The sequence below is a fragment of the Streptomyces lacrimifluminis genome (assembly GCF_014646095.1).
GTDB classification, from domain to species: domain Bacteria; phylum Actinomycetota; class Actinomycetes; order Streptomycetales; family Streptomycetaceae; genus Streptomyces; species Streptomyces lacrimifluminis.
This window is the reverse complement of the sequence record NZ_BMMU01000020.1, coordinates 134510-175542: the sequence shown is the minus strand read 5'-3', so window position 1 is coordinate 175542 and position 41033 is coordinate 134510. Positions and strand designations below refer to the sequence as shown.

General features: G+C 69.7%; 42 protein-coding genes and 1 pseudogene (1 of these 43 cut by a window edge). 21 read left to right on the top strand and 22 right to left on the bottom strand.

The window, feature by feature from the left end:
- Positions 1–363: 363 nt before the first annotated feature.
- Positions 364–1005, bottom strand: coding sequence for a DNA-3-methyladenine glycosylase (locus tag IEY89_RS27080; RefSeq protein WP_189150115.1), 642 nt, complete (start codon positions 1003–1005; stop codon positions 364–366).
- Positions 1006–1150: 145 nt separating this feature from the next.
- Between IEY89_RS27080 and IEY89_RS27075 the strand changes: the two genes are divergently transcribed.
- The 3 genes from IEY89_RS27075 (at position 1151) to IEY89_RS27065 (ending at position 3180) form a co-directional block, all read left to right on the top strand.
- On the top strand, positions 1151–1933 hold the full coding sequence (locus IEY89_RS27075; RefSeq protein WP_189150114.1) for a sporulation protein: 783 nt from the start codon (positions 1151–1153) through the stop codon (positions 1931–1933).
- Between the two features lie 52 nt (positions 1934–1985).
- A complete protein-coding gene (locus tag IEY89_RS27070) occupies positions 1986–2525 on the top strand; it encodes a YbhB/YbcL family Raf kinase inhibitor-like protein (protein WP_189150113.1) in 540 nt (179 codons plus the stop codon).
- A gap of 148 nt (positions 2526–2673) precedes the next feature.
- Positions 2674–3180, top strand: coding sequence for an HNH endonuclease (locus IEY89_RS27065; RefSeq protein ID WP_189150112.1), 507 nt, complete (start codon positions 2674–2676; stop codon positions 3178–3180).
- Positions 3181–3310: 130 nt separating this feature from the next.
- On the opposite strand, the gene IEY89_RS27060 is transcribed toward IEY89_RS27065, so the two are convergent.
- From IEY89_RS27060 to IEY89_RS27050, 3 genes are all read right to left on the bottom strand, one after another.
- Positions 3311–4261, bottom strand: a complete 951-nt coding sequence (locus tag IEY89_RS27060; RefSeq protein ID WP_189150111.1) for an SPFH domain-containing protein — start codon at positions 4259–4261, stop codon at positions 3311–3313.
- A gap of 148 nt (positions 4262–4409) precedes the next feature.
- Positions 4410–4841 carry an NfeD family protein gene (locus IEY89_RS27055; protein ID WP_189150110.1) on the bottom strand — a complete coding sequence of 144 codons (432 nt, stop codon included), beginning with the start codon at positions 4839–4841 and terminating at the stop codon, positions 4410–4412.
- 97 nt (positions 4842–4938) lie between these two features.
- Entirely contained in the window at positions 4939–5730 is a 792-nt protein-coding gene (locus IEY89_RS27050; RefSeq protein ID WP_189150109.1) for an ABC transporter ATP-binding protein, read from the bottom strand.
- A gap of 123 nt (positions 5731–5853) precedes the next feature.
- Between IEY89_RS27050 and IEY89_RS27045 the strand changes: the two genes are divergently transcribed.
- Complete coding sequence (locus tag IEY89_RS27045; protein WP_189150108.1) at positions 5854–6636, top strand: Rv1486c family protein; 783 nt, start codon at positions 5854–5856, stop codon at positions 6634–6636.
- 181 nt (positions 6637–6817) lie between these two features.
- Here the strand turns inward: IEY89_RS27045 and IEY89_RS27040 are convergent, their stop codons facing one another.
- The 4 genes from IEY89_RS27040 to IEY89_RS27025 form a co-directional block, all read right to left on the bottom strand.
- Positions 6818–6994: a chaplin family protein gene (locus IEY89_RS27040; RefSeq protein WP_189150121.1), complete on the bottom strand. Its 177-nt coding sequence runs from the start codon at positions 6992–6994 to the stop codon at positions 6818–6820.
- A 217-nt stretch (positions 6995–7211) separates the two neighbouring features.
- Positions 7212–7457, bottom strand: coding sequence for a chaplin ChpE (gene chpE, locus IEY89_RS27035; protein WP_189150107.1), 246 nt, complete (start codon positions 7455–7457; stop codon positions 7212–7214).
- A gap of 147 nt (positions 7458–7604) precedes the next feature.
- Positions 7605–8246 carry a response regulator gene (locus tag IEY89_RS27030; protein WP_189150106.1) on the bottom strand — a complete coding sequence of 214 codons (642 nt, stop codon included), beginning with the start codon at positions 8244–8246 and terminating at the stop codon, positions 7605–7607.
- Positions 8239–9384, bottom strand: a complete 1146-nt coding sequence (locus IEY89_RS27025; RefSeq protein ID WP_189150105.1) for a GAF domain-containing sensor histidine kinase — start codon at positions 9382–9384, stop codon at positions 8239–8241. Before IEY89_RS27025 ends, IEY89_RS27030 begins: the two co-directional genes overlap by 8 nt.
- Positions 9385–9808: 424 nt before the next feature.
- On the opposite strand from IEY89_RS27025, the pseudogene IEY89_RS40930 reads away from it, so the two are divergent.
- A pseudogene (locus tag IEY89_RS40930) lies at positions 9809–9976 on the top strand (S-adenosylmethionine:tRNA ribosyltransferase-isomerase); the annotation flags it as partial.
- 341 nt (positions 9977–10317) lie between these two features.
- A complete protein-coding gene (locus IEY89_RS27020; protein WP_189150104.1) occupies positions 10318–11055 on the top strand; it encodes a transglycosylase SLT domain-containing protein in 738 nt (245 codons plus the stop codon).
- Positions 11056–11138: 83 nt separating this feature from the next.
- Here the strand turns inward: IEY89_RS27020 and IEY89_RS27015 are convergent, their stop codons facing one another.
- Entirely contained in the window at positions 11139–13643 is a 2505-nt protein-coding gene (locus IEY89_RS27015) for an FHA domain-containing protein (protein ID WP_189150103.1), read from the bottom strand.
- A gap of 239 nt (positions 13644–13882) precedes the next feature.
- On the opposite strand from IEY89_RS27015, the gene IEY89_RS27010 reads away from it, so the two are divergent.
- Positions 13883–16015, top strand: coding sequence for a streptophobe family protein (locus IEY89_RS27010; RefSeq protein ID WP_189150102.1), 2133 nt, complete (start codon positions 13883–13885; stop codon positions 16013–16015).
- Positions 16016–16120: 105 nt separating this feature from the next.
- On the top strand, positions 16121–17323 hold the full coding sequence (gene serB, locus IEY89_RS27005) for a phosphoserine phosphatase SerB (RefSeq protein WP_189150101.1): 1203 nt from the start codon (positions 16121–16123) through the stop codon (positions 17321–17323).
- Between the two features lie 180 nt (positions 17324–17503).
- Here serB and IEY89_RS27000 read toward each other — a convergent pair whose 3' ends face one another.
- The 4 genes from IEY89_RS27000 to IEY89_RS26990 form a co-directional block, all read right to left on the bottom strand.
- Complete coding sequence (locus IEY89_RS27000; protein WP_189150100.1) at positions 17504–18022, bottom strand: SixA phosphatase family protein; 519 nt, start codon at positions 18020–18022, stop codon at positions 17504–17506.
- Between the two features lie 85 nt (positions 18023–18107).
- Entirely contained in the window at positions 18108–18314 is a 207-nt protein-coding gene (locus IEY89_RS26995; protein ID WP_189150120.1) for a hypothetical protein, read from the bottom strand.
- A 156-nt stretch (positions 18315–18470) separates the two neighbouring features.
- On the bottom strand, positions 18471–18587 hold the full coding sequence (locus IEY89_RS41545; RefSeq protein ID WP_105974872.1) for an SGM_5486 family transporter-associated protein: 117 nt from the start codon (positions 18585–18587) through the stop codon (positions 18471–18473).
- 66 nt (positions 18588–18653) lie between these two features.
- The gene (locus tag IEY89_RS26990; protein ID WP_189150099.1) at positions 18654–19970 is read right to left on the bottom strand and encodes a CynX/NimT family MFS transporter; all 1317 of its coding nucleotides are present in this window, start codon (positions 19968–19970) and stop codon (positions 18654–18656) included.
- Between the two features lie 46 nt (positions 19971–20016).
- On the opposite strand from IEY89_RS26990, the gene IEY89_RS26985 reads away from it, so the two are divergent.
- Positions 20017–20706 (top strand): FadR/GntR family transcriptional regulator, encoded by a 690-nt coding sequence (locus IEY89_RS26985; RefSeq protein ID WP_189150098.1) that lies wholly within the window; start codon positions 20017–20019, stop codon positions 20704–20706.
- On the opposite strand, the gene IEY89_RS26980 is transcribed toward IEY89_RS26985, so the two are convergent.
- The 3 genes from IEY89_RS26980 to fabG form a co-directional block, all read right to left on the bottom strand.
- Positions 20681–21034 carry a hypothetical protein gene (locus IEY89_RS26980; RefSeq protein ID WP_189150097.1) on the bottom strand — a complete coding sequence of 118 codons (354 nt, stop codon included), beginning with the start codon at positions 21032–21034 and terminating at the stop codon, positions 20681–20683. The two genes, IEY89_RS26985 and IEY89_RS26980, sit on opposite strands and share 26 nt — an antisense overlap.
- 189 nt (positions 21035–21223) lie before the next feature.
- The gene (gene fabI, locus IEY89_RS26975) at positions 21224–21991 is read right to left on the bottom strand and encodes an enoyl-ACP reductase FabI (protein WP_189150096.1); all 768 of its coding nucleotides are present in this window, start codon (positions 21989–21991) and stop codon (positions 21224–21226) included.
- A 5-nt stretch (positions 21992–21996) separates the two neighbouring features.
- Positions 21997–22701 carry a 3-oxoacyl-[acyl-carrier-protein] reductase gene (fabG, locus tag IEY89_RS26970; RefSeq protein ID WP_189150095.1) on the bottom strand — a complete coding sequence of 235 codons (705 nt, stop codon included), beginning with the start codon at positions 22699–22701 and terminating at the stop codon, positions 21997–21999.
- 357 nt (positions 22702–23058) lie between these two features.
- On the opposite strand from fabG, the gene IEY89_RS26965 reads away from it, so the two are divergent.
- The 3 genes from IEY89_RS26965 to tyrS all read left to right on the top strand — a co-directional run bounded on the left by IEY89_RS26965 (position 23059) and on the right by tyrS (position 27308).
- Positions 23059–24582, top strand: coding sequence for a TldD/PmbA family protein (locus IEY89_RS26965; protein WP_189150094.1), 1524 nt, complete (start codon positions 23059–23061; stop codon positions 24580–24582).
- On the top strand, positions 24579–25973 hold the full coding sequence (locus tag IEY89_RS26960; protein ID WP_189150093.1) for a metallopeptidase TldD-related protein: 1395 nt from the start codon (positions 24579–24581) through the stop codon (positions 25971–25973). The genes IEY89_RS26965 and IEY89_RS26960 overlap by 4 nt, the downstream gene beginning before the upstream one ends.
- A 69-nt stretch (positions 25974–26042) precedes the next feature.
- Positions 26043–27308: a tyrosine--tRNA ligase gene (tyrS, locus tag IEY89_RS26955; RefSeq protein ID WP_189150092.1), complete on the top strand. Its 1266-nt coding sequence runs from the start codon at positions 26043–26045 to the stop codon at positions 27306–27308.
- A 79-nt stretch (positions 27309–27387) separates the two neighbouring features.
- Here the strand turns inward: tyrS and IEY89_RS26950 are convergent, their stop codons facing one another.
- Complete coding sequence (locus tag IEY89_RS26950) at positions 27388–27663, bottom strand: GlsB/YeaQ/YmgE family stress response membrane protein (RefSeq protein WP_189150091.1); 276 nt, start codon at positions 27661–27663, stop codon at positions 27388–27390.
- 247 nt (positions 27664–27910) lie between these two features.
- Here IEY89_RS26950 and IEY89_RS26945 point away from each other — a divergent pair, with 247 nt between their 5' ends.
- Positions 27911–28303 carry a DUF3099 domain-containing protein gene (locus IEY89_RS26945; RefSeq protein WP_189150090.1) on the top strand — a complete coding sequence of 131 codons (393 nt, stop codon included), beginning with the start codon at positions 27911–27913 and terminating at the stop codon, positions 28301–28303.
- 215 nt (positions 28304–28518) lie between these two features.
- Entirely contained in the window at positions 28519–28746 is a 228-nt protein-coding gene (locus IEY89_RS26940) for a hypothetical protein (RefSeq protein ID WP_189150089.1), read from the top strand.
- An 87-nt stretch (positions 28747–28833) separates the two neighbouring features.
- Here the strand turns inward: IEY89_RS26940 and moaA are convergent, their stop codons facing one another.
- The 3 genes from moaA to IEY89_RS26925 all read right to left on the bottom strand — a co-directional run bounded on the left by moaA (position 28834) and on the right by IEY89_RS26925 (position 31977).
- Entirely contained in the window at positions 28834–29823 is a 990-nt protein-coding gene (gene moaA, locus IEY89_RS26935; RefSeq protein ID WP_189150088.1) for a GTP 3',8-cyclase MoaA, read from the bottom strand.
- A gap of 175 nt (positions 29824–29998) precedes the next feature.
- Positions 29999–31624, bottom strand: a complete 1626-nt coding sequence (locus tag IEY89_RS26930; RefSeq protein ID WP_189150087.1) for a monocarboxylic acid transporter — start codon at positions 31622–31624, stop codon at positions 29999–30001.
- Positions 31621–31977: a DUF485 domain-containing protein gene (locus IEY89_RS26925; RefSeq protein ID WP_189150086.1), complete on the bottom strand. Its 357-nt coding sequence runs from the start codon at positions 31975–31977 to the stop codon at positions 31621–31623. Before IEY89_RS26925 ends, IEY89_RS26930 begins: the two co-directional genes overlap by 4 nt.
- A 458-nt stretch (positions 31978–32435) precedes the next feature.
- Here IEY89_RS26925 and IEY89_RS26920 point away from each other — a divergent pair, with 458 nt between their 5' ends.
- The 3 genes from IEY89_RS26920 to IEY89_RS26910 all read left to right on the top strand — a co-directional run bounded on the left by IEY89_RS26920 (position 32436) and on the right by IEY89_RS26910 (position 36717).
- Complete coding sequence (locus IEY89_RS26920; RefSeq protein WP_189150085.1) at positions 32436–33968, top strand: S8 family peptidase; 1533 nt, start codon at positions 32436–32438, stop codon at positions 33966–33968.
- 67 nt (positions 33969–34035) lie between these two features.
- Positions 34036–35571 carry a S8 family peptidase gene (locus tag IEY89_RS26915; RefSeq protein WP_189150084.1) on the top strand — a complete coding sequence of 512 codons (1536 nt, stop codon included), beginning with the start codon at positions 34036–34038 and terminating at the stop codon, positions 35569–35571.
- A gap of 111 nt (positions 35572–35682) precedes the next feature.
- Positions 35683–36717, top strand: a complete 1035-nt coding sequence (locus IEY89_RS26910; RefSeq protein ID WP_189150083.1) for a CopD family protein — start codon at positions 35683–35685, stop codon at positions 36715–36717.
- Here IEY89_RS26910 and IEY89_RS26905 read toward each other — a convergent pair.
- Both IEY89_RS26905 and IEY89_RS26900 read right to left on the bottom strand, forming a co-directional pair.
- A complete protein-coding gene (locus IEY89_RS26905) occupies positions 36683–37384 on the bottom strand; it encodes a lysoplasmalogenase (RefSeq protein ID WP_189150082.1) in 702 nt (233 codons plus the stop codon). The genes IEY89_RS26910 and IEY89_RS26905 overlap by 35 nt on opposite strands.
- Positions 37381–38253, bottom strand: coding sequence for a sterol desaturase family protein (locus IEY89_RS26900; RefSeq protein WP_189150081.1), 873 nt, complete (start codon positions 38251–38253; stop codon positions 37381–37383). Before IEY89_RS26900 ends, IEY89_RS26905 begins: the two co-directional genes overlap by 4 nt.
- A 142-nt stretch (positions 38254–38395) precedes the next feature.
- On the opposite strand from IEY89_RS26900, the gene IEY89_RS26895 reads away from it, so the two are divergent.
- The 4 genes from IEY89_RS26895 to IEY89_RS26880 form a co-directional block, all read left to right on the top strand.
- The gene (locus IEY89_RS26895) at positions 38396–39400 is read left to right on the top strand and encodes a DEDDh family exonuclease (protein WP_189150080.1); all 1005 of its coding nucleotides are present in this window, start codon (positions 38396–38398) and stop codon (positions 39398–39400) included.
- 79 nt (positions 39401–39479) lie between these two features.
- Positions 39480–39713 (top strand): metallothionein, encoded by a 234-nt coding sequence (locus IEY89_RS26890; RefSeq protein ID WP_164413017.1) that lies wholly within the window; start codon positions 39480–39482, stop codon positions 39711–39713.
- Between the two features lie 87 nt (positions 39714–39800).
- Positions 39801–40607 (top strand): SURF1 family cytochrome oxidase biogenesis protein, encoded by an 807-nt coding sequence (locus tag IEY89_RS26885; protein WP_189150079.1) that lies wholly within the window; start codon positions 39801–39803, stop codon positions 40605–40607.
- A gap of 94 nt (positions 40608–40701) precedes the next feature.
- A protein-coding gene (locus IEY89_RS26880; RefSeq protein ID WP_189150078.1) for a glycoside hydrolase family 15 protein crosses the window boundary here: on the top strand, positions 40702–41033 show its 5' end (the start). 1486 nt of this gene lie beyond the right edge of the window; only the first 332 of its 1818 coding nucleotides appear in the window; the start codon lies at positions 40702–40704; the stop codon falls past the right edge of the window.

Here is a 41033-nt window from a genome sequence, read left to right as displayed (position 1 = left end):
TGAGTTCTCAAGGAACGGACGCTTCCTTCGTACTCACCCTCTCGGGCTTTCCTCCGGGCAGTTTCCCTTCGGTCTTGCGTTTCCGACTCTATCAGACCGTTTCCGTATCCGATTCCCAGTCGGTGGGATTGCCTCAGGCCTTCCGGCTTTCGCCCGTTGGCCTTTCGACATTCACTACGTTAGCCGATTCCCTCGGTAGCTCATAATTGAGTTCCGCGCGTTCGCAATTCGGTATGCAGGCACGCCAGAATTGCCCCCGCTGAGAGGGAGTCGTAGGTAGTGGGTTGGCCACTTCCGGCTGCAGGCGATCGCCGTACCCGGTTCAAGCGGCTCGGGCTACATTACGTACCCCTCTTGGGCGCGTCAAGTTGAACGACGGCGGGGCGCATGGGCTCGATAGGGGCTCACCGTAGGGTCGTTGGTGATCCAGAAGCGCCAGGGATGGACACCCCCGTCGCCGGCTACGCCGGTGCGCGGACCCGTGCCCACCTGCTCGGAGCTGACGGGGGTGCCGGTCAGGACAGTGATCGGCAGGACCCCGGCAGCGCAGGCGTCCGTACCGTCGAGGGCCCTGTCCACGCCCAGGGCTGTGGCCAGGCGGGCCGGGCCTTTGGCCAGTTCCTTGTCGTTTCGGGCTGAAATTCGACGTTTGCGAGCTAGCTCTGTGCCCTCGATGATCTCGCCGGCCCGGAGCAGGACCCCGCTGGCCACACCCTCGGGACCGCACACCAGGTTCATGCAGTGCCACATGCCGTAGGTGAAGTAGACGTACACGTGTCCGGGCGGACCGAACATCACGCTGTTGCGGGGCGTGGGGCCGCGATAGGCGTGGGAGCCGGGGTCGTTCGGGCCGTCGTAGGCCTCTACCTCTGTGAGGCGCAGTGCGATGGGACCGTCCGGGGTGGTGCGTACGAGGACGCGGCCCAGGAGGTCGGGGGCGACCTCCAGTACCGGCCGGTCGAAGAACTCCCTGGGAAGGGGCGTACGGTCAACGGGGGCGATCATGCCGTCCGAGCGTAGTGCAGGCGTGTTCTCTGCGAACGGGTGGCCAGGAGGCGTCCGCCTTGCCAGGGTGAGGACGGAACCGGCCACGGCCGGATCGCGTTTGTAAGGATCAAGGGATCGCAAGGATCGCTGGAGAAGGAGAGACATGGCGTTCAAGAAGCTGCTCGCGAGCCTGGGTGCCGGCGGGGCTTCGGTCGAGACGGTGTTGACAGAGGTCAACGTCGTTCCGGGCGGTGTCGTCCAGGGTGAGGTGCGGATCCAGGGTGGTTCCGTCAACCAGCAGATCGAGGGGCTCTCCGTCGGGCTCCAGGCCAAGGTCGAGGTCGAGGGCAACGACCAGGAGTACAAGCAGGACGTCGAGTTCACGAAGGTGCGGTTGGGCGGTGCCTTCGAGGTTCAGGCCGGTGCCGTGCACGTCGTGCCGTTCGGGCTGGAGATCCCGTGGGAGACGCCGGTCACGATGATCGACGGTCAGTCGCTGCGCGGGATGCACATCGGAGTGACCACCGAGCTGGCGATCGCGCGTGCCGTCGACTCCGGTGACCTGGACCCCATCAACGTGCACCCGTTGCCCGCCCAGAAGGCGATCCTGGACGCGTTCCTCCAGTTGGGCTTCCGATTCAAGAACGCGGACCTGGAACGCGGTCACATTCGCGGTACGCGGCAGAAGCTTCCCTTCTACCAGGAGGTCGAGTTCTTCCCGCCGGCGCAGTACCGGGGCCTCAACCAGGTCGAGTTGAGCTTCGTCGCCGACGAGCACTCCATGGACGTCGTCCTGGAGATGGACAAGAAGCCGGGACTGTTCAGCGAGGGCAGCGACACCTTCCGGTCGTTCCAGGTGGGCCTGCACGACTACCAGGGAACGGACTGGGCGGCGTACCTGAACCAGTGGCTGGCCGAGGTCGGCAGCAAGCGCAACTGGTTCTAGTAGCGTCCGTTCCGGATACCGATCCGACCCCATCCCGCCAGGAGGTACCGAGGTGACCGAGCTCAAGAGGCCGCCGCTGCCGCACGACTTCCATCCCCCAGTGCCGTCGTTCACGGTCACGAGTGCGGATGTCGAGGCGGGTGCGACGCTCAAGGACGCTCAGGTCCATGCGTCCGGCAACAGCTCGCCGCACCTGAGGTGGGAGGGGTTCCCGGCGGAGACCAGGAGTTTCGCCGTGACCTGCTACGACCCCGACGCGCCTACGGGCAGCGGGTTCTGGCACTGGGTGGCGTTCGACATCCCGGCCTCGGTCACGGAGTTGGCGGCGGGTGCGGGCAGCGGCGAGTTCGAGGGGCTGCCCGAGGGCGTGGTCCAGGTGCGCAACGACTACGGCACGAGGGACTTCGGCGGTGCCGCGCCACCGGCCGGGGACGGCCCGCACCGCTATGTGTTCACGGTGTATGCCGTGGATCAGGAGAAGCTGGGTCCGGACGCGGACGCGTCGCCCGCGGCCGTCGGTTTCCATCTGCGGTTCCACACGATCGCGCGTGCCCAACTCGTCGCTGAGTACGAGGTTCCCGCCGAAGACTGACGTTCATTGAACGTTTGCCCGCCTCTGGTCTTGGAAGTGATCAGAGGCGGGCATTTTTTATTGCGTTGTCCATCTCGGCGTGCCCGGCCAGAGTTGATCCAAGCCCGCCCGCCACGCGGTGGGCCGGTGAGCAGAGGAGGTGGGCTGGATGCGGGACACGCTGGTGCTGAACGCGAGCTTCGAGCCACTGTCGACGGTGACGTTGAACCGGGCCGTCGTTCTGGTGCTGCAGGACAAGGCTGTTGTCGAGCAGGCCCACCCCGAGATCCGTATGCGCGGAGCGGCGGTCGACATACCCGCGCCACGTGTGATCAGGCTCTGCCGCTATGTCCGGGTGCCGTTCCGAAGACAAGCTCCGTGGTCGAGGCGTGGTGTGCTGGTCCGGGACCGGCACAGGTGCGCGTACTGCGGTCGGCGGGCGACGACCGTGGACCACGTGGTGCCGCGGGCGCAGGGTGGTCAGGACTCCTGGCTGAACACCGTCGCATCGTGCGCGGAGGACAACCACCGTAAGGCGGCGCGGACTCCGGAGGAGGCGGGGATGCCGCTGTTGCGGCAACCGTTCGAGCCCTCGCCCGCGGATGCGATGCTTTTGTCCTTGGGGCAGGGTGAGTTCGAGGCACTGCCGGAGTGGTTGGTGCAGCCTGCGGCGTAGTTCGTGCGGGTGGGACGTGTTAGAGGTCCACCGGTTGTTCGGTCGCTGCGGGTGGGATGTGGTTGATCGCGTAGTTCCCCGCGCCCCTTTCGGGGCGCGGGGATACACCTGCCGGCGTTCTGAGGAGCCGTCAGTCGGTGATCGACGGCTTTTCTCTGCGTTCGGTGCCGCCACCCTGGTTGTCTCCGCCACCCGAACCGCCGCCCAGGTTGCCGAAGTTGCCCATGGCGCCGGACAGGCCCTTGAGGGCGTCGCCGATTTCACTGGGGACGATCCAGAGCTTGTTGGCGTCGCCCTGCGCGATCTTCGGGAGCATCTGGAGGTACTGGTAGGAGAGGAGCTTCTGGTCCGGGTCACCGGCGTGGATGGCCTCGAAGACCGTACGAACGGCCTGGGCCTCGCCCTCGGCGCGCAGGGCGGCGGCCTTGGCCTCACCTTCGGCGCGCAGGATCGAGGACTGCTTCTCACCTTCCGCCGTGAGGATCTGGGACTGGCGGATACCTTCGGCGGTGAGGATCGCGGCGCGCTTGTCACGGTCGGCGCGCATCTGCTTCTCCATCGAGTCCTGGATGGAGGTCGGCGGTTCGATCGCCTTCAGCTCGACGCGGTTGACGCGGATGCCCCACTTGCCGGTGGCCTCGTCGAGGACTCCGCGCAGTGCCGCGTTGATCTCCTCGCGGGAGGTCAGGGTCCGCTCCAGGTCCATACCGCCGATGATGTTGCGGAGCGTGGTGACGGTGAGCTGTTCGATGGCCTGGATGTAACTGGCGACCTCGTACGTCGCCGCCCGTGCGTCCGTCACCTGGTAGTAGATGACGGTGTCGATGTTGACGACCAGGTTGTCCTGGGTGATCACCGGCTGCGGCGGGAACGGCACGACCTGCTCGCGGAGGTCGATGCGGTTGCGGATGGTGTCGATGAACGGGACGACGATGTTCAGGCCCGCGTTGAGTGTCCGCGTGTAGCGGCCGAACCGTTCCACGATGGCGGCGCTGGCCTGTGGGATGACCTGGATGGTCTTGATCAGGGCGATGAAGACCAACACCACCAGAATGATCAGGACGATGATGATGGGTTCCATCGTGGATCCCCGTATCCCTTCTCCGCCTTGGTACTCACGGAAAGATCGTATGCCTGTTGAAGATCCTGCTTGTTGAAGATCTTGCTGGTCGAGTGTGACAGACCGTCGGCTGCCCCGTGGACGTTCCGTTCACTTACGTCGTGCGAGGTCACATGACGATCGCCGTGGCCCCCTCGATCTCGACGACGTCCACCTCCTGGCCTACTTCGTAGGCGAGTTGGGTGTCGAGAGAGCGGGCCGACCAGATCTCTCCGGCAAGCTTGATCCGGCCACCGGAGCCGTCGACGCGTTCCAGGACGATGGCCTGTTTGCCCTTCAACGCGTCGATTCCGGAGAGGAGTTGGGGCCGGTCGGCGCGGTGCCGGGTCGCGATGGGCCGTACGACGGCGATGAGCGCCGTCGACACGACGGCGAACACGAGCACCTGGACGACGGCTCCGCCGCCCAGTCCGGCCGCGCCGGCAGCCGCCAGCGCGCCCACGGCGAGCATGCCCAGTTCCGGCATCGCGGTCACCACGAGCGGGATGCCCAACGCCACCGCGCCGACAAGCCACCACACCCATGCGTCGATGTCGTTCACATCGTCATGGTAGGTCCGCGGGCCTGGTCACCGACAGGGCGCCGATCAACTTGGCACCGGCTTCTTCCAGTTGTTCCACAAGGAGGTTCGTGTGCCGTCAGGACATCGACAGGCCCTGCGCGGTCCAGCGTTCGCCGACCTGCTCCACGAGGAGGGGAAGGCCGAAGCACATCGACAGGTTGCGGGAGGTGAGTTCGAGCTCCAGGGGACCGGCGGCGAGCACCTTGCCCTGACGGATCATCAGGACGTGGGTGAAGCCCGGCGCGATCTCCTCGACATGGTGCGTGACCATGATCATGGAGGGTGCGATCGGGTCACGGGCGAGACGGCCGAGACGACGTACGAGGTCCTCTCGACCACCGAGGTCGAGACCGGCGGCGGGCTCGTCGAGGAGCAGAAGCTCGGGGTCGGTCATCAGGGCGCGGGCGATGAGGGTGCGCTTGCGCTCGCCCTCGGAGAGGGTGCCGAAGCGACGGTCGAGGTAGTCGCTCATGCCGAGGCGGTCGAGGAAGGCGCGGGCGCGCTGTTCGTCGATGTCCTCGTACTCCTCCTGCCAGCCGGCCGTCATGCCGTACGCGGCGGTCAGCACCGTCTGGAGCACGGTCTGGCGCTTGGGCAGCTTGTCGGCCATCGCGATGCCGGCCATGCCGATGCGCGGGCGCAGGTCGAAGACGTCGACCTTGCCGAGGGTCTCGCCGAGGATGGTGGCGGTGCCCTGGCTGGGGAAGAGGTAGCTGGAAGCGAGGTTCAGGAGGGTTGTCTTCCCCGCGCCGTTCGGGCCGAGGATGACCCAGCGCTCGCCCTCCTTGACCGACCAGGAGACCTGGTCCACCAGAGCCCGGCCCTCGCGGACCACGGATACGTCCTCCAGCTCCAGAACATCGCTCATGAGCGGGTTGTCTCCCATTGCAGTGTCGGCCAGTCTCGCGTGCGCCTGTGGGCGCAGCCCCCCACGAAATCTACGCCACCGGTCGGCCGGTCCCTCCCCTCGGTCGGTCCTTAGGGTGGGGGCATGCTCTCGGAACCACGCTCAGGACGACTGGCCGCATGGGGAAATGCCCTGTTGGCCGGACTTGTTTCGCCGGACGACGCGGTACTGGCCATCGTCGGGGAGGACGCGGTGCACCGGGTCGAGGGGCTGCCCGGTGAGTCGGCGCCCGTCGGTCTCACGCTCGCGCTGGGGCGGCTGCGGACGCTCGGTGCGTCCGGGCTGCGGATCGCGCTGCCCGCGCCGGGGCATCCGCTCGGGCTGAGCGGGCCGCCCGACTTCAACGCGCGGGCGCTGGAAGCGGAGGAGGCGGTGGTCTGCGAGGGTGCCGCGCTGGGGCTGGTGCCGGCGGTGTACGAGGCCGGGCCGGCCGGGGACGTGCACATCGAGGTCGTCTGGCACTGCCTGCCGGTGCGTGAGGCGCCGCCCGCCGACGTACCGTCCCTCGGGGAGGCCGAGCGCGAGCTGGCGGAGGCGCTGCGGGACGCGACGGCGGTGTTGTCGCGGTTGGACGTCGCCGGTGCGGGGCCGGTCGCGGAGGCGGCGGTCGACGCGTACCGGGCGCGGGCGGAGCGGGGGCGCGAGCTGTTGGCGCCGGGGTATCCGCCGCGGGCGGTACGGGTGCTGGAGCTGGCGCAGCGGGTGGGGTTGCTGATCTCGGTGGCGTCGGAGAACGGGCCCGGCGGGGCGGTGAGCGCGTCCGAGATCGCGGCGCGGGCGGAGGCGTTGCGGCCGGTTGAGCGGACGGCTCGGCGGGCGCAGGTCGCGGCGTACAACTCCGTTGTGGAGGAGCGGGGGGTGCGGTGAGGTTGGTGGTGCGGTGAGGGTCGGTCGGCGTGGGCGTTGCTGGGGGCTGCCGCCCCCAGGCCCCCGCTTCGGCCTGAACGGCCTCGTCCTCAAGCGCCGGACGGGCTGGATGGTGCCGGCCCGACAGGCCGAAGCCCCGCGAACCGACTGCTCGTTCGCGGGGCTCTGTGACGTCGGGACGTCAGTCGTTCACGCCGGTGTTCCCGAAGGCCGGGTTCAGAAGGCCGATGACGTTGACGCCGTCACCGACGACGTTGACCGGGACGTGCACGGGGATCTGACCGAGGTTGCCCGACCCCACGCCCGCGACGGCACCGGCGATGGTGACGGCCACGGCGGCCTTCTTGGCGATGTTCAGGGGATGCATCCTCCTGCGGTTGCTCGGGCGACACGGCCACGGGTCGTACGCCGCGCAACACGGGAGAGGTACCGGGCGACACGGGGTCCGCAGGCAGACTGCCCGTTCGGGGAAATCCGCCGCAGCCGACCGGCCTCCCGGCGTGCCCGGGAGGCCGGAGGTCAGGACCTCGGCACCTCAGTGCCTCAGTTCCTCAGCGCTTCGGTGTCCCGGTTCCTCAGTGGTTGAGGCCGAGGTTGCCGAAGGCGGGGTTCAGCACGCCGATGACGTTGACGCTGTTGCCCACCGCGTTCACCGGGATGTGCACCGGGGCCTGGATGAGGTTGCCCGAGGCGACGCCCGGCGAGCCGACGGCCTGGCCGTTCGCGTGCGCACCGTCCGTGGCGGAGGCGAAACCGGCGCCGGCGGCGACCAGGCCACCCGCCATCATCGTCACGGCGGCGGCCTTCTTCAGGTTCTTCACTTCTGAGCCCTCCCATTGCGTTCACCGCGGCAGGTCGCCGCGGCACGCACTGAAGAACGCCGGAGATCCACGAAGGATGCGCCATCCGGGGGACATTCCCACGACGGTATGAATCTCAGCCCGGAAGGGAACGTTCCGAGTTGCCGGTCATCCGGTCACACCATGACGTACCGCCCACAACGCCGCCTGTGTGCGGTCAGCCAGGTCGAGTTTCATCAGGATGTTCGAGACATGCGTCTTGACCGTCTTCTCGGACAGCACCAGGGCACGGGCTATCTCCCGGTTCGAGCGGCCGTCCGCGATCAGGGTCAGCACTTCCCTCTCCCGCTCGGTGAGCGAGCCGCCCCTTCCCTGGCCCGAGTGCGTCTCCTCCTGGCTCAGCAGTGCGCCCGCGACCTCGGGCTGGAGCAGGATGTGTCCGGCGTGCACGGAGCGGATGGCGCCGGCGAGGGCGTCCGGGTCGATGTCCTTGTAGACGTACCCTGCGGCGCCCGCGCGCAGTGCGGGGACCACCGTGCGCTGCTCGGTGAAGCTCGTGACGATCAGCACGCGCGCGGGGTTGTCGAGTTGCCTGAGTCTGCGCAGCGCCTCGACGCCGTCCATACCCGGCATCTTGACGTCCATGAGGACGACGTCGGGTTTCAGTTCCTGCGCGCGATCGACTCCCTCGGCGCCGTCCGCGGCCTCGCCCACGACCTCGATGTCGTCCTGCACTTCGAGGAAGGTGCGCAGGCCCCGGCGGACCACTTGGTGGTCGTCGACGAGCAGCACCTTGATCGCGTCAGCCACCGGGAACCTCCATCTCGATCGTGGTGCCCTTGCCGGGCGCCGATTCCACGTGCAGCCGGCCGCCGACCCCGCTCGCCCGGTCCCGCATCGAGACCATGCCGAGGTGGCGTCCGGCCCTGCGTACCGCCGTCGGGTCGAAGCCGTTGCCGTCGTCGACGACACGCAGGGCGGCGCCCGGGCCGCGCTTCGCCACGGTCACCTCCACCCGGGCCGCCCCGGAGTGCCGCAGCGCGTTGTGCAGTGCTTCCTGGGCGACCCGCAGCAGGGCCTCCTCCTGGGCGGCCGGCAGAGCGCGGACGCCGCGGCTGTCGAAGGTCACGCGCGCGGAGTGCGCGCGGTCGAGGACCTGGATGTGGGTGCGGAGCGTGGCGATCAGGCCGTCCTCGTCCAGGGCCGTGGGGCGCAGTTCCACGACCGCCGCGCGCAGTTCTTCGGCCGCCTCCGCGGCGAGCGCGGCCACCTGCTGCAGTTCGCCCTTGGCGCGGGCGGGGTCGCGGTCCACGAGGGTTGCGGCGGCCTGGGCCGTCAGGCGCAGGGAGAACAGCTTCTGGTTGACCGCGTCGTGCAGTTCGTGGGCGAGGCGGGAGCGTTCCTCGGCGATGGTCAGTTCGCGGCTGCGTTCGTAGAGGCGGGCGTTGGTCAGGGCGATCGCCGCGTGCTGGGCCAGGATGGCGAGGAGGTCTTCGTCGTCCTCCGTGAAGCCGCAGCCGCCGGACGGTTTCGGGCACCGCTTGTCGGCCAGGAACAGTGCGCCCAGCACCTCGTCGCCGTCCCGGATCGGCAGCCCCAGAAAGTCGGACATGTCGGGGTGGGCGGACGGCCAGCCCTCGAAGCGCGGGTCCTCGCGGACGTCGGCCAGGCGTACTGGGCGGGCCTCGCGCAGCATCGCGGCAAGGATGCCGTGCTGGCGCGGAAGCGGGCCGATGGCCTTCCACTGGGCGTCGCTGACGCCGTCGACCACGAACTGGGCGAAGCCGCCGTGGTCGTCCGGGACCCCCAGCGCCGCGTACTTCGCGTCGAGCAGCTCTCGGGCGGAGGCGACGATCGTCTTGAGGACGTCGCGCACCTCCAGGTGTCTGCTCATGGCCAGCAGCGCGGCGCTCACCGCCGACAAGCCGGACCGCGGTCCTTGACTCATGCCCTCACGGTACCGGCGGGGTGTGACAGCGCGTATCCGTCCTGTGGCGGCCCCCGCCTAGGCCGTCGGCCCTAGGTCGAGGGACCCACCGCATCGCGGCCCCGGCAAGGGGACACACGTCATGCCGTTGCCGCCCTCGCCCTCGCCCTCGCCCTCGTGACCACAGACGATTCCGGTCTGCAGCGCCTTACGACGCTCCCTCGGGTTCCTGCCTCATCGGCCCCTGCCGCCCGTGAGGTGGTCTGACGAGGTCTCCGCGGGCTTCGCTTCCCGCCCGTCCGGCGGTAGGTCCGGCAGGCGGCCCCGTTGTCCCGGCTCATCAGTTCAGCCACCAGACGAACGGTGAAGCCGCACGGCACTGGGCATCTCCGCGCTGCCCTCCCGTTGCAGGACGGCAGCGCGAACACCGTCTGACAGATAGGCGGACGGGCTGCTGGCGAGGCTGCACGAACCGGAGGCGTCCCACCTGCTGATGCCGGAGGCGGTCGCGGGGCCGGCGGCTGTCGACCTGGGAGACGAGAAGGTGCTGCGCGAGCGAGACCTGTGCCACGGGTTCGGGGACGTGTGTCTCCTCCTTCCGGAGGAGGCATGAAAACAGAGCCCTCACGCTGAGCATTGCTCTCGCAACCAGCGGTGAGACAGCCACTCAGTCGATGTGACCCCGCACATAGGACCCACATCACTTACTAGAGACCATAGGAGACAAACGTCCACCCGATGAGCGGGAAAGACGCTCCCATCTGTCCCGTTTTGCCCTTCCCCGGTCCACTACCCCTCGTAGTACGTCACACCTTTGCCACAGGATTTTGCGGCCGCTAAGAATGGCAGCCGTCGCTCAGCGCCGCGGGTTCCGCCCGCGGCGTTTGTGCCGGAAGCACGCCTGTCCCCCGGGCACCGAGCGACGTCCGCGCTATTCGAAGAGGTCCATCCGCCATGCCCAAGAACACCGCCACTCCTGGTCATAGTCGTACGTCGGCCAGGACCCGCAGGCTCGCGATCGCCGGTGCCGCCACGCTCGCCTCCGCCGCCCTCGCGTTCACCCTCGTGCCGGGCAGCGCGCAGACCACCTCCGAGGCCGCCTCCGCCGCTCCTGTGGTGTTCAGCCAGGACCAGGTCAAGGACGTGAAGGCGAGCGTCACCGACCAGCTGGCCGGCGCTACCGTGCAGGCCGAGGCCGCCGCGGCGAAGAAGAAGGCGGCCGACGTGGCTGCCGCGAAGAAGGCGGCTGTGAAGAAGGCCGCCGCGAAGAAGAAGGCTGCGGAGAAGGCGGCGAAGGAGCGGGCGGCAAAGGCGGCCGCGAGCCGGTCCGCCAAGCGCGCCGCGATCAAGAAGGCAGCCACGAAGACGTACGCCAACAACCTCGACGGCTGGATCAAGGAGTCCCTGGACATCATGAAGTCCAAGGGCATCCCGGGTTCGTACAACGGTCTGTACCGCAACATCATGCGGGAGTCCTCGGGCAACCCGAACGCGATCAACAACTGGGACGTCAACGCCATCAACGGCACCCCGTCGATCGGTCTGCTGCAGGTCATCAAGCCGACCTTCGACGCGTACCACGTCTCCGGCACGGTCCACAGCCAGTACGACCCGGTCGCCAACATCACCGCCGCCGCCAACTACGCGGCCGACAAGTACGGCTCGATCGACAACGTCAACGGCGCGTACTGAGGCCTGCGCGGACCTCTGACCCGTACAGGCGAAAGGGCGGCACCCCCACCGGGGTGCCGCCCTTCACCGTCGTACGGCCGAGGTCACTTGCGCATGACCTCGGGCTCGTGGCGCCGCAGGAAACGGGCCACGAAGAAGCCGCAGATCACGCCGATGGCGATCAGGGCGGCCATGTCCATGCCCCAGGCGGTGGCCGTGTGGTCCCAGAGGGGGTCGGTGCTGCCGGGGTCGTCGACGTTAGGGCTGATCTTGTTGAAGTCCAGCGTGGCGCCCGCGGCGGCGACCGCCCAGCGGGACGGCATCAGGTACGAGAACTCGTTGACGCCGATGTTGCCGTGCAGGATGAACAGGCAGCCGGTGAACACGACCTGGATGATCGCGAACATGACGAGCAGCGGCATGGTCTTCTCCGAGGTCTTCACCAGGGAGGAGATGACCAGGCCGAACATCATCGACGAGAAGCCGAGCGCCATGATCGGGACCGAGAGTTCGAGCAGCACGAACTTGCCGAAGACCAGGCCCTCCTCCGGGATCGTGCGGCTGGCGAAGCCGATCGCGCCGACCATGAGGCCCTGCAGCACCGTGATGAGGCCGAGGACGATCACCTTGGACATCAGATACGCGGAGCGCGACAGGCCGGTCGCGCGCTCCCGTTCGTAGATGACCCGTTCCTTGATCAGCTCGCGGACGGAGTTCGCGGCGCCGGCGAAGCAGGCGCCCACCGCGAGGATGAGGAGCACCGTGGTGGCCGTGCCGTTCGGGATGTTCAGGCCGTTCCTGCCCACCCTGCCGGGCAGCAGGGTCTTGTCCGGGTCGATGAGCAGGCTCACCGCGCCCAGCACCGCGGGCAGGATCACCGTCAGCGCCAGGAAGCCCTTGTCGGAGGCGATGACCGTCACGTACCGGCGGATCAGGGTCATCAGCTGGGAGCCCCAGCCCTGTGGCTTGGGCGGGCGCATCGCCTGTGCGGCGGGCATGTCTACGGACTGGGGGGCGACGGCGTCGATGTCCGCGGCGTACATCTGGTAGTGCTGCGAGCCCTTCCAGCGTCCCGCCCAGTCGTAGTCGCGGTAGTTCTCGAAGGACGAGAAGACGTCGGCCCAGGTGTCGTAGCCGAAGAAGTTCAGGGCCTCCTCGGGCGGGCCGAAGTACGCCACCGAGCCGCCCGGCGCCATCACCAGGAGCTTGTCGCAGATCGCCAGTTCGGCCACGGAGTGCGTGACGACGAGGACCGTACGGCCGTCGTCGGCGAGGCCGCGCAGCAGCTGCATGACGTCACGGTCCATGCCCGGGTCGAGGCCGGAGGTCGGCTCGTCCAGGAAGATCAGCGAGGGCTTGGTGAGGAGTTCCAGGGCCACCGACACGCGCTTGCGCTGGCCGCCGGAGAGGGAGGTGACCTTCTTCTCCTTGTGGATGTCGAGCTTCAGCTCGCGCAGCACCTCGCCTATGCGGTGCTCGCGCTCCTCTGTCGTGGTGTCGGCGGGGAAACGCAGCTTGGCCGCGTACTTGAGGGCCTTCTTGACGGTCAGCTCCTTGTGCAGGATGTCGTCCTGCGGGACCAGACCGATGCGCTGGCGCAACTCGGCGAACTGCTTGTACAGGTTGCGGTTGTCGTAGAGGACGTCGCCCTGGTTGGCGGGCCGGTAGCCCGTGAGCGCCTTCAGGAGCGTCGACTTGCCGGAGCCGGACGGGCCGATGACCGCGATCAGCGACTTCTCCGGGACGCCGAAGGAGACGTCCTTGAGGATCTGCTTGCCACCGTCCACCGTGACCGTCAGATGGCGGGCCGAGAAGGAGATCTCGCCGGTGTCGACGAACTCCTCGAGACGGTCGCCGACCAGGCGGAACGTCGAGTGGCCGACGCCGACGATGTCGTTCGGGCCGAGCAGCGCCGTGCCGCCCTTGGCGATCGGCATGCCGTTGACGTACGTACCGTTGTGCGAGCCCAGGTCGCGGATCTCGAAGCGGCCGTCGGGCGTCGCGTGGAACTCGGCGTGGTTGCGGGAGACCTGGAGGTCGGAGACGACCAGCTCGTTCTCCAGGGCGCGGCCGATGCGCATCACGCGGCCGAGGTGCAGTTGGTGGAAGGTGGTCGGGCTGCGGTCGCCGTACACCGGCGGCGCGCCCGGGCCGGGAGTCTGTTGCTGCGGGATCGCGGCGGGCCGCTGTTCCGGCTGCGGCCAGCTCTGTTCCGGCGCCTGCTGCTGGGGCGGCTGCGCCCAGCCCGGGCTCGCGCCCTGGGCGGCGAGCGGCTGCTGCTGAGACTGCGCCACCTGCGGCGTCGCCACCGGGGCGGCACTGCTGGAGAGGTTCAGACGCGGGCCGTCGGTCGCGTTGCCGAGATGGACGGCCGAGCCCGGCCCGATCTCCATCTGGTGGATGCGCTGCCCCTGCACGAAGGTGCCGTTGGTGCTGCCGTGGTCCTCGATGACCCAGCTCCGGCCGCCCCAGCTGATCGTGGCGTGCCGCCAGGAGACCCTGGCGTCATCGAGCACGATGTCCCCCTGCGGATCACGCCCGAGGGTGTATGGCCTGGACGAATCGAGCGTCCAGGTCCGTTCGTTCAATTCCAGTACGAGTTCCGGCACTCCGCGCCCCACTGAGTTGTCCCCCGAAATTGCCCCAACACGGGGAGTCTAGGGATGTCGAACATCGTGGGGAACTATTTCAGGCTCAGCCCCCTGACCGAAAGTCGGGTCTTGCGGACGGGGCGTGGAAGCGGACAGCGACGCGCCGTTGACGGGGTGGAAACCGCCCCGGAGAGTGGTAATCCCACGCGAGGGGGACATGCGGGGTGGACCGCCGCTGTGCGGATCGGGGGCTGACGATGGACATCGAGACCGCCGAGCATGGCGGGAGGCTGCCGTGGGGGGATGTGCTGCTCTCCGCGGTCACCTCTGTGAGCTGGGCGTTGATCGGAATGGCGGGCACCGCGGCGCTCGGTCTGCATCTGCTGGAGGCGGATGCCACGGCCTCGCTCGGGCCGATGACCGCGGCGGTTGTGGCACTTGGGGCGGGTGGTTCGGTCACTCCGTCCGGTGATGTGTCGGCCTTCGGCCTGAAAGGAGCGGAGGCGGCGACCGCCGTCGAGATCACGCCACTGGGCGTCGGCCTGGTGGGCGCGCTGCTCCTGTCATGGTTCTTCCTACGGTCCCTGCGCGGGGTGGGAGCGGTGATCTCGCCGTCCGAACTCCTCACGCGCGCGGGCGCGGTGATCGCCCTGTTCGTGGCCACCCTGGGCGGGCTGGCGTGGGCGGGGCACGATCTCGTCACGATCGACGGCGGCAGCCTGGGCCTCGACAGCCTGCCGGGCACGGGCGGCGGAGGTGACGGAGGCGGGGGGATCGACGTCCCCGGGCTCGGTGACATCAGCGGGCTGCTGCCCGACCGGGTCGGCGACCTGATCGACGCGGAGGCGACGGTCGGCTTCAGCGTCGACACACTGCCCACCCTCCTCGGGGGCCTGGTCTGGGCGGCCGGAGTCCTGGCGATCGCCCTCCTGGCCTCTCGCCGCACTCCGCTGCCGCGCGGCTGGGAAGCGGTCCACCGCGTGGTACGTCCGGCGGTGTCCGCCCTGGTCACGGTGGCGCTGGTGGCCGTGCTGGCGGGGATCGCGGCAGCCGCGTACGCGGCGATCGGCGACGCCCATCCCAAGCGCATCGCGGGCGCTGCACTGCTCGGCGCCCCCAACGGGGTCTGGCTGGGTATCGCGATCGGCCTGTTCGTCCCGTTCGACGGCAGTGCGTCCGGGGTGCTGGTGAACGTCCTCCCGGACCCCCTGGACCGGCTCCTCAGCTCGGCGGACGACCAGTCGGTCAGCCTCGGCGAACTGGCCGAGCTGGACAGCCGGGTGTGGCTGCTGGGGGTCGCGGCGGTCCTGATGATGCTGCTCGCGGGCATCCTGGCGGCGGCACGGACACCGTTGGCCCTGGGTGTCGGCCCGGGCGACGTCGACGGGCGGGTGCCCCTCCCCGTACGGGATCCGGGTGCCCTGCGTTTCGCCGGCCGGTGCGCGTTACGGCTGGGGGTGGTGACCGCGGTGGCGCTGCCGCTGTTCGCCTGGCTGGCGGAGGTGTCCGTCGACGCCTCGATCTCGGTCCTGGGCTTCGACGCGTTCGGCGCCGGAATCGAACTGCACGGTCAACCGATCGCGGCCCTGCTGCTGGGCGCGGTGTGGGGCGCGGGCGCGGGAGGCGTCGGCGCGCTGCTGGCGTACGTGAGCGGGGCGGCGGGGTGGCGGGCGGTGCCGTTGGCACTGGGTGACGCGGGGGCGGGAGGGCCGGACGCGGCGGGAACTGCGGCCGGGACACCGGGGGCCGTGGGGACGAGCGGGGTGACGGGTGCGCCGGCCGAGGAGGCCCGGTTCGGCGTTCGCCCGGAGCAGGCCGGCGGCCCCGGCCCGTACGCGCCCGGCTCGCCGTACCGGCCGCCCAACCGCGACACCAATCCGTACCTACGGCTGCCCGAGGGGCTTGGGGAGCCCGAGGACGCGCGGCCGGGCGGGACGGGGCAGCCCTATGGGGGCGGGCAGGGGGCCGGCTCCGGAGGCGGTCGACCGCGCGAGAGCGGTGGGGGCCCGGACAGCCGACGGCCGTACGAGGGCGGGCGGGCACCCGATACCCCGCCGCGCACGCAGACGTGGCCGTCCGGCCGGAGCAGCGCGCCCGAGTGGACCGGTTCCGGCGAGGGGAGCGGGCCGGGCCGGGGCGGCGGTTCGGGCGGGCAGCACGGCTCGGAGCAGGGAAGCGGTCCGGACGAGGGGCGTCGCTCGGGTGAGGGGGAGCAGCCGCCCGAGAACGTGTACGGCCTTCCCACCATGGCCAGGCCGCTCTCGCCGCCGCCGCGACGGCCCGGGGGGCGCGGCGGCGACTCGTCGGAGTCCGCGCCGGAGAAACGGACCCCTCCCCCGCCACCGCCGCCTCCACCCCCGCCGCCACGCGCCCCCAAGGGACGGCGCTGACCTGCGCGCAAGGTTTTCGCCACCGCCCCGAAACGTACTGTTCCCCGTCCGTCAGGCGGACCGCGTGCGCGGTAGGCACTGGGTGCCGGATACGGTGGAAACACCATGAACGCTACGCAGACCGCTGACGTACCCACTCTTCTCGTCAAAATCTTCGGCAAGGACAGGCCGGGCATCACCGCCGGTCTGTTCGACACGCTTGCCGCCTACTCCGTGGACGTGGTCGACATCGAGCAGGTCGTCACGCGTGGCCGCATGGTGCTGTGCGCCCTCGTGACGCAGCCGCCTGCCGGTATCGAAGGCGATCTGCGGTCCACCGTCCACAGCTGGGCGGAGTCCATGAAGATGCAGGCGGAGATCATCTCCGGGCTCGGTGACAACCGGCCGCGCGGGCTCGGGCGTTCCGTCGTCACCGTGCTGGGGCATCCGCTGACCGCCGAGTCGACCGCCGCGATCGCCGCGCGGATCACCAGGACCGGCGGCAACATCGACCGTATCTTCCGGCTCGCCAAGTACCCCGTGACGGCGGTCGAGTTCGCCGTCTCCGGCGTCGCGACCGAGGTACTGCGCACCGCGCTGGTCACCGACGCGGCGGCACTCGGTGTCGATGTCGCGGTCGTCGCGGCGGGGTTGCACCGGCGGGCTCAGCGTCTGGTCGTGATGGATGTCGACTCGACGCTCATCCAGGACGAGGTGATCGAGCTCTTCGCCGCGCACGCGGGATGCGAGGACGAGGTCGCCAAGGTGACCGCCGCCGCGATGCGCGGGGAACTGGACTTCGAGCAGTCACTGCACGCGCGGGTGGCGCTGCTCAAGGGGCTCGACGCGTCGGTGGTGGACAAGGTGCGCAGCGAGGTCCGGCTCACGCCGGGGGCGCGCACGCTGATCCGTACGCTGAAGCGGCTCGGCTTCGAAGTGGGTGTGGTCTCGGGTGGGTTCACCCAGGTCACGGATGATCTGAAGGAGCGGCTCGGGCTGGACTTCGCCCAGGCCAACACCTTGGAGATCGTCGACGGGAAGCTGACGGGCAAGGTCGTCGGCGAGATCGTGGACCGGGCGGGCAAGGCCCGGCTGCTGCGGCGGTTCGCGGCGGAGGCCGGGGTGCCGCTGGATCAGACCGTGGCGATCGGTGACGGGGCGAACGATCTGGACATGCTGAACGCGGCGGGGCTCGGCGTCGCCTTCAACGCCAAGCCTGTCGTGCGGGAGGCCGCGCACACGGCGGTGAACTTCCCCTTCCTGGACACCGTGCTGTATCTGCTGGGAGTCACTCGGGAAGAGGTCGAGGCGGCGGATACGCAGGAGTAGCGCTGCGGGAGCCTCGCGGGGCGGCAACACTTCGGTGGGGCTCGCGCTTGGTCGCCGGGGGCGGGTCGCGGGCTGAACCCACCCTCCCCCGGTCTCGCCCTCCCCCGGTCTCGGCTTCGCCCGACCGGGGGACCCCCATCGCCTCGCGGAACGCCTGCCCGCGGCCTGCCGCCTCGGGACCTACTCCGTCGGTGCCCAGAAGTCGAGCAGGGTTGCCGTTGCCGGTTCCAGGCCCTTCCAGGAGCCTGTGAAGGACAGGATCGCGAAGGCCGCCGCCGGGAAGCCTCGGCTGGTCAGCCTTGCGCGAGGGTCAGCCTCGGACTCGCCGGCCAGAATGTCGGTGAGGGCCTGCACTCCTGGGTTGTGGCCGATCATGACCACGTTGCGGATGTCGTCCGGGGTTTCGTTGAGCAGAGCGACGAGCTCGCCGGGTGAGGCGTCGTAGATCCGCTCCTCGTAGACGGTCTTCGGCCGTTGCGGGAATTCCTGGACGGCGAGTTTCCAGGTCTCGCGGGTCCGGGTGGCGGTGGAGCAGAGAGCCAGGTCGAAAGGGATACCGGTGTCGGCCAGCTTGCGCCCGGCGACAGCGGCGTCCTTGCGGCCCCGATCGGCGAGTGGTCGCTCGTGGTCGGCGACCTGGGGCCAGTCGGCTTTCGCATGCCGGAAGAGGACGATCCTGCGGGGTTCTGCGACGTTCATGGCACCCAGCTTCGCATGAAACACGCCATGGGGCGCAGGGAGTTGACGGGCGGCTCCGCAGGTGGGAATGGGGTGTTCACAGCGCTCAGCGCGGCATCAGTTCCCGCGCGCGCTCAAGGAAGTGAGCGATAGCCGGGTCGCCCGTCGCCGCCTGAGCGTCGGTCGGGTTCAGCATCAGTACGAGGAGCGCGACGAACGCGAGCGTCGGCAGTGCCAGCGCCCACCACGGCAGCCGTATGTCGACTCCACGCGTGGTCGCCGGAAGGGGCCGGGAGTGCGTGCGGGCCGACATGATGCCTCCGTGGGTCTTCGAGCGGTCCGTGGCCGGCATCTCGCGGCCACACCTCGAAGTTACGGAACCCGCGGTCCTCAACCCATCCGGTGATCCACCCACCTGCCCCTGAGACTCACCCCCTAGGGGATGGGGGGATATCCCTACCAACGGCTCTCACGGTGAGGCGATCGTCGCGATGACGGCGATGATCACGAAGATGGCGAAGAACGAGCCGAAGACGAGCAGCATCTTCTTCTGACCGTTCTGGGGGTTCGGATCCAGCACTGGCATGCCGCCAGTTTCGCACCCGTCCCGTCCACCCGCCCTCCCGGGGTCCCCGCGCCGGCGGGGGTGAGATCAGCGGGCCGCCGCCTCGTCCTCCACGGTGCGATCACGTCCCGCCAGGACGCCCACGACCATCTGCGGCAGCAGCAGGCCGGCCATCAGCGCGAGCGGCAGCCCCCAGCCGCCGCTGTGCTGGTAGAGAACGCCCACGACGAGCGGCCCGGGGATGGAGATCAGATAGCCGGTGCTCTGGGCGAAGGCCGACAGTTGGGCGACGCCCGCGCCCGTCCTGGCCCGCATCCCGACCATCGTGAGGGCCAGGGGGAAAGCGCAGTTGGCGATGCCGAGCAGGACGGCCCAGGCCCAGGCGCCGCCGGCCGGCGCGATGTACAGGCCCGCGTATCCGAGAAGTCCGCAAGCGCCGAGCACGACCACGATGGGCCCCTGGTGGGGCAGGCGCGTGGCGACGCGCGGGATGACGAAGGCGAGCGGCACCCCCATCGCCATGGTCACGGCGAGCAGTAGTCCGGCGGTGCCGGCCGGGACGCCCGCGTCCCGGAAGATCTGCGCCATCCAGCCCATGGTGACGTAGGCGGCGGTGGCCTGGAGCCCGAAGAACACGGCGAGCGCCCAGGCGGTACGGCTCCGGGTGATGCGCAGTGCCCCGGCCCTCTCCCCGGTGGCGGACGTCCCGCGCGCGGAGGGCGTCTCCCGCCTCGGCCCGCCCGCGCCCCGGTCCCGTACCAGCGGGATCCAGGGCACCACGGCCGCCGCCGCGAGAACCGCCCAGACGGTCAGTCCCGCCCGCCAACTCCCGCCCAACGCCCCGGTCATGGGCACGGTGATCGCCGCCGCGGCGGCGGTGCCGAGGGCGAGGGCCATCGAGTACAGGCCCGTCATGGAACCGACCCGGTCCGGGAACCAGCGCTTGACGACGACCGGCATCAGGACGTTGCCGACCGCGATACCCATGAGGGCGAGCGCGCTGGCGGCCAGGAACCCGGCGGCGGTGCCCGTCCAGGGGCGGATCGCCAGGCCGGCGGCTATGGCGGCCATGCCCGCGCACACGACCGCGCCGACGCCGAAACGCCGGGCCAGCCGCGGGGCCATGACGCCGAAGAGGGCGAAGCAGAACGGCGGTACGGAGGTGAGCACCCCGGCCGCGGTGCCGCTCATCCCGAGTCCGTCGCGGACCTCTTCGAGGAGAGCGCCGAGGCTGGTGATGGCGGGTCGGAGGTTGAGGGCGGACAGCACGATGCCGACGACGACCAGCCGCGTGACCCACGCGCGTGTGGCTGTCACCCCGTTCTCGTTCTCCGGCTCGGCCGCGTTGCGTATCGATGTGGACGTCGTCGTCCGGGTTTCGTCACTCACCATGACACCCAGCATAGAATCATAGGATGATTGGTTGTACTCCCCCGTGCGAAGATGTGCCATGCCGCCGCTGAGCCATCCCCGTCGATCGGCCCTGTCCGAGCAGGTCATCGCCGCACTGCGGAACCAGATCACCTCGGGCGAGTGGCCCGTCGGCTCCCGTATCCCGACCGAGCCCGAGCTGGTCGCGCAGCTCGGAGTGGCCCGGAACACGGTCCGGGAGGCGGTCCGGGCCCTCGCGCACAACGGGCTGCTGAACATCCGCCAGGGCTCGGGCACGTATGTCGTGGCGACCAGTGAGCTGGCCGGAGTGATGCACCGCCGGTTCGCCGAGGCGGATCCCCGGCACATCGCCGAGCTGCGGTCCACGCTGGAGTCGGGCGCGGCCGAGCTGGCGGCCCTGCGGCGCACCGAACGCGACCTCAAGCAGCTGGACGCCCTTCTGGGGCGCCGGGAGCAGGCCTGGGCGTCCGGCGACGCGGAGGCGTTCGTGACGGCCGACGCGAGCCTGCACATGGCGGTGGTGGCCGCGTCCCACAACGATGTGATGACGGCGATGTACGCGGACCTGGGCGAGGTGCTGCGGGACTGGCTGCGCGACGACGTGGGCGAGAAGCTGACCCCCCGGTCGTACGTGGACCACGCCCCGCTCGTCGACGCGATCCGGGCGGGCGACGCGGCGGCTGCCGCCAGGGAGGCGGCGGGTTATCCGTTCTCGTGCCGGCTCAGGGCGTCCGCTTCCGGTGGCTGACCCACACGGAGCGGACTTCCTTCCAGCAGCGGCCGGTGAGCCGTACGGTCTGCGCGGGCCCGGCCTCGACCGAGGAGCCGTCGCTGTCGAGGTCCCACCAGCGGTCGCACTCGATGTGCAGACGTACGCGGTCGACGGCCACGTAGGGGTTGTGGCAGTACGCGGTCACCTTTGAGCCGGTGATCCGGGTGTAGCAGGTGGAGCCGAAGGGCTCGGGCCGCTCCCGTTGTCGTCCCTCCACGCGCGCGCGCGGAACGGCCTCGTACGGAAGGGCGGTGAGGAGAGCGACGACGACGAGCAGCCGGGCGAAGCCGCGGGACAGGCGCACAAGGAGGACCTCCTCGGCCGTGCTGGGGAGGAAACGCGAGGTGAACGCGTAATCCAGGGTGCCCAGTCACCTCTCTCCCCCGCCCGATCGGATGAGCCGAACGGGTGACGAGGCACCGACATGCCGAGGGCCCGCGCCCAAACGGGACGCGGGCCCTCGGCATGTCGGCCGAGCCTGTGGCGGCAGCGGTCACGCGCCGATCGCGTGCAGCCCGCCGTCCACGTGGATGATCTCGCCGGTGGTCTTCGGGAACCAGTCGCTGAGCAGGGCGACGACACCGCGGCCGGCCGGCTCGGGGTCCTTGAGGTCCCACTCGAGGGGCGAACGGGCGTCCCACACCGAGGCCAGCTCGCCGAAGCCCGGGATGGACTTGGCGGCCATGGAGCCGATGGGGCCGGCCGAGATGAGGTTACAGCGGATGTTCTGCTTGCCCAGGTCGCGGGCCATGTAGCGGCTGGTGGCCTCCAGGGCGGCCTTGGCCGGGCCCATCCAGTCGTACTGCGGCCAGGCGTACTGGGCGTCGAAGGTGAGGCCGACGACCGAGCCGCCGTTCTGCATCAGCGGCAGGCAGGCCATGGTGAGCGACTTCAGGGAGTACGCCGAGACGTGCATGGCGGTCGCCACGGACTCGAACGGCGTGTTGAGGAAGTTGCCGCCGAGGGCGTCCTGCGGGGCGAAGCCGATGGAGTGGACGACGCCGTCGAGACCGCCGAGCTCCTCGCCGACGAGGTCGGCCAGGCGGCCCAGGTGCTCCTCGTTGGTGACGTCGAGCTCCAGGACCTTGGTGGGCTTGGGCAGCTTCTTGGCGATGCGCTCGGTCAGCGTGGGCCGCGGGAACGCGGTCAGGATGATCTCGGCACCCTGTTCCTGGGCCAGCTTGGCGGTGTGGAAGGCGATGGAGGACTCCATCAGCACACCGGAGATCAGGACGCGCTTGCCCTCGAGAATTCCACTCATGGTGATCAGTGACCCATTCCCAGTCCGCCGTCAACGGGAATGACGGCTCCAGTGATGTACGAGGCGTCGTCCGAGGCGAGGAACCGCACCGTCGCGGCGATCTCCTCCGGCTGCGCGTACCGGCCGAGCGGCACCTGCGAGACGATGCCCGCGCGCTGCTCGTCGGTGAGGACCTTGGTCATGTCGGTGTCGACGAAGCCGGGCGCGACCACGTTGAAGGTGATGTTGCGCGAGCCCAGCTCACGGGCGAGGGAGCGGGCGAACCCGACCAGGCCGGCCTTGGAGGCGGCGTAGTTGGCCTGCCCGGGCGAGCCGTACAGCCCGACGACCGACGAGATCAGGACGACGCGGCCCTTCCTGGCGCGCAGCATGCCGCGGTTGGCCCGCTTGACGACGCGGAAGGTGCCGGTGAGGTTGGTGTCGAGGACGGACGTGAAGTCGTCCTCGGACATACGCATCAGGAGCTGGTCCTTGGTGACACCGGCGTTGGCGACGAGGATCTCGACCGGGCCGTGCTCGGCCTCGATCTCCTTGTAGGCCTGCTCCACCTGCTCGGTGTCGGTGATGTCGCACTTGACGGCGAGGAAGCCTGCCGGCGGCTCACCGGAACGGTATGTGATGGCGACCTTGTCGCCGGCATCTGCGAACGCGCGGGCGATGGCGAGGCCGATGCCCCGGTTGCCTCCGGTGACGAGAACCGAGCGGCTCAACGGATCACCCTTTCGGTAGCGGTTCAGGACCTGTCCGAACACCCGGGTTGACAGGCTGCTTCTCCGAAAACCTATCGGTCCGTCCACGCCCACGGACGATCGGGCACCGACAGTGGCTCACCCCTGGTCCTGTCGGGTCCCTACAGTCGGCGCGTCTGGATCAGTCCGTCGTACCGGGCACGCGAGCGGCCGGTACGACCTTCGGGGCACTGTCGAGAAGGGTTCGCCGGGCGGCGTCGGGAGCGGGGGGAGGGGCACGCTTCGGGGCGTGAATCCGGTGGAAGCCGGGGTGTCGGTTCTGCATGATTCACTGCGGGACATACTCATCTCGCCAACGGTGACAAGGGGAGGCCCCTCGTGGCCCATGAAATCGATCCGTCGTTCCTCGCGTTGCCCTTGCGGGCCCTCGCCGACGCCGCCCTGGCACGCGCGCGTGCGCTGGGCGCCGACCACGCGGACTTCCGGTTCGAGCGGGTGCGCAGCGCGTCCTGGCGGCTGCGGGACGCCAAGCCGTCGGGCTCGTCGGACACCACGGACCTGGGGTACGCGGTGCGGGTGGTGCACGGCGGCACCTGGGGCTTCGCGTCGGGCGTGGATCTGAGCATGGACGCCGCCGCGAAGGTCGCCTCGCAGGCCGTGGCCATGGCGAAGCTGTCCGCCCAGGTGATCAAGGCGGCGGGGTCGGACGAGCGCGTGGAGCTGGCCGACGAGCCGGTGCACGCCGACAAGACGTGGGTCTCGTCCTACGAGATCGACCCGTTCGGCGTGTCCGACGAGGAGAAGACGGGCCTGCTGGCCGAGTGGAGTGCGCGGCTGCTCGCGGCGAACGGTGTCAACCATGTCGACGCCTCGCTGCTCACGGTGCACGAGAACAAGTTCTACGCCGACACCGCGGGGACCGTCACCACCCAGCAGCGGGTGCGGCTGCACCCGCAGTTCACGGCCGTCTCCGTCGACGAGTCGAGCGGCGAGTTCGACTCGATGCGGACCATCGCGCCGCCTGTCGGGCGCGGCTGGGAGTACCTCACGGGCAGGGGTTGGGACTGGGATTCCGAGCTGGAGCAGATCCCCGAGCTGCTCGCCGAGAAGATGCGGGCGCCGAGCGTCGAGGCGGGGCTGTACGACCTGGTCGTCGACCCGTCCAACCTGTGGCTGACCATCCACGAGTCCATCGGCCACGCCACCGAGCTGGACCGGGCCCTCGGCTACGAGGCGGCGTACGCGGGGACGTCCTTCGCCACCTTCGACCAGCTCGGCAAACTCAGGTACGGCTCCGAGCTGATGAACGTCACCGGCGACCGCACCGCCGAACACGGTCTGGCGACCATCGGCTACGACGACGAGGGCGTCGCCGGTCAGTCGTGGGACCTGGTGAAGGACGGCACCCTCGTGGGGTACCAGCTGGACCGGCGGATCGCGAAGCTGACCGGGTTCGAGCGGTCCAACGGGTGCGCGTACGCCGACTCGCCGGGGCATGTGCCCGTACAGCGCATGGCCAATGTGTCGTTGCAGCCGGACCCGGGCGGGCTGGCGACCGAGGACCTCATCGGCGGCGTCGACCGCGGGATCTACGTCGTCGGGGACCGGTCCTGGTCCATCGACATGCAGCGCTACAACTTCCAGTTCACCGGGCAGCGCTTCTTCAGGATCGAGAACGGCCGGATCACCGGGCAGCTGCGGGACGTCGCCTACCAGGCGACGACCACCGACTTCTGGGGTTCCATGGCGGCCGTCGGCGGCCCGCAGACCTACGTCCTGGGTGGTGCCTTCAACTGCGGCAAGGCCCAGCCGGGACAGGTCGCGGCCGTGTCCCACGGATGCCCGTCGGCCCTCTTCAAGGGCGTCAACATTCTGAACACCACGCAGGAGGCCGGTCGATGAGCGCCCGTTTGATCAAGCCGCACGAAATCGTCGAGCGGGCCCTCGAGCTGTCCCGGGCCGACGGGTGTGTCGTCATCGCCGACGAGGAGTCGACCGCCAATCTGCGCTGGGCCGGCAACGCTCTCACCACCAACGGGGTCACACGCGGGCGCACCCTCACGGTTGTCGCCACCGTCGGCGGCACACAGGGCACGGCCTCCGGAGTCGTCTCCCGCGCCGCCGTCACCACCGACGAGCTGGAACCGCTCGTACGGGCCGCCGAGGCCGCCGCGCGCGGCGCCGGATCGGCGGAGGACGCCCAGCCGCTGGTCGCGGGTGTACCGGCGTCCCCGGACTTCACGGACGCGCCCGTGGAGACCTCGTCCGCGGTGTTCGCCGACTTCGCGCCGACGCTCGGCGAGGCGTTCGCACGCGCGCGTGCGGGTGGGCGGGAGCTGTACGGCTTCGCCAACCACGAACTGGTGTCGAGCTACATGGGGACGTCGACGGGGCTGCGCCTGCGTCACGACCAGCCCAACGGGACGCTGGAGCTGAACGCCAAGTCCCCGGACCGTACGCGGTCGGCGTGGGCCGGGCGGTCGACGCGGGACTTCAAGGACGTCGACCCTGCCGCCCTCGACGCCGAACTCGCCGTACGCCTCGGCTGGGCGGAGCGGCGGATCGGGCTGCCCGCCGGGCGGTACGAGACGCTGCTGCCGCCGACCGCGGTCGCCGACCTGCTGATCTACCAGATGTGGTCGGCGTCCGCGCGGGACGCCGCCGAGGGGCGCACGGTGTTCTCCAGGCCGGGCGGCGGGACCCGTATCGGCGAAAGGCTCACCGATCTGCCGCTGACGCTGCGCAGCGACCCGAACGAACCCGGCCTGGAGGCGTCCCCCTTCCTGCTGGCCCACTCCTCCGGCGACGACCAGTCGGTGTTCGACAACGGGTTGCCGCTGAGCGCCACGGAGTGGATCCGCGAGGGCGAACTGAACCGGCTGATCACCTCCCGGCACACCGCCGGGCTGACCGGTTTGCCGGTGTCCCCTGCGATCGGGAACATCGTCCTGGACGGGGGCGAGGACAAGTCCCTGGAGGAGATGGTCGCGAACACCGAGCGCGGGCTGCTGCTGACCTGCCTCTGGTACATCCGCGAGGTCGACCCGGCCACCCTGCTGCTGACCGGTCTGACCCGCGACGGGGTGTACCTCGTGGAGAACGGCGAGGTCAGCGGGGAGGTCAACAACTTCCGGTTCAACGAGTCGTCGGTGGACCTGCTCGGGCGGGCCGTCGAGGCGGGGCGTACGGAGAAGACGCTGCCCAGGGAGTGGAGCGACTGGTTCACCAGGGCCGCGATGCCGGCGCTGCGGGTGCCGGACTTCAATATGAGCTCTGTCAGTCAGGGCGTATAACCTCGTTGCCGGTAGTCACTCGGCTGCCGTAGAACTGCGCAGAAGACCATTCAAGGAGATACGAGAACCGTGACGGACATCGTCGACGAGCTGAAGTGGCGTGGGCTGTTCGCCCTGTCCACTGACGAAAACGCTTTGCGCAAGGCGCTCGCGGACGGTCCCGTCACGTTCTATTGCGGTTTCGACCCGACCGCGGCCAGTCTGCACGTCGGCCATCTGGTGCAGGTGCTCACCATGCGCCGCCTCCAGCAGGCGGGCCTTCGTCCGCTGGCCCTGGTCGGCGGGGCGACCGGCCAGATCGGCGACCCGCGTCCCACCGCGGAGCGCACGCTGAACGACCCGGAGACGGTCGCGCACTGGGTGACGCGGCTCCGCGCGCAGATCGAGCCGTTCCTGTCCTTCGAGGGCGAGAACGCCGCGATGATGGTGAACAACCTGGACTGGACGGCCGGGCTGTCCGCCATCGAGTTCCTCCGGGACATCGGCAAGCACTTCCGCGTCAACAAGATGCTGACGAAGGACTCGGTCGCCCGTCGTCTGGAGTCCGACCAGGGCATCAGTTACACGGAGTTCAGCTACCAGCTCCTCCAGGGCATGGACTTCCTGGAGCTGTACCGGAGGTACGGCTGCACGCTCCAGCAGGGCGGCAGCGACCAGTGGGGCAACCTCACCGCCGGTCTCGACCTGATCCACCGTCTGGAGCCGGACGCCTCCGCGCACGCGCTGGCGACGCCGCTCATGACGAAGGCGGACGGCACCAAGTTCGGCAAGACCGAGGGCGGCGCCATCTGGCTCGACCCGGAGATGACGACGCCGTACGCGTTCTACCAGTTCTGGCTGAACGTGGACGACCGGGACATCTCGGGGTACATGCGCATCCTGTCCTTCCGGTCCCGGGAGGAGCTGGAGGCGATGGAGGCGCAGACCGCGGAGCGTCCGCAGGCGCGGGCCGCACAGCGCGCGCTCGCCGAGGAGCTGACGACGCTGGTGCACGGCGCCGGGCAGACGGCCGCCGTGATCGCCGCGTCGAAGGCCCTCTTCGGCCAGGGCGAGCTGGGTGAGCTGGACGAGCGGACACTGAGCGCGGCCCTCTCCGAGGTGCCGCACATCCGGGTCGCCGAGGCGGGGCCGGTCATCGACCTGTTCGCCGAGGTCGGGCTGGTGGCCAGCAAGTCGGCCGCGCGGCGCACGGTGAAGGAGGGCGGCGCGTACGTGAACAACGCGAAGGTCACCGCCGAGGACGCGGTTCCCGCGAAGGACGACCTGCTGCACGGGCGGTGGCTGGTCCTGCGCCGGGGCAAGAAGAACCTGGCGGCGGTGGAGGTCACCGGCTGACCGGACCGCAGGTGTCCGAGTACGTGTGAAGGGGGCGGCCCTGTTGATCGGGCCGCCCCCTTCACACGTTCGACAGGCGCTAGGCCCGCTGTCTCTTGCCGCGCATCATCGAGTACGCCATGTCCCCCAGGAACACGATCACGACGGCCGCCGCGAGCTGGAGCGCGTGCCGGCCCCAGTCGATGCCGCTCGTCTCGTCGATGCCGAGACCTCGTGCGATCGCGTTGCCGATGACGGCACCGAGGATGCCGAAGATGGTCGTCAGCCAGAGCGGGCTGTGCTGCTTGCCCGGAATGATCGCCTTGGCCAGCAGACCCAGCACGAATCCCACGATGATCGCCCACAACCAGCCCATGGATGCCTCCTCGTACGGCTCTACGTGATCATTACGCCCAGTGTCGGCCCGTTCGCGCTACGGCGCATGTCGGGGACGTCGGTACGCGGTACGGCGCAGCAGGGTCGCCCCGCCGGAAGGTGCCCCGGTCTCGTAGGCGACGCAGGCGCGGCGTACCGTGGAAGCCTGTCCGTCCCTGGTTTTCCGACCGGGTTCGGCGCGGGGTACGGGCCGGGGCGTGGCCGATTCGGGTGGATGGTGGAACGTGATGCGGAAGCGGAGCAACAGCGGCGACACCCAGGTCTTCCGGATCACCGGGGCCCGGCAGGGGCTCGCGGACGATGTCCGGGCCAGACAGCGCCGGTACGTCATCTCCATGTCCGTGCGCACGGTGGCCGTGGTCCTCGCGGCGGTGCTCTGGAACGTCGAACGGCACGTAGCGTTCGTGGCATTGGTCCTCGGCATGGTCCTGCCCTACATCTCCGTGGTGATCGCCAACGCGGGCCGCGAGAACGCGCCTGGCCTCCCGTCGACGTTCGTGACGGTTCCGGTGCGGCCGATGATCACGCCGCCGCGGCCGGAGGAGGGTTTCGCGGAATCCGCAGCGGAAGACGCCGGGGGCGATCAGGGGGCCGGTATGCGGGGTAATCGGCACGAGTGATCCTGACCGGAAGTCAGTCGGAACGGCGTCGCCAAGCTCAAGAAAAGCTCAGATCAATCATGAAGTTCAGGTGCCGGTCGGACGGTTACCCATGACATACTTCGTACGCGCTCCGCATCCCCCGTCGGAGCGACAGACCGACGCCGGGCAGCTCCCCCCGTGGCTGCTCGGCGTCGCCTTTTTGAGCCCTGTTTCCGCCGGGTTAAGGTCAGCAGATGATCGGCTCCGACCCTGATTCCCCCATCTGTTCCGCCAAGGCATGCCGGGCGGACGCGCAGTGGGTACTCGCCTGGAACAACCCGAAGCTGCACACGCCCGAGCGGCGGAAGACCTGGCTGGCGTGCGAGGAGCATCGCGAGCATCTGTCGCAGTTTCTGGGGGTGCGGGGGTTCCTCAAGGACGTAGTGAGGCTGGAGGAGTGGGACTCCCCTCCGGGTGGCTGAGCAAGCATCGTCGCCTGCAGGCCGTATGTGGCTTGTCGCGCCCACGCGGCGAAGCCACAAATGTCACAGCCCCGCGCCCCTGTACGACTAGCCCCCGATCGCCGACATCGGTCTGTCCGGCTGGACGAAGGACGGGTCGTCGAGGCCCGCTCCCGCCTTCTTGCCCCACATCGCCTCGCGCCAGATTCGGGCTATCTCGTCGTCGGAGGCGTCGGAGCGGAGGGCCGCTCGCAGGTCCGTCTCCTCGCGGGCGAAGAGGCAGGTGCGGATCTGTCCGTCGGCCGTGAGGCGGGTGCGGTCGCAGGCGGCGCAGAACGGGCGGGTGACGGAGGCGATGACGCCGACGCGGTGCGGGCCGCCGTCGACCAGCCAGCGCTCGGCGGGGGCCGAACCGCGTTCGTCGGCGGCCTCCTCCGTCAGGTCGAAGCGGGTGCGGAGGGAGGCGAGGATGTCGCCGGCGGTGACCATGCCCTCGCGCTTCCAGCCGTGCTGGGCGTCCAGCGGCATCTGCTCGATGAAGCGCAGCTCGTAGTCGTGCTCGACCGCCCAGGCGAGGAGGTCCGGGGCCTCGTCCTCGTTGAATCCCGGCATCAGCACCGCGTTGACCTTGACCGGGGTCAGACCGGCCGCGCGGGCGGCTTCCAGGCCCGCGATGACGTCCTTGTGGCGGTCGCGGCGGGTGAGGGTCTTGAAGACGTCCGGGCGCAGGGTGTCCAGGGAGACGTTGACGCGGTCCAGGCCCGCCGCCTTCAGGGCGGTCGCCGTACAGCCCAGACCGATGCCGTTCGTGGTCAGGGACATCTGGGGACGGGGGGCCAGGGCGGCGACCCGCTCCACGATGCCGACCAGGCCCGGGCGCAGCAGCGGCTCGCCGCCGGTGAAGCGGACCTCCTCGATGCCCAGGATGCGGACGGCGATGTCTATGAGGCGGACGATCTCGTCGTCCGTGAGCAGGTCCGGCTTGGCCAGCCACTGCAGGCCCTCCTCGGGCATGCAGTACGTGCACCGCAGGTTGCAGCGGTCGGTCAGGGAGACGCGCAGATCGGTGGCGACTCGGCCGTAGGTGTCGATGAGCACGTGGGCCCCCTCCCTCGTAGCGGATCGCGGGCAGGAGTTTCTCCTACACCTGCGAGCCTACGTGACGCCACCGACAACGAGACCGGCCCGATGGCACAGGATGCGGCGCGGGGCCACCGTAGGTCCCTACGGCGGCCCCGCGCGATGCCTTGCCGGCGAACCGGCGAACGAGCGCCTAGTGCGCTCCGGTCCCCGTGAGGGACCGCACCTCCAGCTCCGCGTACTTGCCGGTGTCGGGCTCCTCCTTGGAGAGGACCGTGCCGAGCCAGCCCATGAGGAAGCCGAACGGGATCGAGATGATCCCGGGGTTCTTCAGCGGGAACCAGTGGAAGTCGACGCCCGGGAACATCGCCTTCGGGTCGCCGGAGACCACCGGCGAGAACAGCACCAGGCCGACCGCCACGATCAGACCGCCGTAGATCGACCACAGGGCGCCCTGGGTGGTGAACCTCTTCCAGAACAGGCTGTAGAGGATCGTGGGCAGGTTGGCGGACGCGGCGACCGCGAACGCCAGCGCGACCAGACCGGCCACGTTGAGGTCGCGGGCGAGGGCACCCAGGGCGATGGAGACGATGCCGATGAAGACGGTGGCCCAGCGGGCCGCCTTCATCTCCTCCTTGTCGGTGGCCTGCCCCTTGCGGATGACGTTGGCGTAGATGTCGTGCGCGAAGGACGACGACGAGGCCAGCGTGAGACCGGCGACGACGGCGAGGATCGTCGCGAAGGCGACCGCCGAGATCGTCGCGAGCAGCACAGCGCCCCAGGCGGAGTCGACACCGCCGATGTGCAGGGCGAGCAGTGGCGCCGCAGTGTTGCCCGACGGGTTGGAGTCGGTGATCTCTTTCTGGTCGATCAGCGCGGCGGCGCCGAAGCCGAGCGCGATCGTCATCAGGTAGAAGCCGCCGATGATGCCGATCGCCCAGATCACGGACTTCCGGGCGGCCTGGGCCGTGGGCACCGTGTAGAAGCGGATCAGGATGTGCGGCAGACCGGCGGTGCCGAGGACCAGGGCGATGCCCAGGGAGATGAAGTCCAGCTTGGAGGTGCCGGTGGCGCCGTACTGGAGGCCCGGCTCCAGGAACGCGTCGCCCTTGCCGCTGCGTTCGGCGGCGGTACCGAGCAGGTCGGAGATGTTGAAGTTGAACTTCAGCAGCACCAGGAACGTAATGAGGATCGTGCCGCTGATGAGCAGCACGGCCTTGACCATCTGGACCCAGGTGGTGCCCTTCATACCGCCGATGGAGACGTACACGATCATCAGGATGCCGACGAGGGCGACGATGGCGACCTTGCCCGCGTCGGAGGTGATGCCGAGGAGGAGCGAGACGAGGACGCCCGCGCCGGCCATCTGGGCCAGCAGGTAGAAGATCGAGACGACGATCGTCGACGTGCCGGCGGCCGTGCGGACCGGGCGCTGGCGCATGCGGTACGCGAGGACGTCACCCATGGTGTAGCGGCCCGAGTTGCGCAGCGGTTCGGCCACCAGGAGCAGGGCGACGAGCCAGGCGACGAGGAAGCCGATGGAGTACAGGAAGCCGTCGTACCCGAAGAGGGCGATCGCACCCGCGATGCCGAGGAAGGACGCGGCGGACATGTAGTCGCCGGAGACCGCGAGGCCGTTCTGGAAGGCGCTGAACTGGCGCCCGCCGGCGTAGAAGTCGGCGGCGCTCTTGGTCTGGCGGCCCGCCCAGACGGTGATGCCGAGGGTCGCGACGACGAACACCGCGAACAGGGAGATGATCAGTGGCCGGTGCTCGCCGGCCTCGCCTGCGGCGAGAACACTCTGCTGTACGGGACTCATGCGCCGCCCTCCATCCGGGACTTGATCGCCTCACCCTTGGGGTCGAGCTTCGCGGCGGAGTACCGCGCGTACCACCAGGCGATGAGGAACGTGGTGACGAACTGGGCGATGCCGAGGGCGAAGGCGACGTTGATGTGGCCGACGAGCTTGGTGCCCATGAAGCCGCCCGCGTAGTTCGACAACAGGACGTACAGCAGGTACCAGGCGATGAAGCCGACGGTCAGCGGGAAGGCGAAGGAGCGGTGGGCGCGGCGCAGTTCACCGAACTCGGCGCTCTGCTGCACCTCGACGAACTCCTCCGTGGAGGGGAAGTGACGTTCTGTCTTCGAGGGGGGCGGTGCGTCGGTAGCCACGGAGTCTCCTCGCGTTGCGGGTGCGGTCACGGCGGTGGACGGGGGTGCGTGGTCGTTGGGGGACGGGGTGGGGCTTGGTACGGGCATGACTCTTCTCTGACCTCGCGGTGATCTGGATCACAGGGGGTCGGCTCGCGATGGTAGGGCCCCCACGCGTGATCCGACAGGGGCCCGATGGTCCTCGCGCTCCTTGTCCAAGGTCACGGCGCCACGCGAGGACCGGTTCAACTCGCCGTACTTCTTTCCGAACTGGTCTCCGGAAGTCATTGCTGGCCAGCGGCGATGCGGGATAGCTTCGCCCTGTACCACCCGTCATGTACCTGCAATACGGAGGTGCGGGCCGCGCGCCCGTGCCCGCCTTTTCGCGCGTACGTAACTGTTGTCCGTCCCTGCTACGCGCTTGCCCGGCAACCATCCTTGTCCGGGCGAGTCCCGTTTCCGGATGATGTGGAGAACCCATGGCTCATCTGCGCTCCAGACGCCGGCTCGCTCTCGCGGTGCCGGTCGTGCTGTCCCTGACCGCCTCCCTCGGCTTCCTGCCCGTGGCCGCGTCCGCCGCCGCGCCGGCCGCCTCCGCCGCACAGGCGGTGGACGGTCCGAACCTGGCGTATGTCGTCAACACCAAGAGCACCGACCGTCACACGATCGGGGCGGTGACGAAGGCGATCTCCAAGGCCGGCGGCACCGTCGTGGTCACGTACAAGAAGATCGGTGTGATCGTCGTCCACTCCGCGAACCCCTCCTTCGGGGCGGAGATCCGCGCGGTGCGCGGCGTGAGGTCCGCGGGTGCCACGCGGACCACGCCGCTGGTCTCCGCCGGGACGACCGACGAGGGTGCGGCGGACTATCTGACGGCCGCCGAGGCAGCCAAGGTCGCGGCCGTGTCGGCCAAGACCCCCGAGAGCGAGCCCCTTGAGGCCGACCAGTGGGACCTGCGGTCGATCGGCGCCGACAAGGCCGCGAAGATCAACCCGGGCAGCCGCAAGGTCACCGTCGCCGTGATCGACACCGGCGTCGACGACACCCACCCCGACCTCGCGCCGAACTTCTCCGCGAACCAGTCGGCGAACTGCGTCGGCGGCGTCGCGGACACCAGTGCGGGTGCGTGGCGTCCGTACACCGCCGAGGACTATCACGGCACCCATGTGGCCGGTGAGATCGCCGCCGCCCGCAACGGCATCGGCGTGGCCGGTGTCGCGCCCGGCGTGAAGGTCTCCGGCATCAAGGTGAGCGACCCGAACAACGGGCTCTTCTACCCGGAGAGCGTGGTGTGCGCCTTCGTGTTCGCCGCCGACCACGGCGTCGAGATCACGAACAACAGCTACTACGTCGATCCCTGGCTGTACAACTGCGTGGACGACCCCGACCAGCGGGCCATCGTGGACGCGGTCAACAGGGCGCAGCTGTACGCGCAGAAGAAGGGCACCCTCAACCTGGCGTCGGCGGGCAACTCCGCCCACGACCTGGACTCCGACGCGATCGTCGACGACACCAGCCCGGACGACTCGACCCCGGTCACCCGCACGATCGACCCGCACAAGTGCTTCGACGTACCGACCCAGCTCCCGGGTGTCGTCACCGTGAGCGCCACGGGTGTGGACAACGTCAAGTCGTACTACTCCACCTATGGCAACGGCGTCATCGACATCGCGGCCCCCGGCGGTGACCGCAAGTACCAGATACCGGACACGCCGTCGAAGAACGGCCGCATCCTGTCCACCATGCCGAACGGTGAGTACGGCTTCCTGCAGGGCACCTCGATGGCCTCGCCGCACGCCGCGGGCGTAGCCGCGCTGCTGAAGTCGAAGCACCCGTGGGCGACCCCGGCGCAGCTCCAGACGCTGCTCAAGGCCCAGGCGAACAACCCGGGCTGTCCCACGTCGTACGACCAGGACGGTGACGGCACGCAGGACGCGGTGTGCGAGGGCGGCAAGCGGGTCAACGGATTCTTCGGGTTCGGGATCGTCGACGCGCTGCGCGCGGTCAAGTGACCCGCACGTTTTCCCGAGTTCCCGCACGGTCCACACGCCCCTCGAACGAAGGAACTGGAGACCCTCTATGACAGCGCCTCACTCGCGCTCCCGTCGCGCCGTGGCGATCCCGGTCGGGATGGTCATGGCGTCGGCGTTCGCCTTCCTGCCGAACATCCACGCCGTCGCCGCCGACACCGGGGCCGCCCCCGCCGCGGCGGTCACGGCCGACGCGACATCGCTCAGCTATGTCGTCAACGTGCACCCCGGTTTCGGCACTCCTCGGCACGTGAAGAAGGCCATCGCCAAGGCCGGCGGCACGATCGTGACGTCGTACGACCGAATAGGCGTGATCGTCGTCCACTCGGCGAACCCCGACTTCGCGAAGGTCGTCCGCAAGGTGCCCGGCGTGCAGTCGGCGGGCAACACGCGCAACGCGCCGCTGCCCGCGCAGTCGACCACCGACGAGGGTGCGCCGAAGGTGCTCTCCGCGGCGGAGGTCGCGAGCGCCACCGCCGACGCCACCGCGGCCCAGGACCCGCTGGAGCCGTTGCAGTGGGACCTGCCCGCCATCAAGGCGGACAAGGCGCACGAGAAGACGCTCGGCAGCTCCAGGGTGACCGTCGCCGTGATCGACACGGGTGTCGACGACACCCACCCGGACATCGCGCCGAACTTCGACCGCGCCGCCTCCGTCAACTGTGTGACGGGCAAGCCCGACACGACCGACGGGGCCTGGCGGCCGACCACGGGCGAGAGCCCGCACGGAACGCACGTGGCCGGTGAGATCGCCGCCGCCAAGAACGGTGTCGGTGTCACGGGCGTCGCGCCGGGCGTGAAGGTGTCCGGCATCAAGGTGTCGACCACGGCCGGCTACTTCTACACGGAGGCCGTCGTCTGCGGCTTCGTGTGGGCCGCCGAGCACGGCGTCGACGTCACGAACAACAGCTATTACACCGACCCCTGGTACTTCAACTGCAAGAACGACCCGGACCAGAAGGCCCTGCTCGACGCCATCACGCGCGCCACGCAGTACGCGGAGCGCAAGGGTGTCGTCAACGTCGCGGCGGCCGGCAACGAGAACTACGACCTCGCGGCCGACGAGATCACCGACCCGGTCTCCCCCAACGACGCGACGCCCTCGGAGCGGGTCATCGACCCGTCCAAGTGCTACGACATCCCGACCCAGCTCCCGGGCGTGGTGACGGTCGCCGCGACCGGCGCCAAGGGCCTCAAGTCGTCCTTCTCCAACCACGGCCTGGGCGTCATCGACATAGCCGCCCCGGGCGGCGACTCGACCCGCTACCAGACCCCGGCCCCGCCGGCCACCAGCGGCCTGATCCTCGGCCCGCTGCCCGGCGGCACCTGGGGCTACATGGCCGGTACGTCGATGGCGTCGCCGCACGTCGCGGGTGTGGCCGCCCTGATCAAGTCGACGCACCCGCGCGCGTCGGCCGCCCTGGTGAAGGCGCTCCTGTACGCCGAGGCGGACGCCACGCCGTGCACGGACCCGTACGACATCGACGGTGACGGCAAGGTCGACGCGGTGTGCGAGGGCCGGAAGAACTACAACGGCTTCTACGGCCACGGCGTCGCGGATGCGCTGGACGCAGTGACCAGGTAGCTGCTTGTGACGTAGATCCTCTTGGGTGGGCCGGACAGCATCGCGCTGTCCGGCCCACCGTGTTGATCCAGTGCATATGTTGATACCCGGTGCAGGAGACACGGCATTGGGGTGGGTTTGAGTCGACCGACAGAGGGGCCGTCCGCCGAGGGCGGGGGCGGGCCCGTAAGAACGCCCGGCAGCGGGCGCCCCGGTACCGGACGGGCCGTCGCCGTGCTCGTGCTGGTGGCGTTGGCCGCGCTGATACCGCTGCTCGGCCCGTCCCTCGCGCTGGACGGCACCGGGGAGGCAGCCGCACCCGGCGTGGCCGGGATCGGGCTGCTGCGGACGGTGCTGTTCGCCGCGCTGTGCGTTCCGGTGGGCGAGCTGTTCGTGCGGAGGCTGGCCGACCGGTTGCCCGGTGCGCCGCCGGAGCGGGCGCGCGGTTGGGCACCGTACGCGGCCGGAGTCGGTTTCGTCGCCGCGCTGGGGCTGGCCTCGGTGGTGTCGACCGGCAATCTCGTACCGCACAGCCTGGCCGCGATCGATGTGGGCGGCCTCTACGAGTCCCGGGACGGCAAGCTCGCGCTGCTGGAGGTCAACGGGTTCGCCGCGGCGGGCCTGTGCGCTCTCTCGGCCCGCCCGGTCACGCAGGTCTGGCCGTTGGCGGCGGTGGCCGTGGCGGAGGCGCTGCGGGCGCATCCGCCGCCGGAGCTCGATCCGCTGACCGGCTCGGCGCTGACGTTCGTCCACCTCACCTGCGCGGCACTCTGGGTGGGCGGACTGCTGTACGTACTGCGGACGTTGCCCCTCTGGAGGGCTGCCGGGGAGGCACGCGTGGCGCTGCTGGGCCTCTACGCGCGCGTGGCGGCCGTTCTGCTCGCCCTGATCACCGCCACGGGCATCTGGAGCACGCTGCGCCGGATGCCGCCGGACACGGTCCTGGAGCAGCTGACGACGACGGCGTACGGCCGCACCCTGCTCGCCAAGGTGATCGTCGTGGCCGCCGTCGCCGTTCTCGCCCTGTGGGCGCGGCTGCGGCTGAGCCGGGCGGCGGACCCGCTGACCGCGTGCTCCCCCGCGCGCGCGGAGGTCGTCGCGCTGGGGCTGGTGGTCGCGGTGTCGGGGCTGCTCACCGCGCTGCCGGTGCCGATCCGCTGGACGTGACGGGTGGGGGCGTCGCGGTTCTCACCGCCGCGAGTACGCCTGTGGTCAGGAGCCACTGGGCCGCGACGTACGTGAGCATGATCCAGAAGTCGGGTCGGGGGAGCTGGGGCAGGTCCGCGACGCCGGTCGCGATGAGCGTGTCGGAGAGCAGGAAGAGCGCGCCGCCCGTGCCGGCGAGGAGCCCGAGGGCGGTGGCCCGGTAGGCCATCGCGGTCAGCAGGAGGCTGTAACCGGCGACGGGGACACGGAGTTCGGCGGGGAGGCCGGGCCAGAGGGCGGCGAGGGCGCCGGCCAGGGCCAGGGAGTAGGCCCCCGCGAGCCGGATGCGTGCGCCGCGCGCGCGTGGGGTGCCGTTCGGACTGCGGTACTCGTTGCCGTACCTCCTGAAGAGGGCGAGGTAACAGAGGTGACCGGCCGCGAAGGAGGCCATGCCTGCCAGGAACGCCGGGTCGGCGTCGGAGAGGAGCAGGACGTCGCCGATCCAGCCGAGGAGAAGGGCCATGAAGAGGAGACGGGGAGCGCCGCGCAGGTGGGCGTGGGCGGCGAGAAGGGGCATCAGGAGCGGTTTGGCGAGGGCGTGCCCGGTGTCGGAGCCGACCGCGAGGGCGATCAGGTCGACGACCGCCGCGAGGGCGAAGGCGACGAGGAGAACCCGGGCGGGCCTCACGCGACGACGGTCTCTTCGGCCGGCTGCTCCTGGCGTGGGGGCGCGGGCTGCCAGCCGGGCCCCCGGAACACCCGACCGGCACGCTCACGCCAACTGCCCGCCGCCTTGATGTCCTTGACGATCGCGACGTACTCATGAGTGGCGACCTTGACCGGGTTGAACGTGTTGATGTTCTTCGTCAACCCGTAGACAGGCCGTTCGGTCTCGGCGACGAACGAGCCGAAGAGCCGGTCCCAGACGATCAGGATTCCGCCGAAGTTGCGGTCCAGGTAGCCGCCTTGGGAGGCGTGGTGAACGCGGTGGTGGGAGGGCGTGTTGAGGACGTACTCGAACCAGCGGGGCATCCGGCCGATCCGCTCGGTGTGGATCCAGAACTGGTACACGAGGTTGACGGAGGAGCAGAAGGCGAGCGCGGCCGGGTGCACACCGACGGCGACGAGGGGGACGTAGAACGGCCAGACGGTGAGTGTGGTCCAGGGCTGACGCAGGGCCGTCGTCAGGTTGAACCTGCGGCTGGAGTGGTGGACGACATGGCAGGCCCAGAGGATGCGGACGACGTGGTGGCCGCGATGGGACCAGTAATAGAAGAAGTCCTGCGCGAGCAGCATGAGCGGGACGGTCCACCACAGGACGGGGACGCGCAGCGGGGTGAGTTCGTGGATCGCCGTGTAGACGGCGAGGATCGGGATCTTCCAGAGGAAGTCGAAGGCCAGGCTCCCGAGTCCCATGCCCACACTGGTCGCGGCGTCCTTGGCCTCGTACCCGGCGGCGTTCTCTTCGGGGTGGATCCGGACACTGATCATCTCGATGACGGTGAGCAGCACGAAGGCGGGTATCGACCAGGCCACGACGTCGGGAAGGTTGGGCATGACTGCACGTTAGGACGGTGCACAGGTGGCGCATAGACGTTGTTACTGACAAGTATTCAGGGCAGTACGCGCTTGCTTGTTGGCGGTCTCCACCAACGGCCGCGCGACGGACTGTCAGTCGCGGCCCGTATTCTCTGGGACCATGCTCGAAGACCTGACGCCCACGCCGTCCCCCGCCCCGTGGCCGACCGCATATCCCCAGGGATACGCGGTCGTTGACGTCGAGACGACCGGTCTGTCCCGGGACGACCGGATAATCTCCGCGGCCGTCTACCGGCTGGACGCGCGCGGTGAGGTCGAGGACCACTGGTACACGACGGTCAATCCGGAGCGGGATCCGGGGCCGGTGTGGATCCACGGGCTGACGAGCGACGCCCTGGAGGGCGCCCCCCTTTTCGTGGACATCGCCGAGGAGTTCGCGTCCCGGCTCGCCGACCGTGTGCTCGTCGCGCACAACGCCGTCTTCGACTGGTCGATGATCGCCCGGGAGTACGCGCGCGCGGAGCGCGAGGCGCCGGTGCGGCAGCGGCTGTGCACCATCGCGCTGTCCAAGGAGTTGGGCCTGCCGCTGCCCAACCACAAACTGGAGACACTGGCCGCGCACTACGGGGTCGTCCAGCAGCGGGCCCACCACGCGCTGGACGACGCGCGTGTGCTCGCCGAGACGTTCCGGCCCAGTCTGCACGCGGCGGCCCGGGGTGGCGTACGGCTTCCGCTGCTGGAGTGCCGGGCGCTGACGGAGTGGTCGGCGCCGGCGACCGGTGCCACCCGGCCGCAGATCGGACGTCAGGCATCCGGGGGCTACGGCAGCTACCAGCCGACCGGTTGGCGGCCGTCCCGCAAGCGGCCCGCGTGCCCGTACCCCAACCCGGGGCGGTACGAGGACGGCAAGCCGCTCCGGCAGGGCATGCGGGTGGCGTTCTCCGGGGACACCTCGGTCGAGCGCGACCTGCTGGAGGACCGGGCCGTCGAGGCGGGGCTCCATGTCGCGACGAGCCTGTCCCGGCTGACCAGCCTGCTCGTCACCAACGACCCCGACTCCATGACCTCGAAGGTGGTCAAGGCCCGGCAGTTCGGCACACCGGTCGTCGACGAGGCGGCCTTCGGCCAGTTGCTGCGGGACGTGGCGCCCGCGACGGAGGGATGACCGTACGGACGGGTGATTGCCGTACGACTCGCCCGGCGGCGTCTCGCGCGCACGGCGGCAACGGCCCACCCTGTGGCGCATGGCCAGTTGTGAAGTCTGCGGGAACAACTACGGGATGACCTTCGAGGTGCACGCTCAGGGGTCGGTGCACGTCTTCGACTGCTTCGCCTGCGCGATCCACCGTATGGCGCCCATCTGCGAGCACTGCCGGGTCCAGATCATCGGGCAGGGCGTCGAGGCCGAGGGCCACTGGTACTGCGGGGCGCACTGCGCACGCGCGGAGGGGAGGGTGGGGATCATCGACAGGGTCTGAGGAAGGCCCGAGGAGGCCCGGGAGGGCCCGCGTCCGAGTCCGTACCCCCCTGAATGCACCCCACGGGCGAGTTGTACCGTCAGTGGGGTGTACCGCTTCCTCTTGTCCCGGCAGTGGGTGATCCTCACGCTGGTCGCCCTCCTCCTCATCCCCACGATGATCAGACTGGGCATCTGGCAGATGCACCGCTACGAGGAGCGCACCGCCCGCAACCAGCTGGTCGCCGACGCGCTGTCCGCCGAGCCGGTGCCCGTGGAGAAGCTGACCTCCCCCGGACACAGCGTCACCAGCGCCGAGCGGTACCACACCGTGACCGCGAAGGGTCACTTCGACACCGACGACGAGGTCGTCGTCCGCCGCCGCACCAACTCCGACGACGAGGTCGGTTACCACGTCCTGACCCCCTTCGTCCTCGACGACGGCAAGGTCCTGCTGGTCAACCGGGGCTGGATCCCCTCGGACGGGCCGAGCCAGACCGCGTTCCCCACCATCCCGGCACCCCCGAAGGGCGAGATCACCGTCACCGGGCGGCTGATGCCCGCCGAGACGACCGCGGCGAGCGGCATCAAGAACCTCAAGGGGCTGCCGGACCGGCAGGTCATGCTGATCAACAGCGAGCAGGAGGCCCGGCGGCTGGGCGCCGAGGTGCTCGGCGGCTACGTCGTGCTCACCACGCCCGAGCCGAAGAACGACACCCCTCAACTGCTCGGCAGGCCCGGCGACGAGAACGCCGCGCTGAACTACGCCTACGCCATCCAGTGGTGGCTGTTCGCCGCGGGCGTGCCGCTGGGCTGGGTGATCCTCGTGCGCCGGGAACGCCGGGAACGTGCGGAGGCCGAGGCGGCGGCGCGGGAGGCGCAGGAGTCACCGGAGACCGAGCCCGCCGCCGTGTGACGCGACCGGCCGTGTGACGTAACCGAGGATTCTCGGCGTGTGACAGGACGATCTCGCCCGAATGCCGGAGCCCCTCAGCGGGAACCTGCACGTCGTGCACCCCCATCAGAAGGACCGCATCCCGCGTATTCCCCGTATCGAGGACTACGCCCTCGTCGGTGACCACCAGACCGCCGCGCTCGTCGGCATGAACGGTTCCGTCGACTGGCTCTGTCTGCCCCGCTTCGACTCGGCCGCCTGTTTCGCCGCGCTGCTCGGCGACGAGAGCAACGGGCACTGGCGGATCGCCCCCGAGGGCGCCGATCGCTGCACCCGGCGCGCCTACCGGCCCGGCACCCTCGTCCTCGACACCGAGTGGGAGACCGACGAGGGCGCGGTACGCGTCACCGACCTGATGCCCCAGCGCGACCGCTCCCCCGATCTCGT

Coding starts and splice junctions, on each gene's coding strand:
- IEY89_RS26900 (WP_189150081.1), bottom strand. CDS start 38,253: ATGCCCAACCTTCCCGACGTCGTGGCCTGGTCGATACCCGCCTTCGTG.
- IEY89_RS27000 (WP_189150100.1), bottom strand. CDS start 18,022: ATGAACGTCGCAGAACCCCGCAGGATCGTCCTCTTCCGGCATGCGAAA.
- IEY89_RS26995 (WP_189150120.1), bottom strand. CDS start 18,314: ATGTCGGCCCGCACGCACTCCCGGCCCCTTCCGGCGACCACGCGTGGA.
- IEY89_RS27010 (WP_189150102.1), top strand. CDS start 13,883: ATGGACATCGAGACCGCCGAGCATGGCGGGAGGCTGCCGTGGGGGGAT.
- IEY89_RS27045 (WP_189150108.1), top strand. CDS start 5,854: ATGCTCTCGGAACCACGCTCAGGACGACTGGCCGCATGGGGAAATGCC.
- IEY89_RS26920 (WP_189150085.1), top strand. CDS start 32,436: ATGGCTCATCTGCGCTCCAGACGCCGGCTCGCTCTCGCGGTGCCGGTC.
- IEY89_RS26930 (WP_189150087.1), bottom strand. CDS start 31,624: ATGAGTCCCGTACAGCAGAGTGTTCTCGCCGCAGGCGAGGCCGGCGAG.
- IEY89_RS26895 (WP_189150080.1), top strand. CDS start 38,396: ATGCTCGAAGACCTGACGCCCACGCCGTCCCCCGCCCCGTGGCCGACC.
- IEY89_RS26985 (WP_189150098.1), top strand. CDS start 20,017: ATGCCGCCGCTGAGCCATCCCCGTCGATCGGCCCTGTCCGAGCAGGTC.
- IEY89_RS26950 (WP_189150091.1), bottom strand. CDS start 27,663: ATGGGCTGGTTGTGGGCGATCATCGTGGGATTCGTGCTGGGTCTGCTG.
- IEY89_RS27050 (WP_189150109.1), bottom strand. CDS start 5,730: ATGAGCGATGTTCTGGAGCTGGAGGACGTATCCGTGGTCCGCGAGGGC.
- IEY89_RS26945 (WP_189150090.1), top strand. CDS start 27,911: ATGCGGAAGCGGAGCAACAGCGGCGACACCCAGGTCTTCCGGATCACC.
- IEY89_RS26915 (WP_189150084.1), top strand. CDS start 34,036: ATGACAGCGCCTCACTCGCGCTCCCGTCGCGCCGTGGCGATCCCGGTC.
- IEY89_RS26940 (WP_189150089.1), top strand. CDS start 28,519: ATGATCGGCTCCGACCCTGATTCCCCCATCTGTTCCGCCAAGGCATGC.
- IEY89_RS41545 (WP_105974872.1), bottom strand. CDS start 18,587: ATGCCAGTGCTGGATCCGAACCCCCAGAACGGTCAGAAGAAGATGCTG.
- IEY89_RS26960 (WP_189150093.1), top strand. CDS start 24,579: ATGAGCGCCCGTTTGATCAAGCCGCACGAAATCGTCGAGCGGGCCCTC.
- fabI (WP_189150096.1), bottom strand. CDS start 21,991: ATGAGTGGAATTCTCGAGGGCAAGCGCGTCCTGATCTCCGGTGTGCTG.
- IEY89_RS27020 (WP_189150104.1), top strand. CDS start 10,318: ATGCCCAAGAACACCGCCACTCCTGGTCATAGTCGTACGTCGGCCAGG.
- IEY89_RS27025 (WP_189150105.1), bottom strand. CDS start 9,384: ATGAGTCAAGGACCGCGGTCCGGCTTGTCGGCGGTGAGCGCCGCGCTG.
- IEY89_RS27080 (WP_189150115.1), bottom strand. CDS start 1,005: ATGATCGCCCCCGTTGACCGTACGCCCCTTCCCAGGGAGTTCTTCGAC.
- IEY89_RS26990 (WP_189150099.1), bottom strand. CDS start 19,970: ATGCTGGGTGTCATGGTGAGTGACGAAACCCGGACGACGACGTCCACA.
- IEY89_RS27060 (WP_189150111.1), bottom strand. CDS start 4,261: ATGGAACCCATCATCATCGTCCTGATCATTCTGGTGGTGTTGGTCTTC.
- serB (WP_189150101.1), top strand. CDS start 16,121: ATGAACGCTACGCAGACCGCTGACGTACCCACTCTTCTCGTCAAAATC.
- IEY89_RS26890 (WP_164413017.1), top strand. CDS start 39,480: ATGGCCAGTTGTGAAGTCTGCGGGAACAACTACGGGATGACCTTCGAG.
- IEY89_RS27065 (WP_189150112.1), top strand. CDS start 2,674: ATGCGGGACACGCTGGTGCTGAACGCGAGCTTCGAGCCACTGTCGACG.
- IEY89_RS27075 (WP_189150114.1), top strand. CDS start 1,151: ATGGCGTTCAAGAAGCTGCTCGCGAGCCTGGGTGCCGGCGGGGCTTCG.